This is a genomic window from Bifidobacterium sp. LH_730 (assembly GCF_056355835.1).
On the sequence record NZ_JBKETB010000003.1, the window covers coordinates 219,699 to 274,809 of the forward strand.

At 63.3% G+C, this 55,111-nt stretch carries 57 protein-coding genes, 2 pseudogenes and 1 riboswitch (2 of these 60 only partly in view); of the genes and pseudogenes, 24 read left to right on the plus strand and 35 right to left on the minus strand.

What is annotated here, in order from left to right:
• Both AC1AUD_RS05990 and aroC read right to left on the minus strand, forming a co-directional pair.
• Positions 1-480 carry the beginning of a bifunctional shikimate kinase/3-dehydroquinate synthase gene (locus AC1AUD_RS05990; protein WP_476573042.1) on the minus strand. Its footprint begins 1,125 nt before the window's first position, so the window shows 480 of its 1,605 coding nt (coding positions 1-480); it begins with the start codon at positions 478-480; the stop codon falls past the left edge of the window.
• Positions 481-533: 53 nt separating this feature from the next.
• Positions 534-1,727: a chorismate synthase gene (gene aroC / locus AC1AUD_RS05995; RefSeq protein WP_476573044.1), complete on the minus strand. Its 1,194-nt coding sequence runs from the start codon at positions 1,725-1,727 to the stop codon at positions 534-536.
• Positions 1,728-1,773: 46 nt separating this feature from the next.
• Between aroC and AC1AUD_RS06000 the strand changes: the two genes are divergently transcribed.
• Positions 1,774-2,247 carry a peptidase A24 gene (locus AC1AUD_RS06000; RefSeq protein ID WP_476573046.1) on the plus strand — a complete coding sequence of 158 codons (474 nt, stop codon included), beginning with the start codon at positions 1,774-1,776 and terminating at the stop codon, positions 2,245-2,247.
• A 130-nt stretch (positions 2,248-2,377) separates the two neighbouring features.
• Here the strand turns inward: AC1AUD_RS06000 and AC1AUD_RS06005 are convergent, their stop codons facing one another.
• From AC1AUD_RS06005 to AC1AUD_RS06030, 6 genes are all read right to left on the minus strand, one after another.
• Complete coding sequence (locus tag AC1AUD_RS06005) at positions 2,378-3,565, minus strand: endolytic transglycosylase MltG (protein ID WP_476573048.1); 1,188 nt, start codon at positions 3,563-3,565, stop codon at positions 2,378-2,380.
• Complete coding sequence (gene ruvX, locus AC1AUD_RS06010; RefSeq protein ID WP_476573050.1) at positions 3,565-4,035, minus strand: Holliday junction resolvase RuvX; 471 nt, start codon at positions 4,033-4,035, stop codon at positions 3,565-3,567. Before ruvX ends, AC1AUD_RS06005 begins: the two co-directional genes overlap by 1 nt.
• Before the next feature lie 11 nt (positions 4,036-4,046).
• Positions 4,047-6,734 carry an alanine--tRNA ligase gene (gene alaS, locus AC1AUD_RS06015; protein WP_476573052.1) on the minus strand — a complete coding sequence of 896 codons (2,688 nt, stop codon included), beginning with the start codon at positions 6,732-6,734 and terminating at the stop codon, positions 4,047-4,049.
• 94 nt (positions 6,735-6,828) lie between these two features.
• On the minus strand, positions 6,829-7,065 hold the full coding sequence (locus tag AC1AUD_RS06020; RefSeq protein WP_476573054.1) for a hypothetical protein: 237 nt from the start codon (positions 7,063-7,065) through the stop codon (positions 6,829-6,831).
• Complete coding sequence (locus AC1AUD_RS06025; RefSeq protein WP_476573055.1) at positions 7,065-7,463, minus strand: DUF948 domain-containing protein; 399 nt, start codon at positions 7,461-7,463, stop codon at positions 7,065-7,067. The genes AC1AUD_RS06020 and AC1AUD_RS06025 overlap by 1 nt, the downstream gene beginning before the upstream one ends.
• Before the next feature lie 129 nt (positions 7,464-7,592).
• The gene (locus AC1AUD_RS06030; protein ID WP_476573057.1) at positions 7,593-8,267 is read right to left on the minus strand and encodes a histidine phosphatase family protein; all 675 of its coding nucleotides are present in this window, start codon (positions 8,265-8,267) and stop codon (positions 7,593-7,595) included.
• 48 nt (positions 8,268-8,315) lie between these two features.
• Here AC1AUD_RS06030 and AC1AUD_RS06035 point away from each other — a divergent pair, with 48 nt between their 5' ends.
• Together AC1AUD_RS06035 and AC1AUD_RS06040 are read left to right on the plus strand one after the other, a co-directional pair.
• Complete coding sequence (locus AC1AUD_RS06035; protein WP_476573059.1) at positions 8,316-9,662, plus strand: sensor histidine kinase; 1,347 nt, start codon at positions 8,316-8,318, stop codon at positions 9,660-9,662.
• Positions 9,659-10,438, plus strand: coding sequence for a response regulator transcription factor (locus tag AC1AUD_RS06040; RefSeq protein ID WP_476573061.1), 780 nt, complete (start codon positions 9,659-9,661; stop codon positions 10,436-10,438). Before AC1AUD_RS06035 ends, AC1AUD_RS06040 begins: the two co-directional genes overlap by 4 nt.
• Here the strand turns inward: AC1AUD_RS06040 and AC1AUD_RS06045 are convergent.
• On the minus strand, positions 10,374-11,771 hold the full coding sequence (locus tag AC1AUD_RS06045) for a DUF2142 domain-containing protein (protein ID WP_476573063.1): 1,398 nt from the start codon (positions 11,769-11,771) through the stop codon (positions 10,374-10,376). The genes AC1AUD_RS06040 and AC1AUD_RS06045 overlap by 65 nt on opposite strands.
• Before the next feature lie 309 nt (positions 11,772-12,080).
• On the opposite strand from AC1AUD_RS06045, the gene AC1AUD_RS06050 reads away from it, so the two are divergent.
• Entirely contained in the window at positions 12,081-12,446 is a 366-nt protein-coding gene (locus AC1AUD_RS06050) for a phage holin family protein (RefSeq protein WP_476573064.1), read from the plus strand.
• 75 nt (positions 12,447-12,521) lie between these two features.
• Here AC1AUD_RS06050 and brnA read toward each other — a convergent pair whose 3' ends face one another.
• Both brnA and AC1AUD_RS06060 read right to left on the minus strand, forming a co-directional pair.
• Complete coding sequence (brnA, locus tag AC1AUD_RS06055; RefSeq protein WP_476573066.1) at positions 12,522-12,767, minus strand: type II toxin-antitoxin system BrnA family antitoxin; 246 nt, start codon at positions 12,765-12,767, stop codon at positions 12,522-12,524.
• A complete protein-coding gene (locus AC1AUD_RS06060) occupies positions 12,748-13,017 on the minus strand; it encodes a BrnT family toxin (RefSeq protein WP_476573067.1) in 270 nt (89 codons plus the stop codon). The genes brnA and AC1AUD_RS06060 overlap by 20 nt, the downstream gene beginning before the upstream one ends.
• Before the next feature lie 188 nt (positions 13,018-13,205).
• Here AC1AUD_RS06060 and AC1AUD_RS06065 point away from each other — a divergent pair, with 188 nt between their 5' ends.
• Positions 13,206-14,093: a hypothetical protein gene (locus AC1AUD_RS06065; RefSeq protein WP_476573069.1), complete on the plus strand. Its 888-nt coding sequence runs from the start codon at positions 13,206-13,208 to the stop codon at positions 14,091-14,093.
• 92 nt (positions 14,094-14,185) lie between these two features.
• Here the strand turns inward: AC1AUD_RS06065 and rpsD are convergent, their stop codons facing one another.
• From rpsD to AC1AUD_RS06080, 3 genes are all read right to left on the minus strand, one after another.
• Positions 14,186-14,812, minus strand: a complete 627-nt coding sequence (gene rpsD, locus AC1AUD_RS06070) for a 30S ribosomal protein S4 (protein WP_476573071.1) — start codon at positions 14,810-14,812, stop codon at positions 14,186-14,188.
• Positions 14,813-15,131: 319 nt separating this feature from the next.
• Entirely contained in the window at positions 15,132-17,867 is a 2,736-nt protein-coding gene (locus tag AC1AUD_RS06075; RefSeq protein WP_476573073.1) for an ATP-dependent helicase, read from the minus strand.
• Between the two features lie 192 nt (positions 17,868-18,059).
• Positions 18,060-20,081: an acyltransferase family protein gene (locus AC1AUD_RS06080; RefSeq protein WP_476573075.1), complete on the minus strand. Its 2,022-nt coding sequence runs from the start codon at positions 20,079-20,081 to the stop codon at positions 18,060-18,062.
• A gap of 239 nt (positions 20,082-20,320) precedes the next feature.
• Between AC1AUD_RS06080 and AC1AUD_RS06085 the strand changes: the two genes are divergently transcribed.
• Together AC1AUD_RS06085 and AC1AUD_RS06090 are read left to right on the plus strand one after the other, a co-directional pair.
• Positions 20,321-20,902 carry a xanthine phosphoribosyltransferase gene (locus AC1AUD_RS06085; RefSeq protein WP_476573077.1) on the plus strand — a complete coding sequence of 194 codons (582 nt, stop codon included), beginning with the start codon at positions 20,321-20,323 and terminating at the stop codon, positions 20,900-20,902.
• A 240-nt stretch (positions 20,903-21,142) separates the two neighbouring features.
• Complete coding sequence (locus AC1AUD_RS06090; RefSeq protein WP_476573079.1) at positions 21,143-22,495, plus strand: nucleobase:cation symporter-2 family protein; 1,353 nt, start codon at positions 21,143-21,145, stop codon at positions 22,493-22,495.
• Positions 22,496-22,854: 359 nt separating this feature from the next.
• Here the strand turns inward: AC1AUD_RS06090 and AC1AUD_RS06095 are convergent, their stop codons facing one another.
• Both AC1AUD_RS06095 and AC1AUD_RS06100 read right to left on the minus strand, forming a co-directional pair.
• Positions 22,855-23,763 (minus strand): hypothetical protein, encoded by a 909-nt coding sequence (locus AC1AUD_RS06095; protein WP_476573081.1) that lies wholly within the window; start codon positions 23,761-23,763, stop codon positions 22,855-22,857.
• Between the two features lie 163 nt (positions 23,764-23,926).
• On the minus strand, positions 23,927-24,826 hold the full coding sequence (locus AC1AUD_RS06100) for a LysR family transcriptional regulator (RefSeq protein ID WP_476573083.1): 900 nt from the start codon (positions 24,824-24,826) through the stop codon (positions 23,927-23,929).
• A 152-nt stretch (positions 24,827-24,978) separates the two neighbouring features.
• On the opposite strand from AC1AUD_RS06100, the gene AC1AUD_RS06105 reads away from it, so the two are divergent.
• From AC1AUD_RS06105 to AC1AUD_RS06115, 3 genes are all read left to right on the plus strand, one after another.
• Positions 24,979-26,415: an MATE family efflux transporter gene (locus AC1AUD_RS06105; RefSeq protein WP_476573085.1), complete on the plus strand. Its 1,437-nt coding sequence runs from the start codon at positions 24,979-24,981 to the stop codon at positions 26,413-26,415.
• Positions 26,416-26,523: 108 nt separating this feature from the next.
• Positions 26,524-27,894, plus strand: coding sequence for an MFS transporter (locus tag AC1AUD_RS06110; RefSeq protein ID WP_476573087.1), 1,371 nt, complete (start codon positions 26,524-26,526; stop codon positions 27,892-27,894).
• 71 nt (positions 27,895-27,965) lie between these two features.
• The gene (locus AC1AUD_RS06115; RefSeq protein WP_476573089.1) at positions 27,966-29,171 is read left to right on the plus strand and encodes an iron-containing alcohol dehydrogenase; all 1,206 of its coding nucleotides are present in this window, start codon (positions 27,966-27,968) and stop codon (positions 29,169-29,171) included.
• A gap of 196 nt (positions 29,172-29,367) precedes the next feature.
• Here AC1AUD_RS06115 and AC1AUD_RS06120 read toward each other — a convergent pair whose 3' ends face one another.
• Together AC1AUD_RS06120 and AC1AUD_RS06125 are read right to left on the minus strand one after the other, a co-directional pair.
• Positions 29,368-31,239, minus strand: a complete 1,872-nt coding sequence (locus AC1AUD_RS06120; RefSeq protein WP_476573187.1) for a DEAD/DEAH box helicase — start codon at positions 31,237-31,239, stop codon at positions 29,368-29,370.
• A gap of 18 nt (positions 31,240-31,257) precedes the next feature.
• A complete protein-coding gene (locus tag AC1AUD_RS06125) occupies positions 31,258-32,502 on the minus strand; it encodes an MFS transporter (RefSeq protein WP_476573091.1) in 1,245 nt (414 codons plus the stop codon).
• Positions 32,503-32,659: 157 nt separating this feature from the next.
• Between AC1AUD_RS06125 and AC1AUD_RS06130 the strand changes: the two genes are divergently transcribed.
• Entirely contained in the window at positions 32,660-33,622 is a 963-nt protein-coding gene (locus AC1AUD_RS06130) for an AraC family transcriptional regulator (RefSeq protein ID WP_476573093.1), read from the plus strand.
• A 48-nt stretch (positions 33,623-33,670) separates the two neighbouring features.
• Here AC1AUD_RS06130 and AC1AUD_RS06135 read toward each other — a convergent pair whose 3' ends face one another.
• The 3 genes from AC1AUD_RS06135 to AC1AUD_RS06145 all read right to left on the minus strand — a co-directional run bounded on the left by AC1AUD_RS06135 (position 33,671) and on the right by AC1AUD_RS06145 (position 36,794).
• Entirely contained in the window at positions 33,671-35,101 is a 1,431-nt protein-coding gene (locus AC1AUD_RS06135) for a glycoside-pentoside-hexuronide (GPH):cation symporter (protein ID WP_476573095.1), read from the minus strand.
• A 172-nt stretch (positions 35,102-35,273) separates the two neighbouring features.
• Positions 35,274-35,690, minus strand: coding sequence for a cupin domain-containing protein (locus AC1AUD_RS06140; protein WP_476573097.1), 417 nt, complete (start codon positions 35,688-35,690; stop codon positions 35,274-35,276).
• Positions 35,691-35,909: 219 nt separating this feature from the next.
• Complete coding sequence (locus AC1AUD_RS06145; RefSeq protein WP_476573099.1) at positions 35,910-36,794, minus strand: LysR family transcriptional regulator; 885 nt, start codon at positions 36,792-36,794, stop codon at positions 35,910-35,912.
• Positions 36,795-36,937: 143 nt separating this feature from the next.
• Between AC1AUD_RS06145 and AC1AUD_RS06150 the strand changes: the two genes are divergently transcribed.
• The 3 genes from AC1AUD_RS06150 to AC1AUD_RS06160 all read left to right on the plus strand — a co-directional run bounded on the left by AC1AUD_RS06150 (position 36,938) and on the right by AC1AUD_RS06160 (position 38,613).
• Entirely contained in the window at positions 36,938-37,981 is a 1,044-nt protein-coding gene (locus AC1AUD_RS06150; protein ID WP_476573101.1) for a zinc-dependent alcohol dehydrogenase family protein, read from the plus strand.
• Between the two features lie 118 nt (positions 37,982-38,099).
• Positions 38,100-38,360 carry a hypothetical protein gene (locus AC1AUD_RS06155; protein ID WP_476573103.1) on the plus strand — a complete coding sequence of 87 codons (261 nt, stop codon included), beginning with the start codon at positions 38,100-38,102 and terminating at the stop codon, positions 38,358-38,360.
• 10 nt (positions 38,361-38,370) lie between these two features.
• Complete coding sequence (locus AC1AUD_RS06160; RefSeq protein ID WP_476573105.1) at positions 38,371-38,613, plus strand: ribbon-helix-helix protein, CopG family; 243 nt, start codon at positions 38,371-38,373, stop codon at positions 38,611-38,613.
• 71 nt (positions 38,614-38,684) lie between these two features.
• On the opposite strand, the gene AC1AUD_RS06165 is transcribed toward AC1AUD_RS06160, so the two are convergent.
• The 3 genes from AC1AUD_RS06165 to AC1AUD_RS06175 are packed head-to-tail and all read right to left on the minus strand — an operon-like array spanning position 38,685 to position 40,897.
• Positions 38,685-39,509 (minus strand): alpha/beta hydrolase, encoded by an 825-nt coding sequence (locus tag AC1AUD_RS06165; RefSeq protein ID WP_476573107.1) that lies wholly within the window; start codon positions 39,507-39,509, stop codon positions 38,685-38,687.
• 50 nt (positions 39,510-39,559) lie between these two features.
• Entirely contained in the window at positions 39,560-40,006 is a 447-nt protein-coding gene (locus tag AC1AUD_RS06170; RefSeq protein ID WP_476573109.1) for a flavodoxin family protein, read from the minus strand.
• 30 nt (positions 40,007-40,036) lie between these two features.
• Positions 40,037-40,897: an aldo/keto reductase gene (locus AC1AUD_RS06175; protein WP_476573111.1), complete on the minus strand. Its 861-nt coding sequence runs from the start codon at positions 40,895-40,897 to the stop codon at positions 40,037-40,039.
• A gap of 158 nt (positions 40,898-41,055) precedes the next feature.
• Here AC1AUD_RS06175 and AC1AUD_RS06180 point away from each other — a divergent pair, with 158 nt between their 5' ends.
• On the plus strand, positions 41,056-41,517 hold the full coding sequence (locus tag AC1AUD_RS06180) for a MerR family transcriptional regulator (protein ID WP_476573113.1): 462 nt from the start codon (positions 41,056-41,058) through the stop codon (positions 41,515-41,517).
• 12 nt (positions 41,518-41,529) lie between these two features.
• Here the strand turns inward: AC1AUD_RS06180 and AC1AUD_RS06185 are convergent, their stop codons facing one another.
• Together AC1AUD_RS06185 and pabB are read right to left on the minus strand one after the other, a co-directional pair.
• Positions 41,530-42,294 (minus strand): aminotransferase class IV, encoded by a 765-nt coding sequence (locus AC1AUD_RS06185; RefSeq protein ID WP_476573115.1) that lies wholly within the window; start codon positions 42,292-42,294, stop codon positions 41,530-41,532.
• Position 42,295: 1 nt separating this feature from the next.
• A complete protein-coding gene (gene pabB / locus AC1AUD_RS06190; RefSeq protein WP_476573189.1) occupies positions 42,296-43,669 on the minus strand; it encodes an aminodeoxychorismate synthase component I in 1,374 nt (457 codons plus the stop codon).
• A gap of 150 nt (positions 43,670-43,819) precedes the next feature.
• On the opposite strand from pabB, the gene AC1AUD_RS06195 reads away from it, so the two are divergent.
• The 3 genes and pseudogenes from AC1AUD_RS06195 to AC1AUD_RS06205 all read left to right on the plus strand — a co-directional run bounded on the left by AC1AUD_RS06195 (position 43,820) and on the right by AC1AUD_RS06205 (position 45,353).
• Positions 43,820-44,110, plus strand: coding sequence for a hypothetical protein (locus AC1AUD_RS06195; RefSeq protein WP_476573116.1), 291 nt, complete (start codon positions 43,820-43,822; stop codon positions 44,108-44,110).
• A gap of 4 nt (positions 44,111-44,114) precedes the next feature.
• A pseudogene (locus tag AC1AUD_RS06200) lies at positions 44,115-44,366 on the plus strand (HipA N-terminal domain-containing protein); the annotation flags it as partial.
• A 45-nt stretch (positions 44,367-44,411) separates the two neighbouring features.
• Positions 44,412-45,353 (plus strand): type II toxin-antitoxin system HipA family toxin, encoded by a 942-nt coding sequence (locus AC1AUD_RS06205; RefSeq protein ID WP_476573191.1) that lies wholly within the window; start codon positions 44,412-44,414, stop codon positions 45,351-45,353.
• 15 nt (positions 45,354-45,368) lie between these two features.
• Here AC1AUD_RS06205 and AC1AUD_RS06210 read toward each other — a convergent pair whose 3' ends face one another.
• Both AC1AUD_RS06210 and AC1AUD_RS06215 read right to left on the minus strand, forming a co-directional pair.
• Positions 45,369-45,491, minus strand: a complete 123-nt coding sequence (locus AC1AUD_RS06210) for a hypothetical protein (protein ID WP_476573119.1) — start codon at positions 45,489-45,491, stop codon at positions 45,369-45,371.
• Between the two features lie 9 nt (positions 45,492-45,500).
• Positions 45,501-45,947, minus strand: a complete 447-nt coding sequence (locus tag AC1AUD_RS06215) for a GNAT family N-acetyltransferase (protein ID WP_476573122.1) — start codon at positions 45,945-45,947, stop codon at positions 45,501-45,503.
• Positions 45,948-46,123: 176 nt separating this feature from the next.
• Between AC1AUD_RS06215 and AC1AUD_RS06220 the strand changes: the two genes are divergently transcribed.
• Both AC1AUD_RS06220 and AC1AUD_RS06225 read left to right on the plus strand, forming a co-directional pair.
• Positions 46,124-46,753, plus strand: a complete 630-nt coding sequence (locus AC1AUD_RS06220; protein WP_476573124.1) for a TetR/AcrR family transcriptional regulator — start codon at positions 46,124-46,126, stop codon at positions 46,751-46,753.
• 41 nt (positions 46,754-46,794) lie between these two features.
• Positions 46,795-47,679, plus strand: coding sequence for an aldo/keto reductase (locus AC1AUD_RS06225; RefSeq protein ID WP_476573126.1), 885 nt, complete (start codon positions 46,795-46,797; stop codon positions 47,677-47,679).
• A 463-nt stretch (positions 47,680-48,142) separates the two neighbouring features.
• Here the strand turns inward: AC1AUD_RS06225 and AC1AUD_RS06230 are convergent, their stop codons facing one another.
• On the minus strand, positions 48,143-48,655 hold the full coding sequence (locus AC1AUD_RS06230; RefSeq protein WP_476573128.1) for a GNAT family N-acetyltransferase: 513 nt from the start codon (positions 48,653-48,655) through the stop codon (positions 48,143-48,145).
• Between the two features lie 19 nt (positions 48,656-48,674).
• Complete coding sequence (locus AC1AUD_RS06235) at positions 48,675-49,574, minus strand: LysR family transcriptional regulator (protein WP_476573130.1); 900 nt, start codon at positions 49,572-49,574, stop codon at positions 48,675-48,677.
• A 218-nt stretch (positions 49,575-49,792) separates the two neighbouring features.
• Between AC1AUD_RS06235 and AC1AUD_RS06240 the strand changes: the two genes are divergently transcribed.
• The gene (locus tag AC1AUD_RS06240) at positions 49,793-51,166 is read left to right on the plus strand and encodes an MFS transporter (protein ID WP_476573132.1); all 1,374 of its coding nucleotides are present in this window, start codon (positions 49,793-49,795) and stop codon (positions 51,164-51,166) included.
• A gap of 367 nt (positions 51,167-51,533) precedes the next feature.
• Positions 51,534-51,938 (plus strand): hypothetical protein, encoded by a 405-nt coding sequence (locus tag AC1AUD_RS06245; RefSeq protein WP_476573134.1) that lies wholly within the window; start codon positions 51,534-51,536, stop codon positions 51,936-51,938.
• Between the two features lie 179 nt (positions 51,939-52,117).
• Here AC1AUD_RS06245 and AC1AUD_RS06250 read toward each other — a convergent pair whose 3' ends face one another.
• Positions 52,118-52,519, minus strand: a complete 402-nt coding sequence (locus tag AC1AUD_RS06250; protein ID WP_476573136.1) for an HI0074 family nucleotidyltransferase substrate-binding subunit — start codon at positions 52,517-52,519, stop codon at positions 52,118-52,120.
• Positions 52,506-52,793, minus strand: a complete 288-nt coding sequence (locus AC1AUD_RS06255) for a nucleotidyltransferase family protein (RefSeq protein WP_476573137.1) — start codon at positions 52,791-52,793, stop codon at positions 52,506-52,508. The genes AC1AUD_RS06250 and AC1AUD_RS06255 overlap by 14 nt, the downstream gene beginning before the upstream one ends.
• Before the next feature lie 65 nt (positions 52,794-52,858).
• A riboswitch (Fluoride riboswitch) is annotated at positions 52,859-52,934 on the plus strand.
• Positions 52,935-53,019: 85 nt separating this feature from the next.
• On the opposite strand from AC1AUD_RS06255, the gene AC1AUD_RS06260 reads away from it, so the two are divergent.
• Positions 53,020-53,547 carry a FluC/FEX family fluoride channel gene (locus AC1AUD_RS06260; protein WP_476573139.1) on the plus strand — a complete coding sequence of 176 codons (528 nt, stop codon included), beginning with the start codon at positions 53,020-53,022 and terminating at the stop codon, positions 53,545-53,547.
• A complete protein-coding gene (locus AC1AUD_RS06265; protein ID WP_476573140.1) occupies positions 53,544-53,912 on the plus strand; it encodes a fluoride efflux transporter FluC in 369 nt (122 codons plus the stop codon). Before AC1AUD_RS06260 ends, AC1AUD_RS06265 begins: the two co-directional genes overlap by 4 nt.
• Positions 53,913-54,198: 286 nt before the next feature.
• Here AC1AUD_RS06265 and AC1AUD_RS06270 read toward each other — a convergent pair.
• The 3 genes and pseudogenes from AC1AUD_RS06270 to AC1AUD_RS06280 all read right to left on the minus strand — a co-directional run.
• A pseudogene (locus tag AC1AUD_RS06270) lies at positions 54,199-54,464 on the minus strand (HepT-like ribonuclease domain-containing protein); the annotation flags it as partial.
• A gap of 9 nt (positions 54,465-54,473) precedes the next feature.
• Positions 54,474-54,926 (minus strand): nucleotidyltransferase family protein, encoded by a 453-nt coding sequence (locus AC1AUD_RS06275; RefSeq protein ID WP_476573141.1) that lies wholly within the window; start codon positions 54,924-54,926, stop codon positions 54,474-54,476.
• A 106-nt stretch (positions 54,927-55,032) separates the two neighbouring features.
• Positions 55,033-55,111, minus strand: the 3' portion of a protein-coding gene (locus AC1AUD_RS06280) for a TetR/AcrR family transcriptional regulator (protein ID WP_476573143.1). 650 nt of this gene lie beyond the right edge of the window; 79 of the gene's 729 nt are visible here — the last part of the coding sequence; its start codon lies off the right edge, out of view; the stop codon is at positions 55,033-55,035.

Genomic DNA, 55,111 nt, shown 5'->3' on the forward strand with positions numbered 1-55,111 from the left:
CCTCGCCGCGACCTGCGGCGTCAGCCCGCGCGTGGGCACGAGCACATTGGCAACGCGGCGGAACACCGGGTCGCGCTGCTTAAACAGTTTCTTCCAGCGCGCGTTCGCATCGCCGTCAAGCATCGGCCGTCCGCCGCCGCGGTTGGCGCGCTCCATCGCCTCGGCCGGATCTGCCATGAGATAGACGATCTTGCCGCCGTCGGCGATATATTCGGCCAGCCGATCCTGTGTGGCGGGCGTCATCGGGGCGCCGCCGCCGAGGGAGAACACGCCGCTGAATTCGACGAGCAGACGCGCGATGACCTCGGCTTCGACCTCGCGGAACGCGGGCTCGCCGTACTTGGCGAAATAATCCGGGATCTTCATCCCGGTTTCGCGTTCGATCTCGATATCGGCGTCGGCGAAGGGAAGGTGCATGATATGCGCGATTTCCTTGCCGACGCGCGTTTTGCCGGCCCCCATCATCCCAATGAGGACCATACGGGGCCGACCGCCGTGTTCCGACGCGCGGGTGCCTCCGTCAGACCGCCGCGTCACCGCTGGTGCTCCGGCCAGGAGGCAAGGTATGCCTCGGCGTTGCGCCGGGTTTCCTCGATGCTGTCGCCTCCGAATTTCTCAAGCACATACTTCGCCAGGGTGAGCCTCACCATCGCCTCGGCCACGACGGCCGCCGCGGGAACGGCGGTGGTGTCGGAACGCTGGTTGATGGCCTGCGCGGCCTCGCCGGTGCCGGTGTCCACGGTGCGCAGGGCCCTCGGGATGGAGGGAATCGGCTTCATCGCGGCGCGCACGCGGATCGGCTCGCCGTCGGACATGCCGCCTTCGATGCCACCGGCGCGGTTGGTCAGACGCGTGATGCGGCCGTCCTCCCCGGGAACCATCTCGTCGTGCGCGGCCGAACCGGGGCGCATGGCCTCGAGGAAGCCGTCGCCGATCTCCACGCCCTTGATGGCCTGGATGCCCATCAGCGCGGAGGCCAGCGCCGCGTCGAGGCGGCGGTCGGATTCGACATAGGTGCCGATGCCGGCGGGCACGCCGTAGGCGATGACCTCAACGACACCACCCACGGTGTCGGCGTTGGCCTTGATCTCGTCGATGCGCGCGACCATACGTGCCTCGGCGGCCTTGTCGAGCGTGCGCACCGGGGATGCGTCAAGCGCGGCAACGTCGTCGGGCGTGGGCAGCACGGCATCGTCCCCGTCCTCGACGCCGGCGCCGCCAATGGAGATGACATGGGCGACGGTGCGGATGCCGAGCGCCTGCTCGAGGAAATTCGCGGCGACGCGGCCCAGCGCCACGCGCGACGCGGTTTCACGAGCCGAGGAACGTTCGAGCACCGGGCGGGCGTCGTCGAAGCCATATTTGCGCATGCCAGTCAGGTCGGCATGTCCGGGGCGCGGGCGCGACAGCGGCGCGTTGCGCCCTTCGCGGGCGATCTCATGGTCGAGCGGATCGGCGCTCATAACCTCGGTCCACTTGGGCCATTCGGTGTTGGCGATCTCGATGGCGATGGGGCCGCCGAGCGTCTTGCCATGGCGCACGCCGGTCAAGAGGCGCACCTTGTCCTGTTCGAATTTCATACGCGCGCCGCGCCCGTATCCGAGGCGGCGGCGGGCCAGGGCCCCCACGATATCGTCGGTGGTCACGGAGACGCCGGCCGGCACTCCCTCGATCATCGCCACCAATGCCTCGCCGTGGGATTCCCCGGCGGTCTGCCAACGCAACATGCCCTCTCCTATCCGTGTGCAAGCAACTGGGGCTAATCTTACTGGTATGCCGTACTACTTCTGCCTGCCAAGTCTTCTATGTGGACTGGCCGTGGGCGTCGAGGACGTGCGCCGCCGCCGCGTGCCGCGCGCATGGATCGCCGTCGGCTGCGCGCTGCAGCTGTTGGCGAATCTGGTGTGGGGCGCGCTGGACAATACCTTCTTCACCCTGATCCAGTCGGTGCTGTTCGCGTTGCTCTGCGCGCTGGTGCAGGGAGTGCTGGCATTGCTGAAGCCGGGTTCGCTGGGATTGGGCGATGTGACGGCGACGTTGATGGTCGGACTGGCCGTGGGCGCCTATGGATTGGGCCCGGTAGTGGTCTGGTGGCTCATGATGGGCGTGCTGGGGCTCGCGTTCATCGCGCTATGGACGCGTTTCGATCCGCAGCGGCGCACCGCCTACCGCGGCAAGGTTCCGTTCGCGCCGGTTATCGTTGCGGCCGGCGTCATCGCCGTGTTCGCTTCGCCGTTGTTCGCATAATGCATGTTGCTCCGCTTCCCCAAGAGAGGAAGCGGAGCAACGTCTAGGTTATTCGAACGCTCCGGCCCCGTCAGCATCATCGTAAAATCATCGGGCGTGATGCCCAATGTGCCGTCATGGCCAGCGCACGCTAGTTGGCGTTCTCGTTATTGTCCTTGTATTCCTGCCTGATTTGCCAGAACTCGTCCTCGGTCTCGACGAACTTGGTCTCACCGGTGGACAGGTCGACGGTCACGAAATACATCCAATCGCCTGGCTCGGGATTCTGCGCCGCCTGAATGGCCTCATCCCCCGGATTGCTAATCGGCGATGGCGGAAGGCCCTCGTGGTTGTGCAGGTTGTAGGGATTCGAGGTGTCGGCGATGTCGGCGTCCGTAATTTCGCTGGCCTTCTTGCCCAAGCCATATGCCAGGGAAGTATCCATGCCAAGGTTCATGCCGCCCTCAAGACGATTCTCGATGACACGGGTCACCTTGCCGTAATACTCATGGCGGTTCACCTCGGCCTCGGCGATGGATGCGATCTTGAGGATGCGTTCGCGCTCGTCGCCGGAGGGCACGCCCATCTCATCGAGTTTGGCGATGCGTGCGTCGACCATTTCCTTGAGGACTTCGGAGGCGGAGGTCTTGGCCTTGGCATCATAGGAGCCGGGTTCGAGCCATCCCTCGAAATCGCCGCCAGCCTCGGCAGGCAGAATACCCGAGCCGCCGCCGTTGACCACCGCTTCGAAATCGGACTGCGCGATGCCGGTGAGCTGGGAGGCCGTGGCCAGCACATCGCTCACACGATCACCGGGGCGCACCTCAAGGAAGCCGGTGGCCTGCGTTTGGTCGGCCAGGATCTTGACGACCGATTCCGCGGACATCTTCTTCTTCAACGAATACGTGCCCGGATAGAGGATCGTGTCCCCGGCGGCGCTGGTGAAGGCCTCGACGGATTTGACGATGCCGGCCTTGACCAGGTTCTTGGCGATGACATCGCCGGCCTGCCACTGCTCGACGGTGAAGGACACCTCACCCTCTCCCGGACCAGCCCAATCTTCGACGACGGCGCGCTGGGCGGCGGCCTCCTGCGCGACGCGCCACTGGCGGATCTTGACGACGCCGAAGGCACCGCCGGCCACCACAAGCGCCACCACGACAATGACGGCGATGATGCCGATGATATGGCGACGCTTGCGCTGTTCGCGACGGCGGCGCATATCCCTGCGGGAGCGCGGCGGCTGGGGCGGCAATGCGCCGGAAACAGGAGCGGGGGCGGCGCCATCGTCGACCCAGCCGCTGCTCTGTTCGAAGAAATCGTTGAAACTGTCGGCCACTATTCCCGTTCCTCCACTGCTTGTCGACGGTCCAGCGCCGTCTGCAGGATCACCACGGCCGATTGCTGGTCGACCACTGGTCGATGCTTGCGGCCATCCAGATGAGCCTGGTTGAGTTGACGATGCGCGCTGACCGTGGTCAGTCTCTCATCGATCAATGATATCTCGGGAACAGCCGTCAACGGCGTCTCATTGTCCCCAATGAGGCACTCTATGCGTCGGGCGAGGTTCTTGGCCCACCGACGCGCCTTCTTCGCGCTTTTGCCTTCCTCTCCGCTCAGGAGCAACGGAAGACCGATGACCACATGGTCCACGGCCTCGTCTTCGATAACCGCGATCACATCGTCCAATGCGCGAAACGAATCCCCGTAGGCGGCCACGTTGCCAATGGGATGAGCAAGGGCAAGGCCCGGGTCGGACAATGCCAGTCCGACCCGGGCGTCACCCAAATCAACGCCTAGCCACGTCATGCGCGGAAGCGTCAGGCCTTCAATGCCTCGGTCTCGAGCGCCGCCAGCGCCTCGTCGATCTTCGAGGCATCCTGGCCGCCGCCCTGGGCGAAGTCCGGCTTGCCGCCGCCACCGCCGCCGAGCATCTTGGAGGCGCCACGCACGAGGTCACCGGCCTTGATGCCGGCCTTGCGGGCGGCCTCGTTGGTGGCCACCGCGACCATCGGCTTGTCGTCCTCGCTCACACCGGCGAGGGCCACGACCACGGGCTTGTCGTCGCCGAGGCGTCCGCGCACGTCGAGCACGGTCTTGCGCAGCGCGTCAAAGGAACCGAAGTGGCCCACGTTCTTCGCGGCGACGCACACAGGCGCGGCGGAGGTTTGGGCTGCCTTGACGAGTTCAGGCACCGAGGCGGCGAGCTGGCCCTCGTACATGGCGGCCAGACGGCGATCGGATTCCTTGAGCTTGGCGAGCAGCGTGTTGACGCGCTCGGCCAGCTCGTCCGGACGGGCGTTGAGCTTGTCCGAAAGCTGCGAGACCAGCGCATGCTCGCGGGCGTTGTACTCATAGGCGCCCGCGCCCACGACGGCGTCCACACGGCGCACGCCGGAGCCGATGGAGGCCTCGGACATGATGTTGATCGCGCCGATCTTGCCGACGTGGTCGACATGCGTGCCACCGCACAGCTCGCGGCTCCAACCGTCCTCGCCGATGGAGACGACGCGCACGATGTCGCCGTACTTCTCGCCGAACAGGTGCATCGCGCCGAGCGCGATGGCGTCGTCGAACTTCATCTCCTTGGTCGTGACGGCCAGATTGTCGCGCAGGCGGTCGTTGACGCGCTCCTCGACGGCGTTCATCACGGACTTCGACGGAGCGGAGGACCACTGGAAGTCGAAGCGCAGACGGTTCGGGGCGTCCTCGGAGCCGCGCTGGGTGGCCTGCGGGCCAAGCTCCTCGCGCAGCGCCTTGTGCACCATATGCGTGGCGGTGTGAGAGCGCGCGATGGCGCCACGACGGCCAAGGTCGATATTCGCGTTGACCTCGGCGCCCACGACCAGCGTGCCTTCGGTCAGACGGCACTGATGCACGATGAGGTCCTTGATCGGCTTCTGCACATCGTCGACCTCAAGCACCGCGCCGTCGTCGGACAGGATCTCGCCCTGATCGGCGAGCTGGCCGCCGTCCTCCGCATAGAACGGAGTGCGGTCGAGGATGACCTCGACGTTGGCCGGACCGGTGGCGGCGGGCACGGAGCCCTTGCCCTCGACCATGATGCCGAGCACGCGGGCGCGCGCCGACATATCGGTGTATCCGAGGAAGTCGATCGGCTGGGCGAGCGTCTTCTTGAAGTCATCGTAGACCGACAGATCCACATTGTGGCGCTTCTTCAACGCATCCTGACGGGCGCGGGACTTCTGCTCGGCCATCAGCTCGCGGAACTTCGCCTCGTCGACCTTGACGCCCTGGTCGGCGGCCATCTCGAGCGTCAGCTCGATCGGGAAGCCGTAGGTATCGTGCAGGGTGAAGGCGTCCTTGCCGGAGACGACCGCAGCATCGCCGGAGCCGGCCTCCTTGGCCTTGCTCACGGCGACGTCGAGGATCGCGATGCCGTTGTCGAGCGTGCGGCGGAAGGCGTCCTCCTCGCCGTAGGCGGCCTCGGAGACGTCGTGGAAGGTGTCGTTGAGCTCCGGGTAGCTGGCGACCATCGCCTCCTTGGAGACGGGCAGCAGCTCGGGGATCACCGGATCGGTCACGCCGAGCACGCGCATGGCCTGGATGGTGCGGCGCAGCAGGCGGCGCAGCACATAGCCGCGGCCCACATTGGAGGGGCGCACGCCGTCGGACATGATCATGAGGGCGGAGCGCACATGATCGGCCACAACGCGGAACTTGACATCCGCGGCCGCGTCCTCGCCGTACTTGCGCCCGGACAGACGCTCGGCGGCCTCGATGACCGGGAAGACCTCGTCGGTCTCATAGATGTTCTGCTTGCCCTGCATGAGGTAGGCGAGGCGCTCGAGGCCGGCGCCGGTGTCGATGTTCTTGTGCTCGAGTTCGCCGACGATGTGCAGGTCGGTCTTCGACTTGACGTTGTCGACCTCGTAGTTCTCGAAGACGAGGTCCCAGATCTCGATATAGCGGTTCTCATCGGCGATGGGGCCGCCCTCGACGCCGTATTCGGGGCCTCGGTCCACATAGATCTCGGAGCAGGGGCCGCCGGGACCGGGGCCGCCGGTGGTCCAGAAGTTGTCCTCCATGCCCATGATCTGGATGTGCTCGGGGTCGACGCCCTCGTTCTTCCACATCGAACGGGCCTCTTCGTCGTCGGTGAAGGTGGTCATCCACAGCTTGGCCGGGTCGAAGCCATAGCCGCCCTCGGACTGCTGGGTGGTCAGCAGCTCCCAGGCGAAGTGAATGGCCTCCTCCTTGAAGTAGTCGCCGAAAGAGAAATTGCCGAGCATCTGGAAGAAGGTGCCGTGGCGCGTGGTCTTGCCGACCTCGTCGATGTCGAGCGTGCGCACGCACTTCTGGTTGGAGGCCATGCGGTGCTTCGGCGGCGTCTGCTCGCCCATGAGATACGGGATGAACGGCACCATGCCGGCGATGGTGAACAGGGTGGTCGGGTTCGGCGAGATCAGGGACGCCGAGGGCACGATGAGATGGTCGTGCTTGCCGAAATAGTCGAGGTAGCGCTTCGCGATTTCCGAGGTGCGCATTGCTATTGGGACTCCTTGTGGTTCCGGGCGTCGTCGGACGCCCTATTGGAGGTTCGTGGTTTGGATGGGGTGCGTCGGGTCAGATGCGCTTGGTTCAGCGGGCGCGTTCCGCGTATTTCCTGTTGAGCTCAGCCTCGCGGGCTCGACGGGTGGCGTTGAACTCGTTGATCAGGCCTTCGAGCGTGCGGATCGTCACGTTCTCCTGGTCGGGGCCGAGCACGAACTGGCGCGCCTTGTCGGGCGTGTGGGCCTTGACATAGGCCTGCGCCTTGGCGACGGCGGTCACGCCGATGGCGATGCCCACGCCGATCCAGAACAGTCGTTTGAACATCACTCCCCCTTGGTGGGTTCGGGTCCGGCCTGCGGGTTCGCGCCCTTCTTGGCCAGGAACGACTGCGCGGTGGACTTGAGCGCATAGGCCGCGGAGGCGGCCTTGATCACCGGCTTGCCCAGGAAGGAACCGTAGAGATCGGTCAGGGCGCCGACGTTGTTGGCCGTGGCCGAGGCCGCCGCGGAGATCTTGTTGACGTCCTCCAACGACTTGTTGACCTGGCGGACGGTGGTCACGCCCTCGTCAAGCGCCGGAATCGCGTGTTCGCCGGACTGGCGCACGGTGTCGGCGATCTGGTCGAAGAGCTTGCCGAGCCGGATCAGCGGATAGATCAGGAATCCGGCGAGCACGGCGAAGGCGATCGCCGCGATCAGGCCCGCGATCTGACCAACATCCATGGGTATCCTCCCTTTCGCACACTTACCCGCACAACAGTAACACCGCGGGCCGTCAGAGCCGGCATATCCCGGCCATTCCCTTGGCCTGCGCCTGCGTCTATGCCGCTCAAGGCGACGTATATCGATCGATCAGCGGTTGTATGCCGCGATCGCGATGGCCTCGTCAAACGTTGCATCCGTGTCGAAGCGCAGCGTGGTGACCGAACCGTTGGCGGGGCGTTCGGACAGGTCGAGGTCGGGTCCGCCGAAGCGATGCGCGAGGCTCAGCAGGGTGTTGCCATGGGAGATGACGAGCACATCGTCGCCGTCCTTGAGCGCCGGATTGGCGGCGATCAGCGCGAACGCGCCCTCGACGCGGGCCCAGTATTCGGCGTCGGATTCGGCGTCGTGGAACGGGTCGGCGTCCTTGAGCCAGTCACGGGTCGCGCCCAGTCCCGCCTTGGCGACGATGTCGTTGTAGGTCTTGCAGCCGTGCGGCGCGCCGGCGGCATACCATGCCATCGCCATATCAAGGCCTTCGTAATAGCCATAGAACTGCTCGCGGAAATGCATATCGGACACCAGTTCCGGGCGCGCGTGCCCGGCGGCCCCGTTGAGATCGAGGATGCGGCGCGCCGTCTCCTGCGCGCGCGTCGTGTCGGAACAGTATGCGGCGGCGAAGGTGAGGTCGCTGAGCTTGGCGCCGGCCTTGTCGGCGTCGGCCAGCCCGGCCTCGGTCAACGGCGAGTTCGACCAGCCCTGCAGGCGGTTGTATCGGTTGAAATAGGTCTGCCCATGGCGGACGAGATGCAGATTGAGAATCATGGTGTTTATTCTATCCATGGTCCCCCGCCGAGGAACTACGATGGAGCCATGGGAAGCACAAGGGGATGGCACGCGTCGGTGCCGATCGCGCGGCAGTTCACGGTGATGCTGGGATTCGCGATGTTCTGCGCGTTGGCGAGTTCGCAGTATTCGGATCATCTGGGGCCGTGGAGCGGTTTCACGTATTGGCTGGTGGGCAACAACGGCGTGGTCATGGCCATCGCCTTGCAATATGGCGGACTCGCGCTGTGCCATCTGGGCATGCGCCGCGCGCAACGGTTGGCATGGCAGCGGTGCTGTGCGCTGGCGACGGTGGCTGTGGCGCTGTGCATCGTGCCGATGTCGCCGCTTGGCGGGCAGGTGCTGGTGTATGTGACGGTGGCGTTGCTCGCGTTGACGACGCCCGTTTGGGTGGGCTGGGTTTCGTTGGCGGCGTGCTATTGGGCCATCATGCTGCTGACGGGCGCGAATCGATGGACTCAGTACGATGAGTTGGTGGGTACGTTCCGCAGCCGGCAGGTCACGCTCTATCTGCTGTTTGTGGGCGTGATGTTCCTGCTCTACACACGCCAGACGATGCGTCTGGACGCCCAGAACCGCCAGTTGGAGCGCAATGTCGCGACGATCGAATCGCTGACGCTGGCCAAGGAACGGGCGCGTATGGCCTCCGATATGCATGATTCGATCGGGCAGCAGCTCACCGCCATCCATTGCGCGCATGAGGCGGCCGCGCATGCGCTGACGACAGCGGGTGCGAATGGCGCGGATGGAGGGGCTGATCTCGCCGCAGCCGCCGGCCATGTGGCCGAGGCCGAGCGCATCACACGCGAAGCCATGCAACAGGTGCGACAGATGGCGCGAGCCTTGAACCCCTATGATTTCGGCGAGCGCCTTGACGCGCAATCCATCGCGGCTTTGGCCAATTCCTTCCAGTCGACTGGCGTGACCGTGCGCCCACGGATCGAGGGCGACGTCGCAGCGCTTGGCTCGGATGCGAAGCTGCTGGTCTATCGGATGCTGCAGGAGACGCTGACGAATGCGGTGCGTCATGCGCACGCCTCGCGCATCGACCTGACGATCGCAGTGACCGGAAAACCGGGTTCCGCCGACGTCACGGTGCGCGTCGAGGATGATGGCCCCGGTATGACGGCCGCGGATCTCGAGCATGGCTTCGGCCTGCGCGGCGTGCGCAGACGCGCCCGGCAAGCGGGAGGCACGCTCGATATCGGATCCTCCCCCACGCTCGGCGGCACATTGATCGAGCTAAGGCTGCCTTGGTCCGGTGCGGCTCGGGATGATGCGGAGCATCCGCGCGACGATAACAAGGCGACCGATGACATGCCATATGAGGAACGTTGGGACTCAACGCATGATCGGGATGGAGGGAACCGATGAACGAAGCGGCGGCTATCCTCAAGCGCAGCGGTAGTGAAGGCAGCGGCAATATGACGCGGCGTGATCCGATCCGTGTGATCGTGGTGGACGACCAGCAGATCGTGCGCTCCGGATTGGCTTCGATGCTCGCGCCGTTCGACGATATCGCATTGGTCTCATCCTTCGCCGGGGCCGAGGAAACCTTGGACTGGGACGGATGGGCCGATGGCGGCGCGGATGTCGCGCTGGTGGATGCGCGTATGCCCGGCATCGACGGGCCGGAGCTGATCGCGCGTCTGCGCCGTCTGCATCCCGAGATCAGATGCATTCTGCTGACGGCTTTCGACGAGAACGGCAATCTCATGGCCGCGATCCAAGCGGGTGCATACGGGCATCTGTTGAAGGACGTGTCGATGGATGACCTGGCTGACGCGATCCGCGAGGTCGCGGCCGGCGGGCGTGTGCTCGGCGGGGCGGCGACATCGCGCGTCATGGACTGGCTGACCGATGGCATGCCACCGGTAGCACCGGTCGAGGCGACCGAAACAGCCAGGGACAAGGGCCTGCGCACAACCCAAGACGACGCGTCGCATGGCTCATGCGACGCCGCCGCACTGTTGGAGCGCCTGTCTCCTCGCGACCGTCAGATCGCCTCGCTTGTGGCCGAGGGACATACGAATGCCGAGATCGCGCGCACGATGTTCCTGTCGACCGGCACGGTCAAGAATCACATCACCGCGATATTCCAGACGCTTTGTGTGCGCAACCGCACCGAGCTGACCGCGTTGCTGCGCTGAAACGACGCGCCGCCGCGTCGCATATGCCCATCCCAGCCATAACCAACAACGGCGCCATGATCCAGAAATAGCGGCTCTGCACACCGGCGACGCCCGCCGCGCCATCCGGCGTGAACTGCAGCCAGAGCGCCAGATAGCACAGCGTGACCGAGGCCAGTATCATCAGCCAGCACCACGCCCATGCCCACGGGACGCGCCTGCGCAGTTGACTGTCATCAGTCTCAAGCTCAACGGAACCGCGCCGCCGCGACTGATGCAAAGGCGGACGCAGACAGCAGATCCACAGCAAGAGTCCGACGCCGATCGCAACCATGCACAGCCACCACAGGACCAAGCGAAAACGATCCCAGTCACTGTGGGTTTGCAGATGCGCCAGCGACCAAAGTATGTCTTCCAGAGGTTCCCACGGTCTACTGATTACGCTCGCAGTGCGATGCTCTGTCATCGCCTGACTCACACGCGTGGGACTCGTCGCATATCCATGCGCTCCGATCCGCATCCATACCAGCAGCAGCAGCCATCCGGCGGGAACGGCAATCAAACCGGCCGCTCGCACCGACGCACGCATGTCGCACCAACGCACGGCGACGACGGCCCAGAGCACTGATAGCAACGGCGCGTAGGCGATCTTGCCAATGGCCAACAAGCCTCCCGACAGTATCAGTTCAGCCATCAAAGTCGGAGGGAACGGGCGCGTCGACGCGCCGGCGCGCGGAAGCGAATCGAGGCTGCGCGCCAACAGCGCTGCCAACACAATGAGCAGCGCAAAGGCAAAGGAATCGGCCGATATGGACATATCGGCGTTGGTTTGGTGCGCGATGCAAACAAGACAAACCATGAGGACCAGCCGATGTCCGTCTCGTGGCAGCAGAGCCAAGGCCAGCATGACGGCGATGAGGAAGACGACCAGCGTCGTCGCCTCGACCAAGTGGTAGGTCCACTCGGCATCAAGATCGACCATCCAACTAATCATCAGTCCGGCGAGCTGCGGCAGATAGGCGGTGGGCGAATAGACAGCCGTGTTGTTGAAGGGCGCATCGATGCACGGACGCGACCAATCGGGCACACTGCCCGGATTGATGGAGCCAAGGTCGAAATCGCTGGCGTATTCGACGGACAGGCGTACCAACGCCGTGTCCACGCATCCGCCCACGTTTTCGTCGGCGATGGCGTGGTATGCGGAGGTCGAGCTCACCGGGCGGGCCACGATATCGCCGTTGAGTATCGCCGAACTGCGGTAGAGGTGTTCCCACACATCGGGCGTCTTTCCAATCGGCATGACAGCCACTTTGACGACGCCGGCAAGGGCCAGGTATATGAACAGCAGGGCCACGATACAACGCAGCGTATGCCTTGTACGAATTGCGAAAATCGGCCGGCGCGCAAAGCCCCGCGCGCCATGGCATGAGACAGACGCACGGTTCCCCGCAGCCCCACGCAATCCTGGCGAAACGACGTTGCGCACGTTAGGACAATGGCTCAGCCTCTTCATGGCCTCAGCCTCGCGCCGATGCCGTCACTCCCACCAGATGCCGGAGGTCACGGAAAAGTCACGCGAAGGTCATCGCTCTTCCCCGAACATTCCCCGATTCCTCCCCGAACGTCACAGGAAGCACAACGCGAAACAGTTAGGATTGGGCGTATGAGTGGATTTCTTGCGCGTTGGTTGGTGCTGGCGATCGCGGCCGGCGTGGTCGTGACGATTCTGCCGGGGTTCCGGGCCGTGGGCGAGCCCGCGATTCTTGGCGTGGCGGCCTTCTCCCTGTTCCTGGCCCTCATCAACGCCTCGATCAAACCGATTGTGCAATTGCTGGCGTTGCCGTTCACGATCCTGAGCTTCGGCGTGCTCTATCTGATCATCAACTGGCTGTTCATGGAGCTGGCGAGCTGGCTGGCCCTGAGCCTATTCGACGTCGGCGTCGTTATCGACGGCTTCCTGTGGTCCGTGCTCGGCTCGCTCATCATGTCCATCGTCTCCGCTCTCCTCGGCGGCGTGGTGCGCAACTGACGAACGGAACATACAAACGTGAGGTCCCCGCAACGCAATTCGTTGCGGGGACCTCACGTTGAATCGCACTTTGCATCATGTCGATTGGAGCGCGTCAGCGCGCTCAACAAGCCAGGTCTTCATAACTGCCTGACGGCTAATGCCGATGCGGCTCGCCTCGCGGTCGAGCGTGTTGACCAGCCACTCAGGCAACTGCACGCTCATGGCGCGAAGCTTCTCTCGATTGGGACGATGCGCAGTGCTCATGTCGAGGTATTGGGTGATGTCCTCCTCACCGTCATCGAATATCCTGTCGAATTCCTCAGCAGTCGTGGCTTTCATAAAGCTGCACCTCCTTGTCTCGTGCCCGTCTGACAGATATGATTCTGGTTTTCTCACCTCTCGGCGTCCAGACTGCGGTCCAATGCTTGCCACGCATGACACCAATGGACAGCCACCGTTCCTCGTCTGGGAATATGGCCTTGACACTGAACAAGTCAGGATCGTTCCACAGTTCCTGAGCCTGCTCGAAGTCGATGCCATGCTTGGCGAGGTTCTTCGCGCTTTTCTCTGGATCGTACTCGAATTCCATCGGCAGCGCCTCCGTTCATACCTATTACATATCAATATAATATGGATTCAATATATGTACAAATAACCTTGTAGAAACCAGGCTTCAGGATAACCCACTGGTGTCCACAGGCTGATTGCGAGCAGTAAAATTCGGGAACGGTGATTTATCCGCTGTCGGATATTGGTTGAGTTGGAAGGGCGAGGTTCATGGCGAAGCGCAGTCAATGGCCGCATGATGGCTTCCCCGCTTTTGGCGGATTGAACCTGTTTAGGGAGGATATGCGGCCGCGAAAAGGCGAGCATATCGCGAAACCATTCACGATGCGCGGCATATGCCGGCGTCTGGCTGTGACGGGCTTGTTATCCGTGGCGGATTTGCTGGCCCAAGCCGCTTGGGTGGTGCGCAGTCGCAATGTCGGCTGGGATCCGTGGTGGTTGGGCGTGCTCGGCGTGGAATCAGGTCGTTTTGATGCATTGGGATTGCTTGCGTCCATTGTCGCCCTATCCGCCGCAGTGGGACTGGCTTTCCTGTTCGCGGGCCTGTTTCTTTCGCATATCCGCTGGATATTCCTCACGGGGTTGGCGATGGTCGTCGCCGGAATCTCCCGCATGCTGGGAACAGGATTGGGGCGCACCATCCTATACGCCCAGATCGTGAGCGGCCGAACCACCAATGATGGGTTCACCGACTGGTATACGGATATCTCCCGGCTTTCCGAATCGGACACCATCTATGGCGCGTGGCCGGCCGCGGTCATGGGCGTGGTATTCGCCGTGATGGCGTTGGTCCTTGCGCTGCGTCCCAAGGCCGAAGACGCCAAGCCTTCCACGTCTGCCTTTGCCCTGGAAGTCGCGACGGCGGTGGGTTTGGCTGGTTTCGTGCTGACCGAGTCGGAAATCGCGCCCACGCAGCTTATTCTCGTCGGCATCGCACTGCTGATTGGGTTCGCCGTTCTGCCAAGCGAGGTGGGCTGCGCCCGCGCGCTTGCACAACGTGGCATAGACGCAAAATGGCAATGGCATGCAGCCGGACTCATCTGGCTGGAGGCGTTGCTCGCATTCACCGTGGTCATGGTTGCCATAGCCGAAATCTAGGCCCCAGAACGCGAGAACCCCGCGTCCCTTGCGGGAGCGGGGTTCGAGCGGTATGTCCTTGATTCAGATGAATTAAGTGGTGAGAGTACGGATCAGCGGGCGTAGAACTCGACGACGTACTGGATGTTGACCTGCACCGGGACCTCGGAGGGCTCGGGCTTGCGGGTCAGGGTGGCCTTCAGGGAGGCGAGGTTCACATCGAGATAGCCCGGAACCGGCGGCAGCACGTCGCGGTGCACACCTTCGGCGGCGATCTGGAACGGAACGGTGGTCTGGCTCTTGGCCTTCACCTGGATGGTCTGGCCGGGCTTGACGCGGTAGGACGGGCGGTCCACGATGTTGCCGTCCACGAGGATGTGACGGTGCACCACGAACTGGCGGGCCTGGGCGGTCGTGCGGGCGAAGCCGGCGCGCAGCACCAGGTTGTCGAGGCGGACCTCGAGGTCCTGCAGCATGGCGTTGCCGGTCTGGCCGGGAACGTGGGTGGCCTTCTCGTAGGCAGAGCGCAGCTGCTTCTCGGAGATGCCGTACTGGGCGCGCAGACGCTGCTTCTCGCGCAGACGCACCGCGTAATCGGACTCGGTGCGACGGCGGTCGTGGCCGTGCTCACCGGGAGCATACGGGCGCTTCTCGAAGATGCGCTGGGCCTTGGGGGTCAGGGCGATGCCGAGGGCGCGGGAAAGGCGCACCTGACGGCGAGCACGCTGAACGTTAGTCATTGTGTTCTCTTTTCTGTCGTTGTCTGAACGGAACGCTTTTGGTGTCGCGGATGCGACGCCGAGCGCTGAGCCGGGCCTCTCCGACGCTGAACAACCGCGTTATGCGGCCGCCGATCCGCCGACGGGCTAAGGCTCCAGACGATGCACGCCGGTCGGCGCACACCAAATATGGAATAGTACATGAGGTGCGGGACACGGGGTTGTCTTCGGAGGCGCCGATCGAATACTCGTCAGAGTTTTCAATAAGGATGGCTCCGTCGTCGAACAACCCACAGGGCTGTCCTCCTCCTCGCGCGGCGCCGATTAGTGAAAAACTCTTTCAGAGTTTTTCGATCGGCGCCACACGCAGCATCAACCGTTTGACGCCGTCGGTGCCGAAGTCGACGGTGATGACGGAGTTGCGGCCTTTGTCCTGCGTGTCGACGACGGTGCCGAGGCCGTAGCGGTCGTGGGTCACCTTGTCTCCAATCGAGAAGTCGGCGATATTGAGCTTGTTGTCCTTGTCGAGCGACGACGCCGACTGCGAACCACCGGATTTGGGCGTCACATGGCGCGTCGTCACCTTGCCGCCGCGGGTCGAGGATCCGGAGCCATATCGGGAGCCGGAACCATACGAGGAACCCGAGCCGGAGCCGTATCGTGAGCCGGAGGAACGACCCGAACCGTAGGACGAGCCGGACCGGGAGCCCGACGAACCACGCGAACCGGAGCCATAGGAGGAGCCACGCGAACCGAACGACGATCCGGAACCATACGAGGAATCGGAATCGTATGACGAACGCGAACCATATGAGCCCGACCCATAGGAGGAACGCGAACCATACGACGAGCCGCCGCGCGAACCATATCCCGACCCATACGACGAACCCGAGCCCCCGAACGTGGCACCGGAGCCGAAATCGTCGTCCCAGCCGCCGAAGTCATCATCAAAGGCATCCGAGCCACCAGCTCCCCAGCCGGTGCGCATGCGCTCGACGCCGGCCTCGCGGCGCTTCCAATCGATCAGATTGTCGGGGATCTCGTCGAGGAACTGGCTGGGCAGCATCTCGTTGGACTGCCCCCACTGGGCGCGCACGGCGGCGCGCGTCACATAGAGCCGCTGCTTGGCGCGCGTGATGCCGACGTAAGCCAGCCGTCGCTCCTCCTCCATCTCCGAAAGGTCCTCAAGCGAACGCGAATGCGGGAAGGTGCCCTGCTCGAGGCCCGTGAGGAACACGACCGGATATTCCAATCCCTTGGCCGTGTGCAGGGTCATCAGCGTGACCTTGCCCGTGTCCTCCTCCTCGCCGGGCAGCTGGTCGGAGTCGGCGACCAGCGCCGTGGTCTCGAGGAAGCCACCGAGCGTCGCGTCGGGCGTGTTCTGCTCGTATTCGGCGGCAACCGATTGCAGCTGCGAAAGGTTCTCGACACGCGAGGCATCCTGCGGGTCCTCGGAGCGTTGCAATTCCTCCAGCAGGCCGGATTTCGACAGCACCTCGGCGACGATTTCGCTGGGACGCGCGTCGTGTTCGAGCGCGAAGGTATGCAGGCCGTAGAGCAGGTCGCGGAAGGCCTTGAGCTGGTTCATGGTGCGGGTGGGCGCCTCGAGCCGCTCGGCGTTGACGATGCCGGTCCAAAAGGCCGAGCCGTTCGCCTCCGCGTAGCCGGCGATCAGGGCCTCGGCTCGCGCGCCGAGCCCACGCTTGGGCACATTGAGGATGCGGCGCATGTTCACGTCGTCGGTCGGGTTGACGATTGCCTGCAGATAGGCCATCGCGTCCTTGATCTCGCGCCGTTCGTAGAAGCGCGTGCCGCCGACGAGCTGATACGGCTCCCCCGCGTTGATCAGCCCTTCCTCAAGCGAGCGGGACTGCGCGTTGGCGCGATACATGACGGCCATATCCGAGTATCGGATGCCTTCCTCGGCATGCAGACGCGCGATTTCGCCGGCGATCCAGGCCGCCTCCTGCTGCGCGTTGTCGGCGGCGTATCCGACGATCGGCTCGCCCTTGCCCAGGGCCGTCCACAGCTTCTTGGGCTTGCGCCCCTGGTTGTTCTTGATGACGGCATTGGCCGCGTCGAGGATCGTCTGCGTAGAGCGATAGTTCTGCTCGAGCATGATCGTCTTCGCATCCGGGAAATCCTTCTCGAAGTCCTGGATGTTGCGGATGTCGGCGCCACGGAAGGCGTAGATCGATTGATCCGAATCACCCACGACGGTGATCCACGCGGGACCCTGACGCCCGGCGGCAGCGGCGGTGGGAATGGTCTCCTCCCCCGCATCGATGCCGGCGAGCTCGCGCACGAGCACATATTGCGCGTGGTTGGTGTCCTGATACTCGTCGACGAGAATATAGCGGAACTTATGCCGATAGTATTCGGCCACCTCGGGATGGTCGCGCAGCAATTCGACGGTGCGCACGATGAGGTCGTCGAAGTCGACGGCGTTGGCCATGGCGAGCCGGTGTTCGTATTCGGCGTAGACGACGGCATGGAGCTCCTCGACGTTGCCGACGCGGCCGAGCTGGTAGCCGCGCTGGCCGGGCCTGTAGTCGGGGGCGTATTGCGCCAGCTGCGTCTTCGCCGAAACGAGCGCGTTCTTGAAATCGGAGATCGCGCCGAGGATGGAACGCGGCGTATATCGTTTGACGTCGAAGTTGAGGTCGGCGGCGATGAGTTTGATCAATCGTTCGCAATCGGCGGTGTCGTAGATCGTGAAGCCGGATTTGAGACCGATGGCCTTGCCGTCGCGCCTGAGGATGCGCACGCAGGCCGAGTGGAAGGTCGACACCCACATGCGCTGGGCGACCGGACCGATCAGCGCGCCGAGGCGTTCGCGCATCTCGGCGGCGGCCTTGTTGGTGAAGGTGATGGCCAGAATCTGGCTGGGCCACGCGCCGAACTGGCTCAGTATCCACGCGATGCGACGGGTGAGCACGCGCGTCTTGCCACTGCCGGCGCCCGCGCCGATCAACAGGGCCGGCCCGCGATATTGGACTGCCTCGGACTGCTGCGGGTTCAGGTCGCCGACGAGTTCTTCGGCGGAGCGGGCGATGAGATCCGGATCCTGTTGCACGGCTGTCCCTTCGGGTGTGTCGGATATGGACTTTTTTGCGGGCGCGGGGCCTTTTGGTCGGCACAGTATCCCTCCACGCCGTGCCTATGTCTATCACATGGCTCGCACATGGACGGCCGGCGAAGGCCGGCGACGGCCGATTGCGCCGATCATGGCCGTTGACCCCGGGCGACGCGCCGTGGCTCAGCTGGCTCAGCGCCGCGACTCGGCGACCTTCTGGGCGGCCAACCATCCGCCGATCGCGTCGCGGATGGTGTTCGCGTAGACGTCCGCTCCGCTTCCGTCGGGATGGATGCCGTCGGCGGCAAGCATCTCGGGATGCGTGGATATTGCTGCGTTCCAGTCGGCGAGGATCGCATTGCCGGGGTGCGCGCCCACGTAGTCCACGGCGGCCTGGTTCGCCGTGGGAATCCACGAGCGGTCGCCATGCCCGGTGACCAGGACCAGCACATGATCGGGGCCCACTGCCTGCGCGATGGCGTCGAAATCACCGGTCGTCGCCGCGCTGTTGGTGTTGAGCGAGATCACAACGAAGCGCCGCAGCGCGTTCTGCCCTGCGAGCTGGCCGACGATGCCGGGTGCCACCTTGAGCGAACGCGACACCTTCGCGTCGATGATGGCCTTGGGCATAATCCGCTGGATGGCGGGCGTGGCGCCGACGGTCACCGAATCCCCGATGACGGTGACGTCCCCGCCGTCAAGCGTGCGCATGATCTCGGCCTGTGCCTTGGCGCGCGCCTTGGCATCCTCCTCGGCGCGACGCTTGGCCTCGGCCGCGGCCTGCGCATCGGCGGCGCGCTTGTCCGCCTGTTCGTCGAGCGTACCCTGGTTGCGTTCCAGCATGGTCTGCACGTGCGATTGCGCGGGAGCGACCTGCCATGCGTGCGCAAAACCGACGGCCAGCACGACGACGAGGGCCGAGGTGAGGATGATGCGCACCCATGGACGCTGCTCGGCGGGATGGTTCTCGGCGACGGGATGGGATGTCTCATCGGTGTGGTGCTGCGCTTCACCTTGCGTGACTTGCGTGCTCTGCGCGCGCAGTCGATCCGACAGACCCGCCATCGGACGCTCTACGACATGCCAGGATACGGCGGCCATTAGCAGCGTCGAGACCAAGGTGAGCGTCCATATCAGCCATATGCCGCTTCCCCGCCACGCCGGCAGCAGTGTCTGGAACAGCAGGAACAGCGGCCAATGCCATAGGTATATCCCATAGGAATACCGTCCCAGCAGCTCCAACGGGCGCCAGGAGAACAATGATTCCATCCACGATCCCCGGGCGATGGAACCGGCAACCAGCACGACCGAGCATATGGCGCCCAAGGCCAGCCCGCCGCGGAAGGCGGAGGCGTCCTGGTCCAAGTGGATGGCGAGCGCCATCAAAGCGCAGAGCGCGACGGTGGCCGCCCATGGGGCGATACGGGCGATGAACGCCGCGGAGGGCATTGTGGAGACGGATGCAAGACCGTCTGCGGCGGGCACGGACGCGGGCATCGCCGGGCTCACTGGCATATCGGCGGTTCCCGACACGGCGGCGGTATCGACAGGCGCATTGGATGCGTTGGATGCGGCGCGACGTCGATCACGTTCGGACAGCCACCATGCCAACGACAATCCCAACAGCAGCGCGAAGCAATGGGTATCGGTGCCGTAATAGACGCGCGTCGGATCGGCGTCTGGCTTGAAGAGCACCGCCATTGCTGAGGCGGAGGTGATGGCCAGCAGCAATGGTGCGGCGGGCTGGAAACGGGTGGGAAGGAACCGGCGCACGGCAAGCACGAGGAGCGGAAGCGCCAGCGTCATCTGGGCCAATAATGCGACGAACCACAGGTGACGCAGCAACTGGGGCGAGGTGGAGGCGAAATAGCTGCCGCCGACGGCGATCTCATGCCAGTTCGTCGTGAAGGTCAGTGCGGCGACGGCCTTGCCTCGGATTTGGACAATGGTCTCGGGGTCGATCAGCGCGCCCAAGGAGACGACGGACAGCGTCATGAAGGCCAGCGCGGGCCACAAGCGGGCCAGACGACGCAGGTAGAAGCGTCCGAGGGACAGGCGTCCGTTGCGGTCGAGCTCCCGCAGCAGCCCCGTGCCCAGCAGGAATCCGGAGACGACGAAGAAGGTCTCCACGCCCACGAAGCCGCCCGGCAGCGAGCGCATGGAGAGGTGATACCAGATGATCGACAGCAATGCCAGACCCTTGATGCCATCCATGCACGCGTACCGCATGTCTGCCTCGTTTCTCTGTTTTTCGCCCTCGTCTCGCACATCATAGGAGAACGGCATACTCCGAGTGCGGACCAACACTGGGTTCCATCCCCTTTGGGGAGCATCCGGCATATGGACACGGGTGAACCGAGGACGGCGGCGGACGCGCATCAAGGTCATCCGACGCGCGTAGGCTGGGGTGCCATCCCCACCTCCACCACTGACGAAAGGACCCCAAGGTGGCCATGCAAGAACTCGAGGACCGGATCCGCCGCGAAGGCACCGTGAAGACGGCCGATGTGCTCAAGGTCGATGCCTTCCTCAACCACCAGTGCGATGTGGCACTGTTCGACCGGATGGGCGCGGCTTGGGCGGAGCATTTCGCCGGCAAGCAGATCGACAAGATCCTCACCATCGAGGCCTCCGGCATCGGCATCGCCTGCCTGGCGGCGCGTCATTTCAGCGATGTGCCGGTGGTGTTCGCCAAGAAGGCGCAGTCGATCAACCTCGACGGCGACCAGTATTCGACGACCGTCTACTCGTTCACCAAGCAGAAGGAATTCCCGGTCATCGTCTCGAAGAAGTTCCTCAACGAGGGCGACCATGTGCTGCTCCTTGACGATTTCCTGGCCAACGGCAAGGCGCTGCGCGGACTCATCGACCTGTGCAACGCCGCCGGCGCGGTGATCGAAGGCATCGGCATCGCCGTCGAGAAGGGCTTCCAGCCGGGCGGCGACTCGCTGCGCGCGGAGGGATATGACGTCGATTCGCTGGCCATCGTCGAATCGATGAACCCCGAGACCGGCGAGATCGAGTTCCGGGCGTAGGGCGTTTTTGCCCCCCCCTGATGGGCTGAGCCGCAAAGCAAACGCCGGAGGCGTTTGTAGGTGAAGGCGAACGACAGTGAGCAGTGCGGATTTTATGCTCCCTCTGATGAGGAAGCTGGCCGAGCATAGCGAGGGCTGAGGGAGAGACAACGGGTAGCGCGCCTGCCAATCTCTCCCTCCGTCAGCCTTCGGCTGCCACCTCCCTCGTCAGAGGGAGGAAATATTGAGAGAAGGAAATATATGGAGAAAAAACAACGCAACAGCATTTCGATGGAGGCGCTGACCTCGCTGGACGCGCCGGTGTCGTTCTGGAAGGGCATTCCGTTCGGATTGCAGCACGTGATGGCGATGTTCGTGGCGAACCTCGCCCCGATTTTCATCGTGGCCTCGGCCGCGAAGATGACCCCGGAGCAGTCGGCCGCCGTCATCCAATCCGGTCTGCTGGTGGCAGGCCTGGGCACCTGCCTGCAGCTCTATGGCGCGTGGCGCATCGGTTCGCGCCTGCCGATGGTAACGGGCATCTCCTTCACCTATGTCGCGGCCGCCGTGGCGATCTGCGCCGACAAGGGATACGGCGCAGTCGTCGGCGCCGTGCTCATCGGCGGCCTGCTTGAGCTGGTGCTCGGCCTGACCGCGAAATACTGGCGTCGTTTCGTGCCGCCAATCGTCTCGGCCATCGTCGTCACCTCGATCGGCTTCTCCCTGCTCAATGTGGGCGCCACCTCCTTCGGCGGCGGCGACGGCGCGAAGGACTTCGGCTCCTGGCAGAACCTCACGCTGGGCCTGATTTCGCTGGTCGCCTGCCTGGCGTTCCAGCTGCTCATGAAGGGCACGTTGAAGCAGCTGTCGGTGCTCTTCGGTCTGGTCGTCGGCTATGTGGCGGCGATCTGCTTCGGCAAGGTCGATTTCTCGGGCTTCTCCGATCTGGCGATTGTCTCCGTGCCGCAGTTCATGCCGTTCAAGCCCGAATTCGACTGGGGCGCGATTATCTCCATCGGTCTGCTCTATGTGGTCTCCTCGGTCGAGGTGCTCGGCGACACGGCCGCCCTGACCAAGGTGGGCTTGAACCGTCTGCCCACCGAAAAGGAGACCGCAGGCGCCATCGCGGGCGACGGCCTGATCTCCACGGTGTCGGGCGCCTTCGGCTGCCTGCCGCTGACCTCCTTCGCGCAGAACATCGGCCTGGTGGCCATGACCAAGGTCGTCAACCGCAAGGTGATCCTCTCCGGCGGTCTGATCCTGGTCCTCGCGTCGTTCGTGCCGGCCATCGCCGAGGTGTTCAACTCGCTGCCCCAGGCCGTGCTCGGCGGCTGCACGATCATGATGTTCGGCAACATCATCCTCTCCGGCTTCCAAATGATCGCCGAAGCTGGCTTCTCGCAGCGCAACATCACCATCGCCGCGCTGTCGCTGACCATCGGCATCGGTTTCACGCAGGTGAGCGACATCTTCGTGCACTTCCCCGCCTTGTTCCAGCAGATCTTCGCCTCGAACTGCATCGCCGTCGCCTTCGTGGTCGCCGTGATTCTCAACGCCGTCCTGCCCGGCGAGGAGCACTTCCTCAGCGCCCCGCAGGCCACGGAAAAGGCATGACCAATCCTGCGTGCGTTCAGCGGACAGTCTGAACGTACGCAAGCGAAACCACGAGCACCATCTGTCCCAAAGGCACACGAAGCGCGCCCATCCAAGGCAAGCGTCTCCCCACGGTGCCGTTATCTCCACGGTGACGTTAACCCCACGGTGATGCAATCGGCAAAACGTTGGTATAAAGCCAAAACTACGATTACCGCACGGTGGGGTTAACAGCACGGTGGAGTTTGCATCACCGTGGAGATGGGTGTGCCCTTTATCGAGGATGACGGAACAAGAACGAGGGCTCCCGAACAGCGGCAATGTTGTTCGGGAGCCCTTTTGCGTATGTGGGGCGGCTGGCCTATGGGGCGGTTGACCTACTACTCGCCTTCGCCTGATGCGTTGCCGCCTTCGTCTGCGTCGCCGGCATCGGCACCATCGTCGGCGTCAGTGGAGGTCTTGAGCACGTATCGTCCGCCTTCAGTGGCGCAGTCCTTGCAGGCGCGGGTCTTCGCGTTGTCGGCGAAGGCCTCCCTGATCGTGCCGGAGTAGATCTCGGCCGAGCGCTTCAGATGCGGGCAGTCGGGGTTGAAGTGATACACATCGCCCGAGGCGGTCCAATACACCTTGCCGTTGTCGGCGAGCTGCGCGGCGGCGATTTCGGCCTGGTCGTAGGCCTCGGAGGTGGTGGGCGTCCAGTTGGCCCCGCCGAATCCCGCGGCCAGCAGCGCGACGGCGGCGACGATCGTGCACACGGTCTTCGACTTCTTGTCGAGGTTCTTGTTGGCGAGCATAAGCACGATGATCGGCGCGAAGGCGATGACCGCGATGATGACGCCGAGCTCGGTCTGCACCCAATAGGCGAATTTGTTCTTCTCCGAGGCGGGGTCGAGATGGTTGGCGCGGTTCCAGATCAGCGAGCCGGCGAGCACCAGCGCGCAATCGATCACGAGCAGGATGATGATCCACCACATGCGCTCGAGGCCGGGGAAATTCAGGGTCCCGTTCATCTCGAGGATGGCGACGATCTCGGTGGCCAGACCGGCCAGCCACAGCACGACCGCCCCGATGCGCAGCGGCATGGCGGCGGCGCGATGCTCGGCATGCGACTTGTCGAGGTCGACGCCGGCCGTGGTGTGGGCCTTGACGTCGGTGGTCTGGCGGCCGGTGGACCAATCAATGAACCTGCGCTCGGACGGATCGGACACCCGCTTCAAGGTGTGTTTCGTGGAGGATGCGCCGGACTTGGCCTTCGTGGTTTTGCCGGTGCCGCTGTTCTTCTCGCTCATGATTGCCTCTCCCTTGCGTCGGTGCATGGCTGGGGTGATTATAGGGGCGCGGAGAGGCCACGGCTCACGCAGAAGGCCCCGAACGGTACCGGAAAACGGTAGGACGGTCTTGTCTATCGCAGACGCATCAGGTGAGGAGACATGGGGTCGGCCAGTAGATGCGTCATGCCACGCGCAGTGACGCAAGGCGCGCGACCTCGTCAAGGAAGCGGCGCACGGCGGGCGTGGGATCGAGCGGATGCAGCAGGCCGTAGGGCATGGCGAAATCCCAGTCGACGGGCACATTGACCAAGCCGGGATGCACGCCCTCCCAGATGGGTTTGGAGACCAGCAGATCGCCGCATTCGGCGCATTCGTTGAATGTGGACAGTTCGTAGGCGTCGATGTCCACGATGTCGATGCCGCCATGCGACTCCAATGCATCGTGCACACCGTCGATGCCGCCGCGGCCACGGCGGATGACTCGCACACGCTGGCCCTCGAGGTCGCATAGCGTCAAACGGTTCCTGCCGGAGAGAGGATTGGACCGGGGCACGGCCATGCATTCCCGCTGTTCTCCGATGGCCAGCGTGCCGCAGATGTCGGCCCACCATTCGGGCATGAAGGCGCAGGCGAGCACATCGACCTGCTCGCCCAGATGGTATGCCGTGCGTTCGAAGGTGGCGAAGTCGTCGGGCAACGGCACCAGTTCGAGGCGGATGCCGGAATGCTCCGAACCCGCGCGCTGCCACAGGTCGAGGATCATACGCGCCGACCGCAGCACGGAGACACCCATGCGCACCGGTTCGGAACCGTCGGTTTCATTCATGACGGCGCGGGCACGGCGCAGCGCGGCATCGCATTGACGCACGATGGCGCGCGCGTCCTCCGCCAGGGCCATTCCCGCGCGGGTCGGTTGCACGCCGGATCGGGAACGTTCGAACAGCATCAGATGATGCTCCCGCTCGAAGGCATTGACCTGCTTGACCAATGCGGGGGTGGAGATATGCAGTCGCTCGGAGGCTTTGCCGAAGCTGCCGAGCTCAACGGCGGCGAGGATGGCGTCGAGCCGACGGTCATACATGGGTTCCTCCCTTAGATTCGTTCCAGCCGTCAACCCTTGGTTCATGCCGTGTCAACTAGATTGACTCATAAACCGGTGGTAAACGAATTTCACCCATCATACCATTGCACACGTAGCCCTTGAACGTCATCGCATTAACTTTAGGAGTATACATGTTTGGCAAACAGTCCTCATCCGCACCGCTCGACATGCTCGAGGGCAAGCTGTTCGCCAATGTGCTGCGCTTTGCCCTTCCGGTCGCGGCCACAGGCGTGCTGGAGCAGTTGTTCAACGCGACGGGCGTGGCCATCGTCGGCAATTTCTCCGGCGCGGACGGCACGCGCGATGTGGCGGCGGTGGGCGCCAACAGTTTCATCGTCATGCTGGTGATCAGTTTCTTCATCGGCGTGGCGCTGGGGGCGAATGTGGTCATCGCCAATGCCATCGGCAGGGGAAGCATGGACGGCGCGCGATCGGCGACCCATACGGCGATCGTCATGGCGCTCGCGGGTGGCGCGGCCTTCCTCGCCATCGGACAGCTATGTGCGGCGCCGATCCTGCGCCTGCTCGCCGTGCCATCCGACGTGATGCCGTTCGCACTGCTGTATCTGCGCATCTATCTGATCGGACTGCCGGTCATCCTGCTCTATAATTTCGAGGCGGCGATCTTCCGCGCTTCGGGCGACACCCGCACTCCGCTCAAGGCACTGGCATTGGCCGGTCTGCTCAATGTGGCGATCGGACTGGCGCTGACGGCGGGCCTGCATATGGGCGTGGCGGGCGTGGCGATCGGAACCGTCGCGGCCAACGCCTTCAGCTCGCTGACCCTGCTGCGCCGCCTGACCCGTCTCGACGCCGACGCGCCGATCCACGTCGATCTGCGCGCGCTGCGCTTCGACGCGATGTCGGCGCGTGCCATCCTGCGGATCGGCCTGCCCGCCGGACTGCAGGGCGCGGTCTTCGCCTTCGCGAACGTCATCATCCAAGGCGCGATCAACACGCTGGGCACGACGGTGATCGCCGCGTCCAGCGCCGCCTTCAACATCGAATCGCTGGCCTATCAGGTGTTCAACTCGTTCTCGCAGGCATGCGCCACCTTCACCGGGCAGAACTCCGGCGCGAAGAAATACGCCCGATGCCGCCGCGTGCTGGGCGTGTGCTACCTGGAGGATCTGATCGCCACCGGTTCGGCGATCGCGCTCGTGCTCGCGGCGGGACATCTGCTGCTGGGGTTGTTCGTCCGCGATCCCGAAGCCGTCAGACTCGGCTACGATCGGCTTCTCTTGGTGTTCGTCGGCTATATCTTCTCGATGACCTATGACGTGGTGTCCGGATATCTGCGTGGATTCGGCATATCGCTGGCACCGGCCCTGCTCACGGTGATCGGCGTGTGCGGCGTGCGCATCGGATGGATCGCCTTCGTCTTCCCCAAGCATCGCGACTTCCTGACGATCATGATGGTCTATCCGATCAGCCTGGCCGTCACCGCGGCGTTGCTGCTTGCCGTTCTGGCCGTCTGCCGGCCGGCCTGGCGCGCCCTCCATGGCAAACGTGGCACTCGCCCCAAACTGCGCACCCCACAATCTTACATAAACCATAGGTTTATATAAACACAACCAAAAGAAGATGTGACACGATGGAAGACGCCGCAAATCAACAATACGATGAGGTAGCTGTAAACCATCAGTCTCTTTTGTGCTAACCAATGGAGAATACTCATGACATCGTCGCCACCCGCGGGCAAGGCAGCCCGCCATTCCGCACCGATCACCACCCTCGTCACTTCGGCGGCCTTCTTCCTGACGGCCATGAACCTGCTGCTCACCAATGCGGCGCTGCCTTCCATCGTCGCCGACATCGGCGGCGGCATGACCGAACAGCAGTGGGTGGCCGACGGATACAATCTCATGTTCGCCACGCTGCTGCTGTGCGCCGGCAACCTGTCCGACCGCTTCGGCGCCAAGCGCATGTTCGTGGGCGGCACCACCCTGTATGCGGCCGCCGCGGCATTCTGCGCGCTATCGCAAAGCATGCCCATGCTCATCGCCGGCGTGTGCGTGATGGGCGTCGCTTCGGCCATGATCCAGCCCTCCTCGATGGCGCTCATCAAGGAAGCCAACCCCGACGCCAAGGAGCGCGCCAAGGCCATGAGCCTGTGGGCCACCGGCGGCTCGGCGGCCTCCATCGTCGGACCGATGCTCGGCGGCGCACTCGCCCCGATCAGCTGGAGTCTGGTCTACGCGGTCAACATCCCCTTCTGCCTGGTGGCCCTGGCCCTATGCGTCAAGGTCAAGCCCTCCCCCATGCGCCCCACCCGATTCGACTGGACCGGCCAGGCGCTGGCGCTGGCCGGCGTGGCATGTCTGCTGGGCGGCATCATCCAAGGCGGCGAGGCTGGGTTCAGCGCGCCGCATATCATCGTGCTGATCGTCGTGGGCGCGGCGGCGCTTGTCGCCTTCGTGTTCTCCCAATCGAGGGTCGCCTCGCCGATGATGCCGCTGAGCCTGTTCGCCTCGAAGGGCATGCGGTTCGCGCTGGTCATCGCGTTCTTCATGATCTTCAACTGGTATTCGCTCACCTTCATCGTGAATCTGGAGCTGCAGCAGGGCCAGGGCATGAGCGCGTTGCAGGCAGGCATGGTGATCGTGCCGTCGGCGTTCACCAACATCGTCGCGAACCTCGCATCCGGACGTCTGGCCAACGCCAAGGGCGTCAAGTTCACGCTGCTGTGCGGCATGTCCTCGATGATCCTCGGCTTCGCCGGCGCCCTTGCCTTGGGAGAGCCGGTCAATCCCCTGCTGCTGACTGTCTGCGTGTGCCTGATCTCCTCCGGTGGCGCGCTTATGACCCCGGCGTTGAGCAACCTCGTGCTCACCAGCGTGGACGAGTCGCAGGCCGGCATCGCCTCCGCGCTCTATAACACCTTCCGCCAGGTCGGCGGCGCGATGGGCATCGCCGTGATGGGCACCGTCACCGGCGCGCTGCCTTCGCTGGCCGCGGGACTGACGACCGTGCTGAGCTGCGGCGGGGCATTGATCATCCTGCTACTCGTCGCCGTGGCGCTGCTGTGGCGCGGGCGGGGCAAGTGATATATCGCCCTGCCCGGCCGATTCCATATATTTCGTCCTCAACCATCCGAACCATCACACAAGGAGTACCTATGAACACCTATGAGACCAACAAAACCCCGCACACCGTATTCGGCAACGGCACGCTCGATTCGCTCGGCGAACGCCTCGCCGCCCAGGAAGTGAAATCGGTGCTTGTCGTCACCGACCGCGGCATCGTCTCCCTCGGCTATGTCGACCGTGTGAAGGAGCTCGTCGAAGCGGCAGGCATCGCCTGCGACGTCTATGACCGCTGCCTGCCCGATCCGCCGGACACCACCTGCCTTGAGGTGCGCGAACTCATCCTCGAGCACGGATACGACGCGGTGATCGGGCTGGGCGGCGGCTCGAGCATGGACACGGCGAAAGTGGCGGCGCTGATCGCCGGCATCCCCGGGGACATCGGCGACCTGCACGACTACAGCATGCAGGGCACGAAGATGCGCCCCACATTCCGCCGCCCCTGCTATCTGGTGACGATCCCCACCACCGGCGGTTCGGGCGCCGAATCCACGCTGACCGGCGTGATCACCAGCACGACGCTGAATCTCAAGTTCTCCTGCGGCAACGAGAACCTCATCGCCGATCTGGCGATCGTCGACCCGCGGCTCACCGTCGGCATGCCGCCGGTGCCCACCGCGTATTGCGGCCTCGACGCGCTCGCGCATTGCATGGAGAACCTCATCGGCACCCAGCAGAACGAGTATTCGACGCTGATGCAGCTCGACTGCCTGGAGCGCATCTGGAAGTGGCTGCCGGTCGCCTTCCGCGAGCCGACGAATGTCGAGGCGCGCGAGCAGTTGGCATGGGCGGCGCATTACGCCGAGGCGACCGGCGCGGTGCCGAACGGGCATGCGGTCGCGCATGCGATCGGCGCGCTGTATCACATCGTGCACGGGCACGCCTGTGCGATGACGCTGCCGACCGTGTATCGCCATTTCGCCGTGGCGCCCGAGGCCTCCGACGCCATCCGCGCCGTGGCGGAACGCATCGGCGTGGCCGTGAGCGACGATGCGATCGCCACGGGCGGCCGCGTGGCCGACGCGGTGCTGGAGTTCTACCGGAGCTTCGGACTCACCGGATTGCAGGAGACGATGCGCGCCAACGGGTTCAACGACACGCGCGAGGAGTTCATCGCCAAGGCCACGCCGATGGTGCTCGACGACTTCAAGTCCCGTCTGTGGACCCCGCCGATCCACACCGGCGACGCCAACGCCAAGGTCGGCGCCGTGCTCGGCATGATCTGGGACGAGGAGTGACGCCTCTCCACGGTGCCTTTATCTCCACGATGCGGTAAACCCCACGGTGCGGTAATTGCGAAAATGGCGGAATTACGCCAAAACCGCAGTTACCGCACGGTGGGGTTTACGTCACCGTGGAGTTTGCCGCACCGTGGAGGGGTGGGACGGACGGGATGATGGGACGGGTGTACGCCGCGCGGGGGCACGTCGGCGGTTAGCGCGCGGTGCGGAACGGAGCGCGCTTGGACTTGGCCTTGCGGGCGGAGCGGAAGCCATTGGCCGTGCCGCGGCCGCCGTTGACATGGCCGTTGCCGCCGTTGCCGTTGCGCCCATGCCCGTTATTGGCACGGCCGCTGCCACCGGCGTATGAGCCGTTGGAGCCTTTGCCGCGCTTGCCCTGCTTGGCGCCGCGCTTGGGGGCCTCCGCCTCGTCGCGGCGGGCGGCGACGCGACGGTCATGGCGCTTGGCGTCCTCGCCGCGCAGATCCTCGGTCACGCGGATCGGCTTGCGATGCATGCGCTTGCCGCCACGAGCGGAGCCCGGCTCCTCGATGATGCGGCCTTCGGCGCCGCCACGATTGCGGCCGGAACGCCCGTCGAACGCTTCCTGCGACCGGTTCCGGCGGCCGGAGCGCTGCATGCCCTCGTCCGCGTGGGCACCGGGTTCGTTGAGGAACTGGATCTCGCTACGGCGTTCCTTGCGGCTTTGCGCGCCGGACGACACGCTCACCCGTTCCTTCGATTCCCGCGGCTGTTTGGACTTGGCGCGCTTCGCCGCCCTGCCGGTCTTGCCGGCGCCTGACTTACCCTGGCCGCCCTTGGCCGCCAGCGGCGCCAGTTCCCAGCCTTCGACGAGCTCGGCGGTCTCCCCCACCAGTTCGGCGATCTCAGGCGAACCGGGCTTCACCTCGACGGGCTTGATGCGGATGCCCGCATGCCGCAGCATCTGCATGGTCTCGCGCCGCGTCTCGGGCAGCACGAGCGTGACCACATCGCCGGCGTGACCGGCGCGCGCCGTGCGCCCGGAGCGATGCAGGAAGGACTTGGGATCCTCGGGCGGTTCGACCTGCACGACCAGTTCCACGCCGGAGACGTCGATGCCGCGCGCGGCCACGTCGGTGGCGGCCATGACGTTGACCTCGCCGGATTCGAAGGCCGCGAGGTTGCGGTCGCGCTGGTTCTGGTTGAGGTTGCCGTGCAGCTGCGCGCATGGAATGCCCTGCTTGGTCAGGCTCTTGGCGAGCTTCTTCGCGCCATACTTGGTGCGCGTGAACAGGATGCGTTTGCCGGTGCCGGAGGCCAGGCGCCGCACGATCTCGGCCTTGTCGCCCTTGGTGATTTCGAAGACGTGGTGTGTCATCTCGTCGACGTGGCTGTTCGCGTCATCCACGCTATGCATCTTGGGGTCGTGCAGGAAACGCTCGACGACCTTGTCGACGCCGTGGTCGAGCGTGGCGGAGAACAGCATATGCTGCGCGTCGTCGGCCACCTGTTCCAGCAGCCGCTGCACGGCGGGCAGGAATCCCATATCGGCCATCTCGTCGGCCTCGTCGAGCACAACGACCTCGACCGCATCCAGTGTGAGCGCGCTTTGTCGCAACAAATCCTCAAGACGCCCCGGGCAGGCAACGACGATATCGGCGCCGGCCTTGAGCTCAGCGATCTGACGGTTGTATTTGACGCCGCCATACACGGTGCAGGTGGTCATCCGGCAGACCTGCGCCAGAGGCGCCAGCACCTCGTTGATCTGATTGGCCAGTTCGCGCGTCGGCGCAAGCACGAGTCCGCGCGGCGCGGGCAGTTCCCGATGCTCGCCGTCGGCCGTCATCTCCGCAAGCCGGGCGACCATCGGTATCGAGAAGGCCAGCGTCTTGCCGGAGCCGGTGCGCCCGCGCCCCAGCACGTCGCGACCGGACAGCGAATCGGGCAGCGTGTCCGCCTGGATCGGGAAGGCGGTGCGCTTGCCGTCGTCCGCAAGTGCGCGCACGATGGCGCCGGGCACGCCGAGTTCGGCGAAGGTGGGTTCGGGTGCGTCGTATGAGGAATCGGCCTGATTGCGGCCGGAATCGAAAGTATTGGGCACGATGGCCTTTCATGTCAAGGTTCACGCGGTGCGCGCAAAGCCTGTCCACCCTACCCCAAGGTCTGCACTTTCCTTGCCATGTCGCTTCGCGTCCGCGCGCAATAGCACGGTCATCAGCACGGCCAGCGGGGAGAATACGGCTCCGACGGGTCCCAGCCAGGTCAGCCCGACCTTGTCATAGGAGAGTCCGCCGACCGCCGAGCCAAGGGCGATGCCGAGATTGCAGCTCATGGAGTTGAGCGAGGACGCCAACGTCATCGAACCGGGGTGCTTTGTGGTGGCGACGTGCAGGAACAGCACCTGCGAGGGCGAGTTCTGCAAGTAGATGGCCATGCCGAGCACAATCAGCAGCGCGATGCCGGCGATGGGAGCGAAGCCTGCGAGCGGCAGCAACAGCATGCATGCGGCTTGCAGCGCGTAGGGTCGCCGCATGCGCACCATGGGTTCAATGCCTTCGCCCCGGGATGCCAGCGTGCCGCCGTGCAGGTTGCTCCACAGGCAGGCCAGTCCGAAGCCGACGAGCGCGACGCTTACGAAACGCGTGGGCACGCCGATCTCATCGGTGAACATGGGGGTCAGATAGGTGTACCACACATAGCTGGCTGCTAGGCCGAACACGACGGCGAGCACGCCCAGGATGATGCGCTTGTCTGCGAAAATCCGGAATTGCCCGGCCAGCGAGGCTTTCGAAGGCGTGGAGTGCTTGGGCAGCACAGCGAACATCACGACAACCATGGCGAGCGTGAGCAGGTCGATGACCACGAACGAGGCGCGCCATCCGAAGGTCTGCCCGATCCATGTGCCGGCGGGCATGCCAAGCACGGAGGCGACGGAGAATCCGGAGAACACCCAGGAGATGAAGCGTGGCTGCCGGTCTGTGGCGGCCACATCGGGACCGAAGGTCATGGAGACGGCCACCAGCACTCCGGATACGGAGGCGGTGAGGACGCGCGAGGCGACGAGCACCGGATAGTTCATCGCGACGGTGCTCATGAGGTTGCCGATCAGGAACACGGCCAGCAGGGCGATCAGCGCATGGAAGCGTTCGAAGCGGGCGCATATGGCGGCGCCGACGGGCGTGCAGGGAGCGTAGACGAAGGCGAAGAGGGATACCAGCGCGCCGACGGCGGTGACCGGCACCTGCATATCGCGCGCGATATCGGGCAGGATGCCCACGATGATGAATTCGCTGGTGCCCAGCAGGAAGCTCATGAATACGAGCACGCTCACCTGCGGGGTGAAGAAACGCTCACGACGCTCACTCATTACCGATGTCATATCCGTATCCTCTTTCCTGCGATATCAGAGATAGGCGATACACCAAAATAACGAAATGACGCAAGTAACAGGCGATCATTCATGTCACCGCAGGATATAAAAATAGGATTATCGTATCCACGCACGCTGAGATGTAAGGAGAGCCATGAAGCAGCCGCACAAGCTGACGGTGCATTCGGATCTTTCGGAGACCGTGCCCTACGACCTGCCCGACATGAGGCTCTATACCTTCATCGACGATCTGGCTCGTTTCGATTACCGCATGCCCTGCCACTGGCACCGGGATTTCGAATTCGTCCATGTCGTCTCGGGGGCGATGACCTATGTCGTCGATGGACAGCCGGTGGAGCTTGCGGCGGGCGACGGACTGTTCGTCAATTCACGCCGTCTGCACTATGGCTGCTCGCCGCAGCGAAGCGACTGCCGATACCCGGTGGTCGTGGTCAGTCCGGAGATCTTCGAACAGGCGGCCCCGTCGCTGGCGGCATCGATGTCGCCATGCTACGGGCCGGAGGCCGCCGATTTCCTACGGCTCGACCGCAATAATCCGATGCATGCGCGCATCATGGGGCTTGTTGACGAAACAGTGCGTCTCCAACTTGCCGACGAGCCGTTGCAGGCCTTGGGCGTCGCGCTGCAACTCTGCGGACTGACACTGCCATTGGCGCAAGCGGATGCAGCCACTGCGGACACGCTGGACGGAGCGAATGAAACGGATGGGACGGACGAGTCCGCTGTGGCACGGACGCGGCGCGCCGAACCGTCCGACAACCGGCGCGACCGCATGGAGGCCCTGACAATGACCGGCTTCATCCAGCGTCATTTCCGCGAACGCATCTCACTGGACGATATCGCCGCATCGGGCGCGATGGGCCGGGCACGCTGCTGCCGGGTGTTCCGCGACGTCGTGGGCCGCTCCCCCAACGAATATCTCACCGACTATCGCATCGAGCGGGCGACGCGTATGCTCGCCGATTCGGCGGCATCCGTCACCGAGGTGTCGCAGGCCTGCGGCTTCACGTCGGCGAACTATTTCATCCGCGTGTTCCGCAGGCGCTTGGGCATGACGCCGCGCGCCTGGCGCGAGGCCAATCCCGGCAGAGCGTAGCAAAAAACGCCGGCAGACGGGAAACCCGTCCAACCGGCACCGTGTAAGTCACTCCCCGTCGTTCAGTCGCTTCGTCAACTCGGCGACGATCTCGGCATGCCTCTTTTCGGAAAGCTTGACGAAGAAGAAGAACACAAGGAAGCTCAGCACGATCACGAACAGCGGGATCGTGAACGAGAACATCTTGAAGGTGGCGATGTTCTCGGCCGTCATATCGGCCGCGGTGGCGCCGGAGACCATGCCGGCGGCGACGGTGATCCAGCCGACCAGGCCGTTGGAGACGGCGCCGGCGATCTTGTCGAGCATCGGGCGCACCGCCAGCACGACGGCCTCGTTGCGACGGCCGTTCTTGAGCTGGCCATATTCGATGGAATCGGTGATCGTCAGGATCGAGGTGGTGGAGATCAGCGAATCGGGCACGTAGAACAGGATGAGTGCGGCGATCACCATGGGCAGGCCGTCCGAGGAGAAGATGAACACCAGATAGGCGGCGGCCATCAGCACCATGCCCACAAGGAAGAGGATGCGGCGCGGCACATAGCGGTTGATGACCGGATAGAACGGCACCATGACGAAGCCGGTGACCATGGCGATGATGCCGACGATCCAATATGTGCCGTCGGCGTCCAGCACGTATTTGAACAGCAGCATGAGGTTGGCGGTGGTGATGGTTTTGACCACGGCGTAGAGCAGGTATGCCAGCGCCATCCACAGCAGCTGGTCGTTGGAGAAGATGGCCTTGAACGCCTGGATGGGGCCGCCGGAGCCCTTGGCCTTGGTGCGCAGCACATTGGTGCTTTCCTTGGTGCCGAAGGCGACGGCCATGCAGCTGAGGATGCCGACCACGGCGGCGATCACGGCGAAGGCGAGCCAGCCGGCGGGGCCTTGGCCTTCCTTGCCGGTGAACAGCATCGTGAAGAACGCGACGATGGGCACGACCGCGACGGTCACGAGGTTGTATCCCAGGCCGCCGCCGAAGTTGCCCAGCGAGGTGTAGATGGCGCGCTCATGCGAGTCGGAGGCGAGCGCCGGCACCATGCCCCAGTAGGAGATGTCGCGCAGCGAATAGAACACGTCGAGCAGAATGAACACGATGACGAACAGGATGATGAACAGCGTGGGGTTCACGTTCACCAAGCCGAACAGACCGGAGTAGACGACGACCAGCAGCACCGCGGAGACGACGCCGCCGATGAGCTGCCACGGCTTGAAGCGGCCCCACTTGGTGTTGGTGTTGTCGACGAGATTGCCGAGCAGCGGGTCGAGGAAGATCTCGGCGAAGCGGATGACGACGATCAGACCGGTGATGATGCCGATGAGCCTGTTGGACGTGTCCTTGTCCACGCCGGTGAACATCGCCTGCGTCACATACAGGACGAAATAGGTGCTCAGCACGTTGTAGAACGCGGTCTGCCCGAAGTTGCCGAAGGAATAGGCGATGCGCTGCATTCCGCGCGCCCTGGCTGTCATGCCGTCCATATTCGTCCTCTCTGATGCGCCGTCCCCGAATGGAAACGGGGATATTCCGCGGCACAATGGAGGGACTCTAGTCCGCGGGGTTTTTCATTCCCAGTGCAGCGCGACACGCGCATCAAGGAATGAAAAGGGGCGCGGCTCAGCGCGCCCCTGGGATTGCGGTCGATTCAGCCCGTCAGTCCAACGCCTCGTAGGCGGACGGATCGACGGGTTCGCACCATTCGTTCGACACCGCCTCGCCGCTGCCGTCGGGCAGCATGAACGCCAGGTGGGAGAAGGCTTCGTTCGGAGCGGCACCATGCCAGTGCTTCGTGTCCGGCGGGATGCGCACGGCCTGGCCGGGCCTCAGTTCCTGCGGCTCCTCGCCTTCCAGCTGGTAGTAGCCGCGCCCACCCACGGCGATGAGGATCTGCGCACCGTGATGGTGGATATGCCAGTGGTTGCGGCAGCCCGCCTCGAAGGTCACGTTGTGGATCGAGACTTCCGGGGCGTCGAGCACCGGGGCGAGATAGCTCTGCCCGTCGAAATACTGCGCGAAGCCGTCGTTCGGCTCGCCAAGTGGGAATGCGCTGGGATTGGTCGTCGTGCCCATATCGTCTCCTTCGTTGTCGTCGTATCGTCATCATGCCGGCAACGGAAGCCACGGTCCCGCGCCGACGATCGACCCCACTCTAGGCACGATGAAGCGTGGCCTTCCAATATCGACGCGGCATGTCTTTCCATGCCGTTTCGTTATGGAAATGCCGTCTCGATGCATACGCCGATATCACGGACCGCCACATGATACGGAAGTTCTCACCGCAATCCGCGGCTATTCGGCAAGCACCTCACGCACCGCTTCGAGCAGCGCCATCGCGGCCGGCGACAGCGGCTGCCCTTTCTTCCATGCCAGCGCCAGACTCGACGTTACCATCGGCTCGAAGGGACGGAAGCGCAGATCGCTCAGGTCGGAGGCGTCGACCAGCCCGTCGAGGGTGACGGCGAGCCCATATCCCTCCTCGACGAAGCGGCTCGCGTTATAGGACAGGTTCATCGTGCCCACCACATTGAGCTTGCCCGCGCGCCGTCCCAGCCATCCGGACATATCGCCGCGTATCAGCGCGCCCTTGGGCATGATCAATGGCAGACCCTTGAGGTCCTCCGGCACGATGTAGGAGCGCCGGGCGAGCGGATGGTCGACGCGCATCAGCAATCCCATCGGCTCGCCTCCGGGCAGTGCCAGGTGCTCGAAGCCGCCCATATCCACCGGCTGCACGAGCACGCCGAAATCAGCCAGTCCGTTGGACAGGCGTTCGACGATATTCGGCCCGTAGTCGTCGTGCAGATGCACGAACACGCCCTGATGCCGCTGTCGCACGCGCACGGCGGCCCGTGCGATGATACGCATCACCGAGCTCTGCGCCGCCGCCACATGCACGTCGCCTTCGATCTGGCCGCCGGAGCGGATCTCCATGGCCGCGCGGTCGGCGAGTTCGATGATCTCCTGCGCACGCCGATATAGCATGCGACCCTCGGGCGTCAGTTCGAGCGCATGTCGGCGATTGCCCCGCACGAACAGCGTGGCCCCGAGTTCCGCCTCGAGTTCCTGGATACGCCGGGACAGGGCCGGCTGGCTCACTCGGATCAATTCGGCCGCCGCGGTGAGTCCGCCCTCTTGGACGACGGTGACGAAGTTCCGCAGCGTCTTGAGTTCCATGCGGCCCCTTTCCATACGTTTCCCGCATATGGTTTCATCGACCATCGATATTTGATATCCATTCCCACCCCATTTAGCCTTGGGTTCACCAACGCCAATGGCGGTGCCAACCGCCGACATGCCGATAGGAAAGGACAAGGATTATGAAGACGGCGATTTTCGTCGAACCCGGACGCATGGATGTGCGCGAGGTGCCGATGCCGGTTATCGAAAAACCCACGGATGCGATCGTGCGCGTGGTCAGGGCCTGTGTGTGCGGGTCGGACCTGTGGTGGTTCCGTGGCATTGGCAAGCGCGAGCATGGCTCGTTGACCGGCCATGAGGCGATCGGCATCGTCGCGCAGGTCGGCGACGAGGTGCACGAGCTCAAGCCGGGAGATTTCGTTATCGTTCCCTTCACCCACGCCTGCGGCCGCTGCGCCGCCTGCCGCGCCGGTTTCGAAGCGAACTGCATGAACGCCGAACCAGGCGGCAACGCCGGATATCAGGCCGAATACATGCGTTGCACGCAGGCCGACCACGCGCTGGTCAAGGTGCCGGGCTCGCCCGCCGACTACACCGAGGCACAGCTTGCCTCCCTGCTCACGCTGGCCGACGTGATGGCCACCGGATACCACGCGGCGGTTTCGGCCGAGGTCACGCCCGGCTGCACGGCCGTGGTGTTCGGCGACGGTGCGGTGGGCCTGTGCGGCGTGATCGGCGCGAGGATGCTGGGCGCCGAACGCATCATCGCGATGAGCCGCCATGAGGACCGCGCCACGCTGGCCCGCGAATTCGGCGCCACCGATGTGGTGGCCGAGCGCGGCGAGGAGGCCGTCGCACGCGTGATGGAGCTGACCGACGGAGCGGGCGCGGATGCGGTGCTCGAATGCGTCGGCACCGCGCAGTCCATCGAAACGGCCCTCAATGTCGCCCGCCCGGGGGCCACCGTCGGCCGCGTCGGCGTGCCGCATAAGGACGACATCGATGCCAACGCGCTGTTCTGGCGCAATGTGGGATTGAAGGGCGGCCCCGCATCCGTCTCCACCTACGACAACGAGACGCTGTTGCCCGCCGTTTTGTCTGGCGAAATCAATCCCGGTCGCGTGTTCACCGCGAGTTTCGATCTCGACCACATCCAGCAGGCCTACGAGGCGATGGACCGGCGCACGGCCATCAAGTCGATGCTCACGGTGACCGAAGCATGACAATTAAGGCATGACAGGCGGAAGCGATCACGTCTCTTATGCCTTGCCATCATGGCCGGGAACGAAACGTTATTGTGGGCCTATATAATCGACGTCAAGCGAAAGGTGGTGGTCGCTGGTGGACTTTGATAAAGCGGTGGTGCATGGCCGCGTCATGCAACGACACCCCGAGGTGTCTGAAGCAGACGTGTTGGCCGCGTGGCATAACCGTGTCAACTGGTCATACAGGCCCGGCACTGATCCGTTGCGTTATCTCGCCATAGGCTATGACGACACGGATAGGCTGCTGGAGATGTGCGCAGTGTTCGACGTTGACCATTGGGTTATCTTCCATGCCATGCCGGCCACCGTGAAATTCTTGCGTGAGGTTACCGATTAGGAGGTGTGCTGTGATTAGCGACGAACAGTTTGAGCGGTGGGGCGAGGCCGCGGAGCGCGGCGACTACGGTGGAAGCAAGGGGCCTGTAATGCATGGGCCGATTTTCCCCGTGGATGCCGATTACCCCGATTCCGTGTCGTTGGGTTTGCCGTCCGACATGCTGGCGTTAGTTGACGCCAAGGCCCGGAGGCTGGGCGTGGGACGTGACGACGTGATACGCCACGCGATAGCGCGTGACCTTGTGGATGCCTGAGAATGGAACCCCGGCTGTCCTTGTTGGATGGCCGGGGTTTCGTTTACCTACCACCCATGACGCTGTTCCCTTCATGAGACATGGTTATCCGCAGGATTCCAGCCCACGATGTGGCGCTGCCAGAAGGCGGTGGCGTCATCGATCCAACCTTCGGCGCTGGTGCCGATGCCCAGACCGAACCCATGCCCGAGATTCGGGTAGTGGTGGAATTCGGTGTCGATGCCGGCGGCGGACAGGCCGTCGATGCGCTGCCGCATGGTGCGCCACGGGGCGATGCCGTCCTGCTCCCCCACCACCGCATAGGTGGGCGGGTCATCGCGCGTGTAGTCGGAACGGGACGTGTATTGCATGATCACCGCCGCCGGGCGGGGCAGATCGTCCCCGCCGAAGCCGGCAGGCCCATAGGAGCCCATGTCGGCGGCCATGCGCGCGCCGGCCGAACCGCCCCACACCGAATAATCGCGCGTGGAGATGCCGAGTTCGTCGGCATGCTCGAAGATGAACGAGATGGCGCGGGCCAGGTCTTCGCTGGCTACCTGTTCGCCGTCCTGCGCACGTTCCTTGAGCGCGTTCAGCACGTCCAGCGTGGTGTCGGTGTCGATGTGGCTGTGGTAGGGCAGCAAGGATTGGATACCGTTCAAACGCTCCGAACCGGTGCCATAGTCAGAAAACAGCAACCGCCCGAATCCCCGGAACGCGGGGTCGGCCTCCACCTGTTTCGCGGTGTCGCTGGCGCTGAATCCTTGGTTCGTCACGGTGACGCTTCCTTTGTTGGGATCGTTATTGGAATCGGTGGAACGGTCAGGATTGGAGGCGCATCCCGACAGCGACGCGAGCGCGCCTACGGCGAGGACGGCGCAGACCCTCCGCCATATGGCGTGCGCCGGGATGCGCATGGATGTTCCTTTCGATTGTTGGGGTAATGGCCCGCCATCGTCTCATTGCCTCAGAGCTTGGCGGCGAGGGCCTTGGCCTCGGCTTCGTTGTGCGCCATGCCCTCGTAGGTCATGCCGTACATCTTGCCGAAGTGTTCGACGGAGTACTCACCATCTTTGAGCATCCAGTCCTCCGGGCCCGCGCCTTGGTAGACGAAGAACATGCGCCCGCCGAACTGGTCGACCTCGGGATTCATGTAGCAGCGCTCCATGATGGTGCGCACCGAGGCGCACACATTGTGCCAGTAGACGGGAGAGCCAAGCACCACGGTGTCGGCGGCCTTGATCCTGGCGATCACTTCGGAGAACTGGTCGCCGGGCAGGGTCTGCCCGTAGGCGTTGATGCGGTAATCGGTGAGGTTGAGGGTGTCGTATTCCTTGCCCTTGAGCAGCGTGGCGGCCAGCGCCGCGGTGTTGCCGTTCTTGTTCGGGCTGCCGTTGACGAAGAGAATGGTCATAATTTGTTCACTCCTTGAAGGATTGGAAGTTCACTCGCGGCCGGCGCGGTCCTTGATGAAGCCGACAAAGAGGTCGACGGCCTCGGGGGTGTCGTGGCGGAAGAAGAGGCTGGTCTTGGTGTCGAGGGTGGCGATGGTCGCCATCTCATCGTCCGAGAGCGTGAAGTCGAACACGTCGATGTTCTGCTCCATGCGCTCCTTGTGCGTGGACTTGGGAAGGGCGATGATGTCGCGCTGGATGAGCCAGCGCAGGATCACCTGGGCGACGGACTTGCCATGGGCTTCGCCGATCTTGGCCAGGGTCGGGTTGGAGAACATGTTGGACTTGCCTTCGCCGAACGGTGCCCACGCCTCCTGGGCCACGCCGCGCTTGACCATGTTCTCGTGGGCTTCGATCTGCTGATTGAGCGGGTTGGTCTCGACCTGGTTGACCATCGGGGCGATCTCGTTGAAGGCCACCATGTCCGCGAGACGGTCGGGATAGAAGTTGGAGACGCCGATCGCGCGGATCACGCCGTCCTTGTAGAGCTTCTCCAGCGCACGCCACGCGCCGTAGGTGTCGCAGAAGGGCTGGTGCAGCAGCACGAGGTCGAGATAGTCGGTGCCGAGCTTCTTCAGCGACACGTCGATGGACTTCAAGGTGTTCTCGTAGCCGTAGTTGGAGATCCACACCTTGGTCGTCAGGAACAGATCCTTGCGGTCGATGCCGGAATCCTTGATGCCCTGGCCGACCTCGGCCTCGTTATAGTAGGACTGCGCGGTGTCGATGTGGCGGTAGCCGACCTCGATGGCCTCGCGCACGCAGCGCGGCGCATCGTCCTTGGTGATCTGGAAGACGCCGTAGCCGATCTTCGGGATTTCGACGCCGTTGGCGAGTTTCACAACCTCCATGGTGTTTCCTTTCGTGTGTTTTATGTGCGGCGATGGCCGGATGCCATCGCCTGCGTTGACGCCCACCATACGAACCGGTAGTAGCTACCGGTCAAATCGCGACACGCCGGTAGATTCTACCGGTTGATTGAACCGGTAGATATGCCATGATGGATCGCATGACAAAGGCAGCGGAACAAACCCAGATCGCAGGCAAACTCCATTCCATGAAGCAGGCCTGCGAAATCACCGGCATGAACTACGAGGCCCTGAAGTTCTACTGCAACCAAGGACTGGTGCCGGGAGTCAGACGAGACGGCAACAACCGCAGGGTGTTCGACGACCGCGCCATCGCTTGGCTCAAGGGACTGGATTGTCTGAGGCGCTGCGGCCTGAGCATCAAGGAGATGCAGCGATATACCCGGCTGTGTATCGAGGGAGAAGGCACCATCCCCGAACGCAAGGACATCCTCGCCGCCAAGCGCAGGGACCTCGAGGCGAAACTGGCGGAGATCCAGGATGCCATAGACTATATCGACGGCAAGCAGGCGTTCTACGACGACGTCATTTCCGGCGCGATCCCCTATCGCAGCAACATCATCGATCCCGGCAGCTCGATCGGGGCATCAGCCAACGCATAGAAAGTTGTTCGTTCACGCCAAATCGACGAGGTAGGCAGCGTATGCCCGCCATGCCTCACGGGCGAAACGACGCCCCGCAGGATCATAGACGCGGTCCGACAAAGCGCTTGCGGGCATGACGCCGAGCAACGAGTTCGTGACGAACACCTCGTCCGCGGCAAGCAGATCCTCACGAGACGTCCGACGCTCAGCCGCCGCGCAATGCGCCATGACGTAGGCGCGCATGACGCCCGGCAGCAGTCCATCTCTCACCGGCGGAGTGAACAATCGTCCGCCCTTGGCCCAGAACACATTCGTGGTCGCGCCCTCGGCGACGAATCCCTGCATATTGACGAACAGCGGTTCATCGAAACCATCCCGGCGCGCGGCGCGCTTCTCCATGAGATTGTCGCCATAGTTCATGGATTTGAGATAGGTCAACGGCGAGGTTTCGTTCCGCCGCACTTCGCTGAACCGCAGCCTGAAGCCCCGTTCCCGGGCGGCGTCATCATAGGGGTTCGCGCGCGGCATCATCAGCAGATTGCACGGCGTAAGCACCAGTTTCACTGCGCCCCGCACCATATTCTCGCGCTCCAGCCAGGAAATCACATCGTGCTCGGTAACGCGTTCGCCCGCCTGCAATCCAAGGCGCCGCGCCCCTGCCTTGAGCCGTGCCATATGCTCGCCGAGGAACACCGGCTTGCCATGTTCGACCGCGATGGTTTCGAACAGGCCAAGTCCGAAGGCGATGCCGTCATCCCACAGCACTTCGGCGCGCGTCATATCAGCTCCTGCCATTTCATTCCTCCTCATTGCCGATGGCCTCCAGCAGCGCCTTCGCCTTCTGGAGCGTTTCGCGGTGTTCGAACGCCGGATCGGAGTCAATGGTGAGACCGCCGCCGGCGCCGAGCGTCCATTCGCCGTGCTCATGCACGGCCGTGCGGATGGCGATATTGAAATCGCAGTCCCCGTCCAACGACAGCCATCCGATGATGCCGGCATACAATCCCCTGCGGCTGCGTTCCAACTCGTCGATCAGTTCCATGCTGCGCTTCTTCGGCGCACCGGTGATGGAGCCGCCCGGAAAAGTCGCCCGCAGCAGGTCGGCGAAGCTCGTGCCGGCCAACAAGCGACCGCGCACGGTGGAGACAAGATGATGGACGGTCGCATATGATTCGATGGCGCAATGCCCGGTGACCTCCACACTGCCCGGCTCGCAGATGCGGCTCAGGTCGTTGCGTTCCAAGTCGACGACCATCAGCAGTTCCGCCCGATCCTTCTCCGACTCTGCCAGCTCGCGGCGCAGGGCGTCATCCCGCTCCTTGGTTGCGCCGCGCGGACGCGTTCCTTTGATCGGCCGGGTCTCGACCATGCCACGCCGCACCTGAAGAAAGCGCTCGGGCGAGGCGGAGACAACCGTCGAGTCCCCGTAATCCAGATACGCGCCGAAGGGCGCGGGATTATAGGTGCGCAGATACCGATACATCGCCTGCGGCGACGCTCCCCCACGCACGCGCATCCGTTGGCTCAGATTCACCACATAGGCGTCGCCGTCGCGCAGATGACCGATCAGCTTGCGGACCATCGCCCGATAGCCGGCGGCATCATAATCCGCCTCATACTTCGCCAACATATGGAGTCGGGCCGGAGACGCCTGCGATGGCCGCTCCGCGATGCCGCGCAACCAAGCCATCGTCTGTTCCAATTCCCTTCGCGCCGGCGCAAGCATGCCATGGGCCACAACCGAAATCGTATGGCTCCGGTGATCCTCGATCAGCAGCACATCGTAACAGGCGAAGCGCGCGTCGGGCAGATCGCTCCGACATGGATGCCGTGTGCCAACCGACACGAATCCGCGACCGAAATCGTATGAGCAATAGCCGATGACGCCCGTCGTCAGCGGCAGCTCCGTATCATTGTCCACACGCTCACATGCCAACCATGCGGACAGTTCCGTTTCAAGCGAATGTGGCAACTTCTTGCCGTTGCGTCGGCACACATCCCCACGCTGCGTCCATTCAATCGCCGGCCCGATGCCCAGAATCGACCACCGGCCATACCGACCTTGCAACGAGGAATCCAAGAAAGCGAAACCCGGGGTGACACCCGCCCCATGCCAGCCCTTCACCGCGGAGCTGCGCTCGCACGCTTCCCATACCCGCGCCAACGGCATATACAAATCCAAATCCGCCTGCCCCACCAATGCATCCACGATGCCCCAGCCTACCCCTCATCGGCGGTATGCGGCGCAAACATCACTCACAGAAATATTTTTTTCTGTTATCATCGATAACATAATATTATTTTTCTTTATGAGGTCGTCATGAGTAGATCACCGATACCTGTCGAACGCGCGATGCGAGTCATCGCCCGCAATCTCGACCTCGCCAGGCGACAGCAGCGCGTCACGATGGACCTGTTGTCCCAACGCGCCGACATATCGGTGCCCACGCTGCGCAAACTCCTCAACGAAGGCAAAGGAAGCCTTGATACGTTTCTGCGTGTGACGCGGATCCTTGGCCTGATGGATGGCGTTGCCGCCGCGACCGATCCACTGAACACGCCCGTCGGACGACTGCGCGCCAACGAGGACACGCCAAGCAGGGTGAGGTAGACGCATGGAATACGAAGTCACCGTTGAAATCGACGGACACGATGTGAACGTCGGACGGTTGTTCTGTCAAGCGCGCAGGGGCGTGGAAGCCTCGAGCTTCAGCTATGACGACGAATACTTGCACACGCCGAGCGCCTTCGCACTGGCGCCGGACATGCCCTTGACCGAAGGGACGATTCACTCGTCGGATGCTTCGATGTTCCGCGTGTTCCAGGATTGCATGCCCGACCGCTGGGGACGCACGCTCATGAAACGAGCGGAGCGAAACGCGGCTAGGCAAGAGCATCGCACAGCGAGAACGTTGTCCGAAGGCGACATGTTGGCCGGAGTCAACGATGAGACAAGACAGGGAGCGCTGCGCATCTGGTCGGATGGCGTCGCATTGTCCCCAAGCGAGAACGGAGTCCCCCGGGAAGTGAGCATCCCCGATCTATTGGGAAGCGCCGACCGAGCAGCGGCGGATATGAATGCAGATGTGCGTGATCTGCTGGCCGCGGGATCGAGTCTGGGCGGAGCACGCCCCAAGGCCTCGGTGAGAGATGAACGGGGAAGGCTGCTCATCGCGAAATTCCCTCGCTCTGTCGAGGACGAAGGCCGCGAGGTCTGTGCTTGGGAACGCACCGCACTGCAACTTGCCTCGGCATGTGGCATCAGCGTGCCCCGGACCCGTCTGCTGCGCGTGCGCGGACGCGCGGTATTGCTGACGGAACGTTTCGACCGCACGCCTAGAGGGAATAGAATCCCATACCTCAGCGGCATGACCGCGGTGCAAGGCCGGGATGGCGGCCACTATTCCTACCTGGAATTGGCGGAGTTCCTTGAAACAGAAGGCGGCTCCCCACAAACCGACATCCCGCGGCTTTGGAAACGGGCGTTGTTCGATTGTGCCATCGGCAACACGGATAACCATATGCGGAATCATGGTTTCCTGCACACGCGCCAGGGCTGGACGCTCGCCCCCGCCTTCGATATCAACCCCACCGCAGGCGACAATCCCAAGACGCTCAACACGTCGATTGATTATGACGATGATTCCGCCGAGCCAGAAGTGGCCATTGCAGTCAGCGACTTATTCCGTGTTTCACACGACGAGGCCAAGAACACGGCACGTGACATGGCTCAAGTATTAACCGGCTGGCGACGCGTGGCCTCGGTCAACGGCATATCCGCCTCGTCCATTGATTCGATGGCGACATGTTTCGAAGCCGGCATCGCTAAGTTGAGGGTCGCGGGCCAAGCATGAGACTCGCCACGCCCCTCAGCGCTTGATCCAGTTGGTGGGAAAAGTGCGCCGCTCGGATTCGGGGGCGCCGCGATGCCCGTGGACCTCGCAGGCGTCGAGGGAGGTCTCAAGTTCGGCGAAATCATCCATGTCGCCCACCCGCGATTCCTAGTCCGCAAGCTCCATATAGAGCAGAGGGTAAGGCCCGCCTTGTTCGTCACGTTCGGTGCATCGAACCACACGGAACCCCATATGCTCGTAAAAACCTCGCGCCTGCGGATTCTGCTCGTTCACCGCCAACGTGTGCACATCATAGGCCTCGATGCCATGGCGGATCAGCGCCTTGCCCACGCCATGCCCTCGTTCATCGGGGGCGACGAACAGCATCTCCAGCGAGCCGTCCTGCACGCCCATGAATGCGGGAGGCGTTCCGTCCTCCCGATTGGCGACCACCAGATGCGCGACGCCACACAACGCCTCCGGCACATACTTTTTGATGCGCACGATCTCGGATTCCGTCAGGAACAGATGCGTGGCCCTGACGGACGCCTCCCACACCTCCACCAACCTATGCACCAATTCCGGCGTGCGTTCCTCGACCTCGATGATATCCACGACGACTCCTCATGACGTTAGGGCGCATACCCATCGGCTCCGGCATAGGCCATGCTATCGGGCGATTGGGATTGGACCCGCAATATGGAGCGGCCACTCGTTCAGAAGAAGTGAACCATATTCAGTGAATGATATTCAATGAATATGATATAGTGATCTCATCCAGACAGAGCAACATGGGAGACACAATGGCGGAGCCCCATCTGACGAACCGACAGCGCGCGGCGATGCGGACGCGGGAGAAACTGCTGGACGCCGCCCGCGGCATCATCGCACGCAAAGGTCTGACCGGCACGTCGATCAGCGAAATCACCCAGGCATGCGGAGTGTCGACCGGCACCTTCTACACCTATTTCAAGCGCAAGGAGGACGTGGCCCTGGCCTTGAGCCGCGGCGCGTTCCGCGACATCACCGAGCGGGCGCTCGCCCACGACGGACCGCTGTCCGAAAGATTGACGATGTTCATGACAGATTTCGCCGCCCACATCGAGAACGACGGCATCAAGCTCTGCCAGGAATGGGTGCGCAACACCGTCGATCCCGATCTGGTCGAGGATGAGGACGACCGGAACAAACTCGCCACCGACCTCGCCTCCGCCACGCGGATCCTCGAGGACGGCAAGGCGCGAGACGAGCTCGCGGACGACTCCCCCATCGACGAACTGGCCCTCACGCTGACGCAGGTGCTGTACGGACAGATGCTGTGCTGGGATATGTCCGGCGGCGAGCACGGCTTCACCGAACGCACCCGCGACTTCTGCCAGCGATTCCTGCCTTCGCTGCTGGAACCTTATCTGGTCAAATAATCCCAATCCAACCATTCCAAACACCCCACGAAAGGAACATCATGACCGCCATTCCCTCCGTCACGCTCAACGACGGCGTTTCCATCCCCACCTTCGGCTTCGGCACCTTCCAACTGCCGCCCGACGGCACGACCTACCGCGCGGTGCGCGAGGCGCTGGACCTCGGCATCCGCCATATCGACACCGCGGTCGCCTATTTCAACGAGCAGGAGGTCGGCCAGGCCATCCGCGACTCAGGCCTCGACCGCTCTGAGGTCTTCGTGACCAGCAAGCTGTGGCTGCAGGATTACGGGCACGACCCGGCCGTCAAGAGCATCGAGACGAGCCTCAGGAAACTCGGCCTCGACTACATCGACCTCTATCTGATCCATCAGCCCTACGGCGACGTGCCCGGCGCATGGCGGGCGATGGAGGAGGCGAAGGAAGCCGGCCGCATCCGCTCCATCGGTGTGAGCAACATGACCCCGGCCATATGGAACAGCTTCGTGCCGCGGTTCGACACGATGCCTTCGGTCAACCAGGTCGAGTTCAACCCGTATTTCCAGCAGCATCCGATCCGCGAGATCATGGCCGCCGCGAACGTCACGCTGGAGGCCTGGGGGCCGCTGGGCCAGGGCAACGTCGATCTGCTCGCCGATCCGGTGGTCGCGGACATCGCCGCCGCCCACGGCAAGGACGCGGGCCAGACCATCCTGCGCTTCGAGCTGCAGGAGGGCGCGATCGTCTTCCCCAAGTCCTCGAATCCGGCGCGCATCAAGAGCAATATGGAGGTCTTCGACTTCGAGCTGACGGATGAGGAGATGAATCGCATGCGCGGGCTCGACACCGGCAGGGGCGCGCACGACCCGGACGCGCCGGGCGTGGCCGACTTCCTCATCGCCAACTTCGACGTGCACGCCGACGAGCGCGACGAGGCGGCCAACTAGTCGACACTATGGGGCTCCCGGTGCGATTGCGCCGAGAGCCCTCGGACTGCCTGGAGTGCGCACAGAATTATCGTCCGCTATCAGCGTGCGCACCATACGCAAGAAAATGAACAAACGCACATATCAAGAAATGGCATAACGCCAGCCTTTTGATATTTAAAATGTTCGATTCGCTCATGACGGCACTCACACATCCTTATTGAGAATCGTTCCGTGCGCAGTCAACATAGCCCATCCCCCTGAAACACGTTCCAGCGGCGTCCCAATAGGCGTGGTATTCGGGCGAGATTACGCTGCCACATGCGGAACGCGACAAGGAAGTCCTTGGGCTGCCATCGCTCGACGTAGGAGCATCGGCTATATGGCGCGGGTCAGCCGTTGCGTTTGATTTCGACGCCACCGACAGACAACGCAAGACACGATACACACCTGAAAACCAAGGAAACCGACGATTCTCACCCATTCACAGTCTCGATGCGAACGCCCGGCGCATAACGACATTCGGCAACGCCACGCCATGCCGAATCACCTGTTGTTCGCGCACGGCGACGTAGCCACGCTGTTCGAAGAACGGACGCGCGGTGAGCGAGGCATGCGTCTCGACGCACGGTGCGCCTTGGGAGAAAGCGAACGCTTCCAAGGCGTCGCATAGAGCCGAGCCCACGCCCTCGCGCTGGTGGCCACGGTGCACGTAGAGCATGTCGAGGTATCCGGAGTCATCGATGTTGCCAAAGCCGATGACGGCACGGTCCGGTCTCAAAGCCCCATCCGGCTCCACGGTCTCATCAGATCCCATGGCCACGAGGGTGTGCGTGCGCAGAAACCTGATGTTCCACGCTTCCCGGTCAATCGGCCCGCCGGCCCACGCCTCGAGCTGTTCGGCCCGATAGTCCGCCGCATTCACTGTGCGCACCGTGTCCCTGAACAGCCGTTCCATCGCCGCACAATCGTCCGAACGATACTCCCGTATCCGCATGCCAGTTCCCCTCGTCATATCATTCGCCCGAGCGCAGGAAATCGACGAAGGACTGGGCGGCGGGAGCGAGCGAGCGGCCCTTGCGCCAAGCGAGCAGGGTCTGGGTTTCGATGGGAGGATCGAGGGGCAGGAACCGCACGTCGGGAGCGCCTTCGCCCACGTTGAAGCCGATGCGCACGCCCAAGCCGGCGCGCACCATCTTGGTGCCGTTGAGCGTCAGGTTACAGGTGCCGGCGACGCGCGCTTGGCGGGCAGCGCGCCCCAGCCAAGTCATCACCTCGCGCCGCACCTCGGGGCGGGCCGGCACGATGAGATCCCTTCCTGCCAGATCGGCGGGCGTGACGGCCGTCCTGTCGCCTTGCGCAAGGGGATCGTCGGCGCGGACCGTCACTCCCCATACGTCGCGCTCGGGCAGACGCAGATAGTCGTATCGTTCCACGGCCACGGGCTCGACGAGCACCGCGAGGTCGAGCAACCCCTGGTCGAGCCGCTCCTTGGATACGTCGGCGGTCAGGGTGAACACGTCGAAGACCACCTGTGGGTGCGCGGCGCGGAAGTCCCGCATGCGCTCGAACAGACGAGGCAGGCTTCTGCTTTCGCCGCATCCCAAGGTGATGGTGCCCGACAACGCGCCGTTCGACTCATGCAGGTCGCGTTCGGTTTTGTCCGCCAAGGCGACCATGGTGCGGGCGCGCTCAAGCAGCATCCGGCCTTCATCCGTCAGCGTGATCTCGTGGGAGCCGCGACGGAACAGCGTCACGCCGAGCGCCTGTTCCATGGCACGCATCTGACGCGACAACGTCGGCTGCGAGATTCGCAGCAATTCCGCGGCCCAGGTGATGTTGCCCTCCTCCGCCACGGCGATGAAATACCGCAGCACGCGCAGGTCCAGCACTCCCCCGTTGGTTTTGCCCGGCATCGTTCCCTCCTCTCTTTCGCACCGGTTTTGCGGAACCATGGATTGCTTTCACATATGGCGCGATGTCTTCTGAAACTCCATCCATCATATGGCAGTTTCACGCAATATCATGCCTTTGGGGCATGGCAAGCATTCCCCGGCGAACATTGGCGGGCGACGATTCGCCTTCATATGATGGCAGCCGCCATCGCAAACACAACGCATCCGAAAGGTTCCGCATGCCGCCGATATCAGACACTTCGCCAGCGTCCCGTCCCACAGAGCGCACCTCGCGCATCCCCGTGGTCGCGGCGTCGACCGCGTTCTTTTTAAGCTGTCTCGACGTGCTGATCGTGAACCTCGCGCTGCCGACCATCGGAGAGCAGCTCGGCGGCGGCATATCGGATCTGCAATGGGTGGTCGATGGGTATACGTTGCCGTTCGCCGCGCTGTTGTTGGGCGCGGGCAATCTGGCGGACCGGTTCGGTGCCAAACGCGTGTTCGCCGCGGGCGCGGCACTGTTCCTCATCAGTTCGATTATCTGCACCTTCGCCGTCTCCATGCCGATGCTGGTGGCGGGCCGGGCCCTCATGGGCGTGGGCGCGGCGGCGCTGCTGCCTGCCTCGATGAGCGTGATCCGCGAGAACTACCCCGACCCGGTTGAGCAGGGACAGGCGCTCGGCTGGTGGGGCTTCGGCGGCACGATCGCCGCCGTGATGGGGCCGATTCTGGGCGGCTTCCTCACGCCGATCCACTGGAGCCTGGTCTTCGCGATCAATATCCCCGCGTGCGTGCTCATCCTGGCGCTGCTGCCACGCTTGCGAACCTCGCCGCGACGCCCCGCGCCCTTCGATTGGGCCGGCCAGATCTGCGCGGCGCTCGGTCTGGCCGGACTGGTCGCGGGACTGATCGAAGGCGGCGAACTGGGCTTCTCTTCGCCGCTGGTCATTGCGATGCTGGCGCTTGGCATCGTGTTCCTCGCGGCGTTCGTCATGGTCCAGCGCCGTGGCGAGCATCCGATGATGCCGTTGGACACCCTGGCGCCGCGCGATATGAAGGTGTCGCTGTTCATCGGATTGGTGTTCATGATCGCCTGGTACGGCATGGTGTTTCTCATCACCAGCCTGCTGCAGAACGAACTCGGCGCCTCCCCGATCATCGCCGGACTGGCATTCATCCCCTCCGCCTTCGCCGGCATGGTGGGCAACCTCGGCTCGCCCGGCGTAGCGGCGAAATTCGGCACCCGCGTGCCGGTGCTCGGCGGATTGGCCGGCATGACCGTGGGATTGGCCGCGTTGGCCTTGCTCGGCGGCACGCTCGATGTGTGGGCCATCACCGTGCTGGTCGCTCTCGTCGGTCTGGGATGCTCCTTCGTCACGCCGCCCGTCTCCGCGCTGGTGCTGCGCTGTGTGCCCGCCGAACGCTCCGGCATCGCGGGAGCGTTGTTCAACACGATGCGTCAGGTCGGAGCGACCCTTGGCGTGGCAGTGTTCGGCACATTGGTCGTGTCAATGCCCTCGTTCATCGGCGCGATGCGGGCGAGCTTCCTCGCCACCGCCGCGCTACTGGTCGTCTGCATCGTGCTGTCCGTGCGGCTCGACGCCACGAAATAACTGATTTGTCCGATATTCCATCACTACCGACAATCCATCAACATCACCAAGGAGAACGTCATGACCGCATAGGAAACCTATGAACTATCCAACGGCGTTCGCATCCCGAAGCTGGGACTGGGCACATGGTTCATCGAGGATGGAGTGACGGCCGCCTCTCGCAGTCTCACAACTTCGTTTCGACCATGCTCACAGCGAAGGCAATCCGTTCCGCGTGGTATAGTCAAACCCACTGATCAGCGAAAGTAGATCTCCGAAACTGGCGGGAAACCGCTGGCAACCTGGGGTAGATCCTCAGCAGTCGAGGGGAAGAGCCACGACACAGCCGGGGTCGCTCCCCGGCTTTTTCTTTACGGCGGGAGGGGCCATGGAGGAGCTGAGCATCTTCATCGACGAATCCGGCGAGCCCGGCACCGAATCCGAATTCTACGGCCTCACCTTAGTTCTCCATGACCAGAACCGCGAATTAAGGACAATGCTCAACGCATACGAGGGAAGTCTGCAGGACGGCGGGCAGGAGCTGGTCAGCGGCGCGGTGCGTGGCGCGATGCAATACACTCTGTCCCGCCAAGCAGTGCTGTATCGAAGTGAGTCGCCGGAGCAGTATCGGCTCGCTCAGGCCGCCGATTTCATCTGCACGCTCGAACTGACCGCGCGCAAATATGACGTAGGAAAGCAAACCGCCACCGATAGACGTTTCTTTGGTTCGCCCCGTGGCTTCAGACGAGACTATCTACGCCAAGTCAGACGCAAGCAACTGACGAGGGAATGACATGGCAACCGAACTAGTCTCACACACCGGGTTCGATTTGCTGACGAAGGCAGCGCGAATTCCATCGACACCGCCCATGAGCTCGTCGGTCCGCTCGCACGTCCCGGCGAAACGCCTCTGGCCGGCACTCGGACACCGGTGCCCGGGGAAGGCGAACGACGGTAGACGCACGACCGACCTCACTCCCCGAGCATGTCGCCGTAGCGGTGGACCAAGCCATCCCGCACCCGGCGAAACTCGGGGATGTAGTCGTCGATGATGGTTGCAACGAGCCGCTTCATGTGCTCGCCGTCATAGACATGCGCGGAATCGTTACGGTCGTGCAGCATGCGCAACCAATATTCCTCGTCCATGAAATCGTAGTATTTGTGCGCGGTCTTGAGCACGTCGCGCGGTGAGCCGGACGCGGACACCGGGTCGCCTTCGTAGGCGAGCAGCGCCTTGAGCAATTTCCACCCCAACTCGAACTGCAATGCGAACTTATCCACGATGCCGCTTTGCACGAATTCGTTATCAAGGTCTTGATGCGGAGCTTGTTCAAGCGTCCTCAACGCGGAGGCGTAGTTCTCATACTTTTTCATACAGCACCTTTCCATCGCGCTCGATCTGCGCGCGCAATTCCTCGGAGACCGGCCCGTCGAGGTTGATCACATCAATGTCCAGCAACGACCACAGGTCGTTCTGCAGCTTGTCATAAAGTCCGTCGAAATCGCGGCATCCCTCGACGGCGAGGTCGATGTCGCTGGTCGGGCGATTCTCGCCCCGCGCGCGCGAGCCGAAGAGCAGCACGCGCTTCGCGCCGAATTCGGAGGCGAACCGCCCGATCTGCCGATACACATCCTCGATGGGCACCATCTCGCCTCCTTCCGCCTCGCGCTCATTCAAGGATACGTCACCAGACGTCTCGCGTATGAGTATGCTGTTGGCATGGCGATGGAACCCGCCGGGAAGGTGACGTCCTTCCGAACCGCATCCGCTGATAGTTCCTACCCGATTCCTTGGGGCGAGTATGCCCGGGCACGGGCAGGACTGTCGTTCTTCTCCTCCCGTTCCGGCATCGCCCGGAAAGAGTCCGTGGATCATGAATGAATCCTCTGCGACCGCACGGCCGCGTCATCTCATCCGCATCGACATCCTCTGCGTGGTGTTCGTGGGCGGCGCGTTTGGCACGGCGCTGCGATACGCCCTGTCAACGCCGCCCGCGTTCGGTTTGCCCGGCGAACCCAGCGCATTTCACATCGGCACCTTCATTGCGAATATGCTGGCGGCATGCGCCTACGCAGGCCTGACCGCCTACCTGTCGGGCGCGCGATGGTTGCCCGCGCAACGCAAGGAGCACGTCAGCCGAGGCCTGGGCATGGGACTGTGCGGAGGCCTGTCCACCATGTCCACGCTGGCATTGGAGGAATTCACCTCGGTGAGAGACGGCGCCGCCGGCGGTGCGCTCGTCTATTGTCTGCTGACCTTCGCCTGCGGCCTGCTGCTGGCATGGATCGGCGTGATCGTCGGGCTGCGTCTGGCGCGGTGGCGGGAATGTCGCATCAACGACGCAACTGACGACGGCACCCAAGGAAGCAGCTCCCGCGATGGCAAGGAGGCGGCACGATGAGCATGTTGATTCCCCTCGCCGTCTGCCTATGCGGCGGATTCGGCGCATCGCTGCGGTACGTCTGCGACACCTGGATCAAGGCGCATTGGAAGCACGTCTTCCCGCTGTCCACATTCGCGATCAACGTGACGGCCGGTTTCGCAGCCGGCGCCGTCGCGGCGCTCTATGCCAGCGCCACGGTTCCCGACCCGTGGCATCTTCTGCTGGCGACCGGCCTGCTCGGCGGCTTCTCGACCTTCTCGACCGCAATCAACGAAATGGTGACCTTGACCCGGCAACGGCGCTGGCCGACGGCCTGCGGCTACCTGGCGGCCGCAGTCATCGCGCCGGTCGCCGCCGTTGCATGCGGATATCTCCTGATTTGACGCACATTTGCTTCCGTATGCTCAACCGCATACGGAAGCAAATCCAAACACTTCAGAAAACCATTAGCAGTCCATTTCAAAGAACGCGACGGCATGGATGGAACTAGGACTACAGCCCAGTAAGCCTTCTATAGCTCAGCTATTGACCAAGTTTCGGCAGGTCATCAAAAGAAATCACCGGGGCAGGTTCTTCCAATTCCGTGACATCGATGTACGGTTTAAGAACATCCAGCACTGCCTGGGAATCGATGTTCACAGACCGATACAATTCCTCGAAATCAGTCTCGTCATACGCATGCACTAGCCAATCCCGCATACCTGCGATTGCCTTCCATTCGGTATCCGATTCCATAGCTCGAAATTGCTTGGACAGTTTTTCACGTGTTCGCCGGCCTGCGCAACTGCCATAGCCGTTGCCAACTGCGTTTTCTCGTCCGCCATGAACTCTTCTATCGACATGTGCTCGATGAACGAACGGGCTTTAACCAAATAGCGCACGATGGCCAGCACATGCACTTCATCGCGCTCCGAAAGATTAATCTCGTCTCCCATGCCAGCACCTCACACGATCCGATACATCGGATATTTACCGAGGTTGCGCACAAAGGCGCGACGCTGCAATTCGGCCAACGGGTCGGAATCGATGGCATTGGTGACATAGCTCTTTCGAGTTAAATCAACGTCACGTCCCAAAGCCTTGCATAGATCGTTGCGCAATCCACGAACCGTGCGGGAGCGTTGCGAATCGGTTGCGGGAAGGCGATAAATGAAATCGACATCGGAATCCTCGCGAGCCTCATCACGTGCCATGGAACCGAAGAGATACAGCTCTTCGACCCCGTATTTACGCGCTATCGGCAAGGCAATGCGGGTGATGGTCTGCGGATCCAGCTCTGGCTTCTCGACAACCGACATCATATGCCTCCCATCCGTTGTCGTTCCAATCTCATCATATCCCAGAAAATCGTCGACCCCAGAAATCCGATGGGGATCATTACGCGACAAACGTTCCATTACATGTAGCTTGATGACCTGCTTAGCTACAGATAATCGAATAAATGTAGCTAAGGGCTTAGGAACGGAAGCTCAAGACAGATGCCAGCATCGGAACGGATATGCGTCAAACGTTATACGTGGGCGAGGCGGCACGAGCTTCGTCATGGTCGGCGGCGAGGGTGTCGAGAAGCACCGGAGGCAGG

What these genes read in the sequence shown, in the direction of transcription:
- aroC (WP_476573044.1), bottom strand. Translation starts at nt 1,727, where the DNA reads ATGTTGCGTTGGCAGACCGCCGGGGAATCCCACGGCGAGGCATTGGTG.
- AC1AUD_RS06000 (WP_476573046.1), top strand. Translation starts at nt 1,774, where the DNA reads ATGCCGTACTACTTCTGCCTGCCAAGTCTTCTATGTGGACTGGCCGTG.
- ruvX (WP_476573050.1), bottom strand. Translation starts at nt 4,035, where the DNA reads ATGACGTGGCTAGGCGTTGATTTGGGTGACGCCCGGGTCGGACTGGCA.
- alaS (WP_476573052.1), bottom strand. Translation starts at nt 6,734, where the DNA reads ATGCGCACCTCGGAAATCGCGAAGCGCTACCTCGACTATTTCGGCAAG.
- AC1AUD_RS06020 (WP_476573054.1), bottom strand. Translation starts at nt 7,065, where the DNA reads ATGTTCAAACGACTGTTCTGGATCGGCGTGGGCATCGCCATCGGCGTG.
- AC1AUD_RS06025 (WP_476573055.1), bottom strand. Translation starts at nt 7,463, where the DNA reads ATGGATGTTGGTCAGATCGCGGGCCTGATCGCGGCGATCGCCTTCGCC.
- AC1AUD_RS06030 (WP_476573057.1), bottom strand. Translation starts at nt 8,267, where the DNA reads ATGATTCTCAATCTGCATCTCGTCCGCCATGGGCAGACCTATTTCAAC.
- AC1AUD_RS06035 (WP_476573059.1), top strand. Translation starts at nt 8,316, where the DNA reads ATGGGAAGCACAAGGGGATGGCACGCGTCGGTGCCGATCGCGCGGCAG.
- AC1AUD_RS06040 (WP_476573061.1), top strand. Translation starts at nt 9,659, where the DNA reads ATGAACGAAGCGGCGGCTATCCTCAAGCGCAGCGGTAGTGAAGGCAGC.
- AC1AUD_RS06050 (WP_476573064.1), top strand. Translation starts at nt 12,081, where the DNA reads ATGAGTGGATTTCTTGCGCGTTGGTTGGTGCTGGCGATCGCGGCCGGC.
- brnA (WP_476573066.1), bottom strand. Translation starts at nt 12,767, where the DNA reads ATGAAAGCCACGACTGCTGAGGAATTCGACAGGATATTCGATGACGGT.
- AC1AUD_RS06060 (WP_476573067.1), bottom strand. Translation starts at nt 13,017, where the DNA reads ATGGAATTCGAGTACGATCCAGAGAAAAGCGCGAAGAACCTCGCCAAG.
- AC1AUD_RS06065 (WP_476573069.1), top strand. Translation starts at nt 13,206, where the DNA reads ATGGCGAAGCGCAGTCAATGGCCGCATGATGGCTTCCCCGCTTTTGGC.
- rpsD (WP_476573071.1), bottom strand. Translation starts at nt 14,812, where the DNA reads ATGACTAACGTTCAGCGTGCTCGCCGTCAGGTGCGCCTTTCCCGCGCC.
- AC1AUD_RS06080 (WP_476573075.1), bottom strand. Translation starts at nt 20,081, where the DNA reads ATGGATGGCATCAAGGGTCTGGCATTGCTGTCGATCATCTGGTATCAC.
- AC1AUD_RS06085 (WP_476573077.1), top strand. Translation starts at nt 20,321, where the DNA reads ATGCAAGAACTCGAGGACCGGATCCGCCGCGAAGGCACCGTGAAGACG.
- AC1AUD_RS06090 (WP_476573079.1), top strand. Translation starts at nt 21,143, where the DNA reads ATGGAGAAAAAACAACGCAACAGCATTTCGATGGAGGCGCTGACCTCG.
- AC1AUD_RS06095 (WP_476573081.1), bottom strand. Translation starts at nt 23,763, where the DNA reads ATGAGCGAGAAGAACAGCGGCACCGGCAAAACCACGAAGGCCAAGTCC.
- AC1AUD_RS06100 (WP_476573083.1), bottom strand. Translation starts at nt 24,826, where the DNA reads ATGTATGACCGTCGGCTCGACGCCATCCTCGCCGCCGTTGAGCTCGGC.
- AC1AUD_RS06105 (WP_476573085.1), top strand. Translation starts at nt 24,979, where the DNA reads ATGTTTGGCAAACAGTCCTCATCCGCACCGCTCGACATGCTCGAGGGC.
- AC1AUD_RS06110 (WP_476573087.1), top strand. Translation starts at nt 26,524, where the DNA reads ATGACATCGTCGCCACCCGCGGGCAAGGCAGCCCGCCATTCCGCACCG.
- AC1AUD_RS06115 (WP_476573089.1), top strand. Translation starts at nt 27,966, where the DNA reads ATGAACACCTATGAGACCAACAAAACCCCGCACACCGTATTCGGCAAC.
- AC1AUD_RS06125 (WP_476573091.1), bottom strand. Translation starts at nt 32,502, where the DNA reads ATGAGTGAGCGTCGTGAGCGTTTCTTCACCCCGCAGGTGAGCGTGCTC.
- AC1AUD_RS06130 (WP_476573093.1), top strand. Translation starts at nt 32,660, where the DNA reads ATGAAGCAGCCGCACAAGCTGACGGTGCATTCGGATCTTTCGGAGACC.
- AC1AUD_RS06135 (WP_476573095.1), bottom strand. Translation starts at nt 35,101, where the DNA reads ATGGACGGCATGACAGCCAGGGCGCGCGGAATGCAGCGCATCGCCTAT.
- AC1AUD_RS06140 (WP_476573097.1), bottom strand. Translation starts at nt 35,690, where the DNA reads ATGGGCACGACGACCAATCCCAGCGCATTCCCACTTGGCGAGCCGAAC.
- AC1AUD_RS06145 (WP_476573099.1), bottom strand. Translation starts at nt 36,794, where the DNA reads ATGGAACTCAAGACGCTGCGGAACTTCGTCACCGTCGTCCAAGAGGGC.
- AC1AUD_RS06150 (WP_476573101.1), top strand. Translation starts at nt 36,938, where the DNA reads ATGAAGACGGCGATTTTCGTCGAACCCGGACGCATGGATGTGCGCGAG.
- AC1AUD_RS06165 (WP_476573107.1), bottom strand. Translation starts at nt 39,509, where the DNA reads ATGCGCATCCCGGCGCACGCCATATGGCGGAGGGTCTGCGCCGTCCTC.
- AC1AUD_RS06170 (WP_476573109.1), bottom strand. Translation starts at nt 40,006, where the DNA reads ATGACCATTCTCTTCGTCAACGGCAGCCCGAACAAGAACGGCAACACC.
- AC1AUD_RS06175 (WP_476573111.1), bottom strand. Translation starts at nt 40,897, where the DNA reads ATGGAGGTTGTGAAACTCGCCAACGGCGTCGAAATCCCGAAGATCGGC.
- AC1AUD_RS06180 (WP_476573113.1), top strand. Translation starts at nt 41,056, where the DNA reads ATGACAAAGGCAGCGGAACAAACCCAGATCGCAGGCAAACTCCATTCC.
- AC1AUD_RS06185 (WP_476573115.1), bottom strand. Translation starts at nt 42,294, where the DNA reads ATGGCAGGAGCTGATATGACGCGCGCCGAAGTGCTGTGGGATGACGGC.
- pabB (WP_476573189.1), bottom strand. Translation starts at nt 43,669, where the DNA reads ATGCCGTTGGCGCGGGTATGGGAAGCGTGCGAGCGCAGCTCCGCGGTG.
- AC1AUD_RS06195 (WP_476573116.1), top strand. Translation starts at nt 43,820, where the DNA reads ATGAGTAGATCACCGATACCTGTCGAACGCGCGATGCGAGTCATCGCC.
- AC1AUD_RS06220 (WP_476573124.1), top strand. Translation starts at nt 46,124, where the DNA reads ATGGGAGACACAATGGCGGAGCCCCATCTGACGAACCGACAGCGCGCG.
- AC1AUD_RS06225 (WP_476573126.1), top strand. Translation starts at nt 46,795, where the DNA reads ATGACCGCCATTCCCTCCGTCACGCTCAACGACGGCGTTTCCATCCCC.
- AC1AUD_RS06230 (WP_476573128.1), bottom strand. Translation starts at nt 48,655, where the DNA reads ATGCGGATACGGGAGTATCGTTCGGACGATTGTGCGGCGATGGAACGG.
- AC1AUD_RS06235 (WP_476573130.1), bottom strand. Translation starts at nt 49,574, where the DNA reads ATGCCGGGCAAAACCAACGGGGGAGTGCTGGACCTGCGCGTGCTGCGG.
- AC1AUD_RS06240 (WP_476573132.1), top strand. Translation starts at nt 49,793, where the DNA reads ATGCCGCCGATATCAGACACTTCGCCAGCGTCCCGTCCCACAGAGCGC.
- AC1AUD_RS06245 (WP_476573134.1), top strand. Translation starts at nt 51,534, where the DNA reads ATGGAGGAGCTGAGCATCTTCATCGACGAATCCGGCGAGCCCGGCACC.
- AC1AUD_RS06250 (WP_476573136.1), bottom strand. Translation starts at nt 52,519, where the DNA reads ATGAAAAAGTATGAGAACTACGCCTCCGCGTTGAGGACGCTTGAACAA.
- AC1AUD_RS06255 (WP_476573137.1), bottom strand. Translation starts at nt 52,793, where the DNA reads ATGGTGCCCATCGAGGATGTGTATCGGCAGATCGGGCGGTTCGCCTCC.
- AC1AUD_RS06260 (WP_476573139.1), top strand. Translation starts at nt 53,020, where the DNA reads ATGAATGAATCCTCTGCGACCGCACGGCCGCGTCATCTCATCCGCATC.
- AC1AUD_RS06265 (WP_476573140.1), top strand. Translation starts at nt 53,544, where the DNA reads ATGAGCATGTTGATTCCCCTCGCCGTCTGCCTATGCGGCGGATTCGGC.
- AC1AUD_RS06275 (WP_476573141.1), bottom strand. Translation starts at nt 54,926, where the DNA reads ATGGAACGTTTGTCGCGTAATGATCCCCATCGGATTTCTGGGGTCGAC.